The sequence below is a fragment of the Micromonospora sp. NPDC049171 genome (genome assembly GCF_040648275.1).
Lineage (GTDB): Bacteria > Actinomycetota > Actinomycetes > Mycobacteriales > Micromonosporaceae > Micromonospora.
Genome location: NZ_JBEZDJ010000011.1, coordinates 1 through 55,199, shown reverse-complemented (window position 1 = coordinate 55,199; position 55,199 = coordinate 1). Strand labels below are relative to the sequence as shown.

Sequence of the window (55,199 nt, the reverse complement as noted above, 5' to 3'; positions counted from 1 at the left end):
CGTCGCCCTCGCGGTCGGGGGCACGTTCGGTGCCGTTCAGCTGACCTCCGGCTCCGCCCAGTCGGGGCAGACGGCCCTCGACCTCACCCCGACCACGGCCGCGAGCAGCCTCACCCCCAGCTCCCCGGCCGTCTCCCCGTCTGCCAGCGCCTCGCCGAGTGTGTCCGCCAGTCCGTCGGCCATCCGGTCGCAGCAGGCCGCCTCCCGGGGCAAGACCCGTACCGCGCCGCCGAAGCCGAAGCCGAAGCCCACCGCGAAGAAGACCACGGCCGCCCCGAAGGTGCTGGAGAGCGGCTCGTGTGGCGCCTCGTTCTACTCCGACGGGCAGCTCACCGCCAACGGTGAGTCGTTCAACCCGGACGCGCTGACCGCCGCGCACAAGACGCTGCCGTTCAACACCAAGGTCCGGGTGACCAACCCGGCCAACGGCAAGTCGGTCGTGGTGCGGATCAACGACCGCGGCCCGTTCATCGACGGCCGCTGCCTCGACCTCTCCCGGGCCGCGTTCGCCAGCATCGCCTCGGTCGACGTGGGCGCGCTCACCGTCCGCTACGAGGTGCTCGGCTGACCGGGTCGGGTCGCGCCGATTCGGACGCTCGACCGGGCCGGCCGGACAGAACCTTCCTGGACGACGGGTCAGGTTCATTCACTGGTTCACTTCGATCAGGCAAACTGTCAGTCGTACCCACGCGACTCCTCCAGTCGGGCCGTCGCCCGCTGAGCCCCGGATCCCGCGCCGGCCTCGGCGCGGCCCTTGTCCTGCTCGCGATCGTGTCGGCAGCGGAGGCGGCGGACGGCCGTTTCGCGCACTACGTCGCGCTGTTGTCGGCCGTACCGTTGCTGGCCGCAGCCCTGGCGTCCTGGCCGGTGGTGCTGGGGGTGGGGGTCGTGGCGACCCTGACCGGGGCCGGCTTCGCCCTGGCCGAGCCGGAGGCGTCGCTGATCACCCCGGTCAACGTTGTCACGGTCGCGGTCGCCACCGGACTGGCGGTGGTGATGGCGTCGCTTCGGCAACGGCAGACGGAGCAGATCGTCGAGCTGACCAAGCTCGCCTCGGTGGCCCAGCAGGCGGTGCTGCGTCCGCTCGGGCCGCAGGTCGGCACGCTCTCGGTCGCGGGCCGCTACATCTCCTCCACCGCCACGGCCGAGATCGGTGGCGACCTGTACGAGGCGATCGACACGCCCTACGGCGTACGCATGATCATTGGTGACGTGCGCGGCAAGGGCCTGGACGCCGTTCGGCTGGCCAGCATCGTTCTCGGCTCCTACCGACACGTGGCGTACGAGCGGGCCGACCTGCGTGCCGTCGTCGCCGACCTGGACCGCGCGGTGGCCCGCAACGTCGGCGACGAGGACTTCGTGACCGCGGCACTGGTCGAGGAGCGCGGCGGCACGCTCACCATCGTCAACTGCGGCCACCCGTCGCCGCTGCTGCTGCGCCGGGGCGCGGTGATCCCGCTGGAGCCGCCGGCACCGGCGCCGCCGCTGGGCTTCATGCCGGTGGTCCGCCCCCGGGTCGAGCGCCTGGAGCCGGGCGACCGGCTGCTGCTGTTCACCGACGGCCTCGGCGAGGCGCGGCGCGACGGCGAGTTCTTCCCCACCGCCGACCGCGCCTGGCGACTGCTCGGCCACGGCACGGTCGCCGACGGGCTGGCCTCGCTGGAGACCGCCCTGATCGAGTGGGTCCACGGCCGGCTCGACGACGACATCGCCCTGGTCCTGATGGAGTACGTCGGTGCCCGGACCGGCGCGGCGGCGGCCGTCCCGAGCTGGGAGGTCGGTGCCACCGAGAGCTGATCGGGCTCTGTTACGGGCTTGTGTGTAATCGCCGTCACTTGGGTGATCCGCTTGTCGCTGCCTACCCGCGAGTAATACAGTCGGGGTTACTGATCGGTAACACCTGTCCGGAAGCGGGGCCAGTGAGCATGACCCACTACAAGAGCAACCTGCGGGACCTTGAGTTCAACCTGTTCGAGGTCTTCGGTGCCGACCGGTCGTTCGGCCAGGAGCCATACTCGGACCTCGACGTCGACACCGCCCGCAGCTTCCTCGCCGAGCTGGACCGCCTCGCGCGCGAGGACCTGGCCGCCAGCTACACCGACAGTGACCGCAACCCGCCGGTGTTCGACCCGGCCACGCACACCGCGCCGCTGCCGGCGTCGTTCAAGAAGTCCTACCAGGCATTCATGGACTCCGAGTTCTGGCGGCTCGACCTCCCACCGGCGCTGGGCGGCACCAACGCGCCGCGCGCCCTCTGGTGGGCCCTCGCCGAGCTGGTGCTCGGCTCGAACGCCCCCATCTGGATGTACGCCTCCGGCCCGTCCTTCGCGCACGTGCTGCACGTCGAGGGCACCGAGCGGCAGAAGACGTGGGCCAAGCTCTTCATCGACAAGCAGTGGGGCTCCACCATGGTGCTCACCGAGCCGGACGCCGGCTCGGATGTCGGTGCCGGCCGCGCCCGTGCCACCCAGCAACCGGACGGCTCGTGGCACATCGAGGGCGTGAAGCGCTTCATCACCTCGGGCGAGCACGACCTGAGCGACAACATCGTGCACTACGTGCTGGCCCGCCCGGTGGGCGTGGAGGGCGTCGGCGGCCCGGGCACCAAGGGCTTGTCGCTCTTCGTGGTGCCGAAGTTCCACTTCGACGAGACCACCGGTGAGCTGGGCGAGCGCAACGGCGTCTACACCACGAACGTCGAGCACAAGATGGGCCTGAAGGTCTCCAACACCTGCGAGCTGACCTTCGGCGAGCACGGCGTACCGGCCAAGGGCTGGCTGCTCGGCGACAAGCACGACGGCATCCGGCAGATGTTCATGATCATCGAGTACGCCCGGATGCTGGTCGGCACCAAGGCCATCGCCACCCTCTCCACCGGCTATCTCAACGCCCTGGAGTACGCGAAGAGCCGGGTGCAGGGCGCCGACCTGATCCAGCAGGCGGACAAGACCGCCCCACGGGTCACCATCACCCACCACCCGGACGTGCGCCGCTCGCTGTTGCTGCAGAAGTCGTACGCCGAGGGTCTTCGTGCCCTTGTTCTCTACACCGCCACCTGGCAGGACAAGGTCGCGATCGCCGAGGCTGCCGGCGACGAGAAGGCCACCAAGCTGGCCAAGCGGGTCAACGACCTGCTGTTGCCGCTGGTCAAGGGCGTCGGTTCGGAGCGGGCGTACGAGATGCTCGGCCACGAGGCCCTGCAGACCTTCGGCGGCTCCGGGTTCCTTCAGGACTACCCGCTGGAGCAGTACGTCCGCGACGCGAAGATCGACACCCTGTACGAGGGCACCACCGCCATCCAGAGCCTGGACCTGATCTTTCGCAAGATCGTTCGGGACAACGGCAAGGCGCTGATGGCGGTCGCCGGTGAGATCCAGGAGTTCATCTCCTCCGAGGCCGGCAACGGTCAGCTCAAGGAGGAGCGGCAGGCGCTCGGCAAGGCGCTGGCCGAGATCCAGAACATCCTCGGTGTGCTGACCGGCTGGCTGGGCGAGGCGCAGGGCGGTGACACCCGGGCGCTCTACAAGGTCGGGCTGAGCAGCCGTCGGTTCCTGCTCGCGACCGGCGACCTGATCGTCGGCTGGCTGCTCCAGAGGCAGGCCGACGTGGCGTTGAAGGCGCTGGCCGGCGAGGTCTCCGCCAGCGACAAGGCGTTCTACACCGGCAAGGTGGCCGCCGCCCGCTTCTTCGCCCGCGAGGTGCTGCCCCGCATCGGCGCCGACCGGCGGATCATCGAGGGCGCCGACCTCGACATCATGGACCTCCCGGAGGAGGCCTTCTAGCCGGCACGCCTGACGTTCCCGGGTCGCGTCGCAGCACGCGGCACCGACATCGACGGCCGGTGGGGCATCTGCCCCGCCGGCCGTCGCCGCGCCCGGGAATGGGTGGGTCGCCCCCTCCGTGGGCTGCCGGCCACCCGCGACGTGGTGCTGGCCACGCCGGCCACGCTTCCCCTCCCCGGGCCGCCCGGTTCCCGCCCACCACACCCCCCTTGCGGCTCCTTTGCTCTGCACCCGCGGAGGCGACACTCACGGTCCGTAGCTGGTGCCTCCGCGGGTGCAGAGCAAAGGATGGCGGAGAGGTGGGCCAGCCCCGCACGCGGCGAGGGCGGGCAGGTATTCGGCAAGGCTGGCCGGGTATGCCGGCGGCGTGGCGGGTAACCGTCGCGTGACCTCGAAAGGGAACGCCCAGAGCCACCGCACGGGGGAGTGCAGCGCACATGGGTGTAGGAAGCGGCATTTTTCTCATCGCGATCGGCGCGATCCTGACCTTCGCACTGAGGGCCAACGTCTGGTGGATCGACGTGCGGGCGGTCGGCTGGGTGTTCATCCTGGCCGGGCTGGCCGTACTGCTGACCACTGTCTGGTTCTGGCAGGACCGCCGCAAGCGGGCCCGGACCCTCATCGTGGAGGAGAACCGGCTCTCCCATCCGACGGCGATGATGCCGCCGCCGCCAGACCCACCGCCGCCAACCGCGCCGCCGTCCTGAGCCGGCACGTACCCCTGAGCCACCCGTCGTGATCGACGGGTGGCTCAGTCGCGTGCGGTGTGCCGTGCCGTGATCGGCGCACCCGCCCGAGCCAACTCCGCCCAGGCGAACCGGCCACGGTGCACCGCCACCTCGGCGGTCCGCAGACCGTCATCTGGCGCACCCTCCGGGTCGAGGAGGGCCGAGAGCAGCGAGATGCCCGGATTGTGGGCGATCAGCAGCGCCGTGCGGGCCGCCGGGTCGACCGTGCGGACCAGCGCCAACAACTCCTCGGGATGCGCGTCGTACGCGCCGGGCTCGTAACGAACCGTCGGGCGAGGACCGGTCGGGCCGCCCTCCGGCGGCGTACCGGTCATCCCCATCGCCACCCCGTGCCAGGTCTGCCGGGTGCGTCTGGCCGTCGAGCAGATCACCACGTCGGGCAGCAACCCGTGGTGCGCCAGCCAGGCGCCAGCCGCTGCCGAATCCGCCTCCCCGCGTGCGCTGAGCGGGCGCTGGGCATCGTCTGCCGCGTCGTCGCCCTGCTCGGCCTTCGCGTGCCGCAGCAACACCAGTGTCCGGATCTCGGGGTCGGTGTCCGTCATGCCCTCAGCTTGCCCGATTGGCGATCTCCGTGCCGGGGTAAGTCAATGGATGCCGCACCCCCACCGACGGCCGCGGCGCGTCGTACGCCAGGTTAGAGCCGAGGAGCGAGACATGGGCATTGGTGGCAGCATCTTCTTGATCGCGTTGGGCGCGATCCTCGCATTCGCCGTGGAAGCCGACCTGGGCTGGCTGGACCTGTCCGTGGTCGGCTGGGTGCTGATGTTGGCCGGTGTGGCCGGCCTGATCACGACCCTCTACTTCTGGAACAGCCGCCGCCGCCCGGTGGCCGCCGCGCCGGTCCGCGAGCAGCGCGTGGTGGCGGACCGGGTCGTGCCGGTCCAGGACGACCAGGTTGTGCAGGAGTACCGCGAGGTGCGTCGACCGGGCCGTCCGGTCTGACCCTCGCCCGCGAACTCCGGGGCCCCGCAGCGTGGCGGGGCCCCGGCTCGCGTGCTGGCCCGGCGGCGACCCGCCCAAGCTCAGGCGAGCAGCGCGAAGTAGATCGCGATGTGGTGGCAGAGCGCCGCCAGCAGCGTGCAGGCGTGGAAGAACTCGTGGTGACCGAAGACTGTCGGCCACGGATTGGGCCGGCGCAGCGCGTAGAAGACCGCTCCCGCGCTGTAGATGGCGCCACCGGCGATCAGCAGCACCAGCGCCGCGACACCGCCGCCGTGCAGGATCTCCGGCAGCATGGCCACCGCCACCCAGCCCAGCGCCAGGTAGAGCGGCGCGGACACCCAGCGCGGCACGTGCGGCCAGACCACCTTGAGGGCCACGCCGGCCAGTGCGCCACCCCAGACCAGGGCCAGCATCACGGTGGCCGGCCGGGGCGCGAGCAGCAGCAGGCAGAGCGGTGTGTACGTCCCGGCGATGAACACGAAGATCATCGAGTGGTCCATCCGGCGCATCACCTGGTAGCCGCGCTCTGACCACACGCGACGGTGGTAGAGCGCGCTCGTGCCGAAGAGCCCGCACACCGTGAGGCTGTAGATCAGGCAGCCGACCAGGGGTGCCCATCCCGGACGGGTGGCGGCGATCGAGCAGAGCACGACGCCGCAGACCAGGGCGACGAAGAAGGCGTACGTGTGAAGCCAGCCGCGCATTCGGGGCTTACCGATGTCGACCGGCTTCAGGCGCAGCGGGGCGGAGGTGCTCACGCAGCCAGGCTACGGCACCGTAGGTTACTTGTAAGTAGTGGCGTTGGTGACACCCGGCACCGTCATCGTGAACTCCGTATTCGGCACCACATCGGCGAGGATGAACGGATGCGGATCCGACCCGTCGGGGCGCACGCCCTGCTCCTCGACTGCACCGCCCCCGCCGACGTGCCCGAAGCCGCGCTTGTCGAAGCCTGGCGGGCCGAGTTGTGGCGGCGTCGCGAGCGGGGCGAACTGCTCGCCGTCGAGATCGTGCCAGCGGCCAGCACCGTCCTGCTCGACGGCCTGCCCGACCCGGCCGTCACGACCAAGCAGCTCACCCAGTGGGCGCCCGAGGTCGCGAACGCCACCCCCGCCCGTCCCAGCGCCGCCGCCGCCGACCGTGCCGCCGACCGCCCCGCCGCCGTAGACGAACGCGCCCTAGACGACCACGGCGTAGACGACCACGGCGACAACGCGGAGGTGGTCGTTCTGGTCGAGTTCGACGGGCCGGACCTGCCGGCGGTGGCCGAGCACTGGGGCGTGACCGTGCCAGCGGTGCTGCGTCGGCTGACCAGCACCCGGTTCCGGGTCGCGTTCTGCGGTTTCGCCCCCGGGTTTCCCTACCTGACCGGGCTGCCCGCCGAGTTGGCGCTGCCCCGGCTGGCCACTCCTCGCCCCCGGGTGCCGGCCGGGTCGGTCGCGCTGGCCGGGCCGTACGCCGGCATCTACCCGAGCGCATCTCCCGGCGGCTGGTTGCTGGTCGGCCGGACCGAGTTGGTCCTCTTCGACGTGTCCGCCGATCCGCCGGCCCGGCTCGCCCCGGGCACCCTGGTCCGGATGGCGGCAGCGTGACCCGCTCGGCCGCTGTCGAGGTGCTCCGCGCCGGCGCGTTGACGACCGTGCAGGATCTGGGGCGGCCCGGCTGGGCGCACCTGGGCGTACCCCGGTCCGGTGCCCTCGACCCGGCGGCTCTGCGCTTGGCCAACCGGCTGGTCGGCAATCCGGAGCACGCCGCCGGCCTGGAGATCACCCTGTCCGGCTGCACACTGCGGCTGACCAGGGCCACCACGGTGGCGGTCACCGGTGCCGAGGTGCCGGTCCAGGCGGGCGACCGGCCCGGTGACGTTGGGCGTCCACTCAGCGTGCCGGCGGGGACGGTGTTGCGGATCGGTCCCGCCCGACGGGGCGTACGGAGTTGGTTGGCGGTGGCGGGCGGCGTCGACGTGTCGCCGGTGCTCGGCAGTCGGGCCACCGACACCCTGTCCGGGCTCGGCCCGCCTGCGCTGCGCGACGGCGATCTGCTGCCGCTCGGTGAGCCGTGCGGTGCACCCGCGCCGGTGGACCTGACCGTCTGCCCCTCGCCCCCACCGGAGTTGCACCTGGTGCTGCGCCTCGGCCCGCGCGAGGACTGGTTCACGCCGGCCGCGTTCGACCGGCTGTTCGGCACCGCGTACACCGTCAGCCCGGTGAGCAACCGGGTCGGCGCGCGGCTCGCCGGCGCGCCGCTGCCCCGCGCGGTGGCCGGCGAACTGCCCAGCGAGGGCATCGTGCTCGGCGCGGTGCAGGTGCCGGCGGACGGACAACCCCTGATCTTCCTCGCCGATCATCCGACGACTGGCGGATACCCCGTCATCGGGGTGGTCACCGACGTGACCCCGCTCGCGCAGGCCCGGCCAGGGACTACCGTCAGATTCCATGGACCTCAACGCTGACCTGGGCGAGGGATTCGGCATCTGGCGACTCGGCGACGACGAGGCGCTGCTGAGCCTCGTCACCTCCGCCAACGTCGCCTGCGGTTTCCACGGCGGTGACCCGTCCACCATGCGACGGGTCTGCGAGGGCGCCGCGCGGCGCGGGGTCGCCGTGGGCGCGCAGGTCGGCTACCGGGACCTGGCCGGCTTCGGCCGGCGGCACATCGCGTACGACTTCGCCGAGCTACGCGACGAGGTGACCTACCAGTTGGGGGCACTGGACGCGTTCTGCCGGCTGTTCGGCACCCGGGTGCGCTACCTCAAGCCGCACGGCGCGCTCTACCACGCGGCCAGCACCGACGAATCCCAGGCGGCGGCGGTGGTCGCCGCGGTCAGTGGCTACGACCCCGAGCTGCCCATCCTCTGCCTACCCGGCTCGACGCTCGCCCAACTCGCCGTCGGCGCGGGTCTGCCGGTGGTCGCGGAGGCCTTCGCCGACCGTGCCTACCTGCCCAACGGGGCACTGGTGCCGCGCGGCACCCCCGGCGCGGTGATCACCGACCCGGAGCAGGTGGCCGAACGGGCCGCGCGGATGGCCACCGAACGCAGCGTGGTGGCTGTCGACGGCACCGTCATCCCCTGCTCGGTCGACTCGATCTGCGTCCACGGCGACACCCCGGGCGCGGTCTCCGCCGCCGAGCTGGTCCGCGCCAGCCTGATCGACGCCGACATCACCCTGGCCCCGTTCGCCTGAGATCGGAGGGGCCCACCGGGGCCCCTCCGATCACCTCAGGCGTCCAGGCCGCGCAGCACCAGCGGCAGTCGGGTCACGGCGCCGTCGACGACCCGCACCGGTACGCCCCAGTCCTGCCGGGTCAGGTGGCAGGCCGCGTGTTCGACGTCCGCGTCGCAGGTCGCCGCCTGGGCGGTCACCTGCAACACCCCGGCGGTGACCTCGGCGTTGAGCACCAGCCGACGGGACAGCTCGGTGCCCGTGCCGGCACCGTCGACCAGCAGCTCCGGCGGAGACGCGGAGACCACCAGCCGGGTCGACGGCCCGAACGTCTCGTCCAGCTTCTGCCCCGGCGCAGGGGTGAAGACGATGTCCAGGGTGACCTCACCGGCCGCCACATCTGTGGGCTTGCGCTCGGTGCGGTGCCGGGGCCCGTCGACAGTGCTGGCACCTGCCGCCGACAGGGCACCCGGGGCGAGCCGGGTCAGCCGGTGCGCGGCGGACTCCACCACCAGCACCTCACCGGCCGGGGTGAGCACCAGGTCGCTCGGCTCCGCCAACCCGTCGGCGACGGTGGAGACCTGGTTGGTCGCCGGGTCGAAGCGGCGAACCGCACCGTTGTACGTGTCCGCGATCAGCACCGAACCGTCCGGCAGCGCGCACACACCCAACGGGTGTTGCAGGAGTGCCGACTCCGCCGGACCGTCCACGTGCCCGAAGTCGAACAGGCCCTGCCCGACGGCGGTGCCCAGCACACCGTTCTCGACGTACCGGAGGGAGCTGGTCTCGCTGTCGGCGATCCAGAGCCGGGCGCCGTCGGTGGAGACGGACAGCCCCGACGGCTGCGCCATCCACGCCTCGGCCAGCGGGCCGTCCCGCAGCGCCTCGACGGTGGTGCCGGCGTACATGCCGGCGGTCCGCTTGATCGGGTCGAACCACCAGAGCTGGTGGATGCCGGCCATCGCGATGATCAGCTTGTCGTCGTACCAGGCCAGGTCCCACGGGGAGGAGAGATCCACGGCGAGCGCGTCATGCGCGTGGTCGTCGACCTCGGCGCGCCACTGCCGGCCGCTGCCGGCCACGGTGACCACCTCGCCGGACTCCAGCCGTACGCCGCGCAGCAGGTGGTTGACCGTGTCGGCCACCACCAGGTCGTACCCGGCCACCTCGGCGACGTGCGTGGGCAGCAGGCACACCCCCTGCGGCTCGGAGAACGTCGCCTCGGCACCCGACCCGTCGGCCCGGCCCCGCTCGCCCGAGCCGATCCGGCGTACCGGCGTCTCGCCGTCCGGGGCCACCTCGACCAGGGAGTGCCGGGCCGAGTCCGAGACCAGCAGGTTCCCGGTCGGCAGCAGCACCGCCTTACCGGGGAAGCGCAGCGCCGTCTCCGGGGCCGGCGGCGGAACGTACGGGCCGTCACCCCGGTGCAGGGTGCCCTTGGCCTCGTGGGTGGCGATCAGCTCGTCGACCAGGCGGGCCAGCCCTTCGGCATGACCCTCGCCCGCCATGGTGGCCACCACGTAACCCTCCGGGTCGATCACCGACAGGGTCGGCCAGGCCCGGGCCGCGTACTGCTGCCACATGTCCATCTCGGGATCGTCGAGTACGGGGTGGTGCACCCCGTACCGCTCGACGGCGGCGACGAGCGCGTCAGCGTCCTTCTCGTGCTCGAACTTCGGCGAGTGCACGCCGATCACGACGAGCACGTCGCCGTACTTCTCCTCCAGCGGGCGCAGCTCGTCGAGCACGTGCAGGCAGTTGATACAGCAGAACGTCCAAAAGTCCGCGATCACGATCTTGCCGCGAAGGTCCTGCAAGGTCAGATTCCGTCCGCCCGTGTTGAGCCACTGGCGGCCCCGCAGTTCGGGCGCACGTACGCGCGCTGTCGTTCCCATGCCTCTCAGCCTGCCACGCGCCCCGCCCCCCGCCGCCGTGACCCGGACGACAGGCCGCCGAGACGCTTTCCGGACGGGTTGCGGGGAGCCGTCGCGTGCGAACCTCAGGCGGTCGACGGGGCTAACGGGCCTCGGCCCACCCGACGAAGCGGGGCGTCAGGTCGGGAAGCACGGTGCCCGGGTTGAGTTTGGCCAGGTCGGCAGCCGCCTCCTCCTGGACCTTCGTCAGGTGCACCAACAGCCCCGGCCGATCGTTGCGATACTCGCCGAGGAGGCGCAGCTTCGCGGCCGAGCAGGGCCAGAGAATGCCGCAGGCAGGGCAGCGCCAGGAGGGCCTGATCGGGAGGTGGTCCTCAAGTCTCACCATCAGCCGACCCTCACTGGGGCGCGTCGAATCGGACGACGGGGCTCGCTGGCGGTGCGTGCGGCCTGCGCTAGGACCTGCACCCCACCGCGCATCACGAACAGCTCTCGCCGGGCCACCGCGTCACCGGCGGCGTCCAGCTCGTAGGCCTCGATCCAGACCCACCCTTCGTAGGTGTATCGCTCGGGGAACTCGCGGATCACCCGCACATTGATCGGGCGAAGAAACTGCACGCTCGCCGCGGTGGTCAGTCGGACCAAGTCGCCGGCCTTCATCTCCCCCATCATCTCGACACCCACCGACTGGCCGGGACGCGGTTGCGCCGCTCCACCGGCGGGACCGGGACCAGCCCGACCGGAACGATGGTTCGTGGCGGCCAGGCCATCAGCGGCTTTCCCAGCCTGGGATTCGGCTGGGGTCTCGGGTCGTCCGGCACAGTCTCCTCCTACTGCCGCTGGAAGGGGCCGCTCCCGTGAGTGCTCGCCCACCGGGAGCGACCCCGCTTGCGAACACGACCGCCGAGTTCGCTATCCACCGGCCGCGCCATCTATGCCCAACGTGCCATCATTGCGACGACAACATCACCGCGTGTCACTATGGTGTCCAGATGTCTACTGTGCCGGGAGGTGTCGTGGTGAATGGCGCGCTGAGAGTGGCGTTACAGAAGTCTGGTCTCACAACAGAATCGCTGGCTGAACGCATCGGCGTGGACCCCAAGACCACCGACCGCTGGCTGCGCGAGGGGCGTATCCCGCACCAGGCACATCGGACCGCTGCCGCCGGGGCACTCGGGTGTGCAGTGTCAGACATATGGCCGGACACAAAGCGCCGATACCGTGACCTCGTATGGTTTCGGCCGTGGGAAGCGCTCGAACGCGAGGCGCACTCGTTGCGCTCCTACCAACCGCTCGTCCTGCCCGGCCTGCTCCAGACGGAGCGATACGCGCGGGCACTGTTCAGCTCCGCTGGACAGCACACCCCGGACGACGTGGAGCGGCTGGTGGCCGCTCGGATGGCCCGTCAATCGGTGCTCGCGGGGAACGGCCCGCCATGGCTAACGGCAGTCATAGACGAGGGGGTGCTGCGGCGCTCGGTAGGTGGACCCGAGGTGATGCGAGAGCAGTTGGAGTCGCTTGCCGAAACCGAGCACTTGCCTCACGTCCGCGTGCACGTGGTGCCCTCTTCCGCAGGGGCGTACGCTGGGCTGTCGGGACCGTTTGTCATCGCTAGCAGCGCCGATAACCGAACCGCGGGCTACCTCGACACCCAACTTCACGGCCAGGTGGCGTCCGAGCCGGCGGATCTGGTCCTCCTCATGGCAGCATGGGAGAACGTTCGCGGTGCGGCACTATCTCATGGGCAGTCGATCACACTCATAAGGGAAGTGGCGGAAACATGGACCTGACCGACGCGCGGTGGCGCAAGAGCACCCGCAGCAGCGCCAACGGCGGCGACTGTGTTGAGGTTGCCGACAATCTTCCAGGTGTCGTCGCGGTGCGCGACTCGAAGGACCCGTCTGGTCCGGCGCTGACCTTCCCCCCGGCCGCGTGGGTCGCGTTCGTCGGCCAGGTCGCCGAGCGGTCGTAACCGACTCCAGGCGCACGAGAGCGCCCGTCCCGGATGCCGGGGCGGCGCTTCATCGTGTGTGGGCGACGCGCGGAACTGCGCGTTCGGTAGTCGCCGTCGCGGCGGGTCGGATATCTAGACGACCGGGGCCGCAGGGCACATCACTAAGAATGACGCTGCTCCGTTGTGGGCAGTGTGGGATACCGTGAGGTCAGTTTCGCTCTCGCGAGACCGGACCATCGAAGTGATGAGAGCGCGAGCATGGATGACCTGACCAGCGCCCCGCAGTGGCGCACGAGCACCCGCAGCAGCTCGAACGGTGGAGCGTGCGTGGAGGTCGCCGACAACCTCCCCGGCGTCGTGCTCGTTCGCGACACCAAGGACCGCGACGGCGGAACGTTGACCTTCGGCCCCGCGGCGTGGCAGGGCTTCGTCAGCTTCGCGAAGGCCCACAGCCCCATCGCCTGACAGCATCGCAAAGAGGGCCCTGACATTCGCGTCGGGGCCTCTTTGCGTCTCGCGTAGGAGTCGCCTCACGCGTTTGAAGCGGCTCCTGTAAGTAGGTGAGCGAGCGGCTGGTCGCCTGAGCGGCCTCAGCGGCGGTGAGCGCCGGGTTAGCGGTGACCTGCGCGTGAGTGCCGCTGGGCGGCGTCTCGGCAGGGGGCAAGGGCGATCCATCGGCCCAGGTGGGTGGGCCCGAAAACCAAACCCCGGGCTATCTCGACACCCAACTTCACGGCCAGGTGGCGTCCGAACCGGCGGATCTGGTCTTTCTCATGGCAGCATGGGAGAACGTTCGCGGTGCGGCACTATCTCATGGGCAGTCGATCACACTCATAAGGGAAGTGGCGGAAACATGGAGCTGACCGACACACAGTGGCGCAAGTCGTCTTACTCGTCGTCTAACGGGGGCTCGTGCGTAGAGGTCGCCGACAACCTGGCGGGCGTAGTCCTCGTGCGCGACACCAAAGACCGCGACGGCGGAACGTTGACCTTCGACCCCGCCGCGTGGCAGGGCTTCGTCGGCTTCGCGAAGGCACACGGCCCCGTCGCCTGACAGCATCGACAGAGAGGCCTCCGACGATTCGCGTCGGGGGCCTTTCTGCGTCTCGCTAAGCGCGGAACGGCCCGATCAACAACACAAGCATTTTGGCCGTCGCTTGCGTCTGGTCCTACTCGTGGCCGGGCGACGACCCAATCCAGGAAGGCGACATTCTTTTCGCCAATCGCAACAACCAGTTCTTCTACCTTGCGCCCTCAGGCTGCGCTCAGCAGTATGAGTTGCAAGGGGTGGCAACTCACGAGTTTGGTCACGTGTTCGGGCTTGGTCACGTCTCGGAAAGCTCGTACCCGGCCATGACTATGAGCACCAACGCAACGATCTGTTTCTACCATGACAGTTCTCTCGGACTCGGTGATTACAATGGCCTGCGGAGCGTCTACGGGCCCTGGAGATAGGGTGGTCAGATGGTAATCAAAGCTCTTCGCTCGACCTTTGCGATAGCGCTGTTGTCCATCGCTCTGACCGCCTGTCCGTCAAGCGGCAACAGCAGCGAGGTCTGTGTATCGCCCAGCCCAGGCGTTTCGCCGCCGCCATGCCATGACATGCCGACCGCTGTCGTCGATCAACCCTGAGGTGCCGGTGGCTTCTGGACCAATAGCAACTCGAGCACTAGCCAAATAGGATGCCGTTCCGGGCTCAAAGCGTTACACCCGACCGTCCTGACCAGCGCTGAAGTTGCCATTTCGCTGGACGCTATGGCGAGGGCACGCTGCCGGGGTTTAGACCCCCGGCGCTAACGTAGTAGAATCACCACGAACGCTCTGGGCGCCCTCGGGCCACCAGAGTTCTGGCTCCTAACTTTGGATGGCGCTTACCGACTTCGGTGGGCGCCATTCCGGTTTCCCGGCCCCTTTCCAGCACGTCCGACGTGGAGACGGGCCGCCAGCGCCCTACGCTGTCCCGGCGCCCAGCGATCCAGGGCGCTGACCCTCGTTTCCGAAGTGGGCACGCCGCGCGTGCCTGACGCCACCGCACCGCCCCGTAGGATTCCGCTCATGAGTTGCTTCGCCGCTTGGCGTACCCGCCGCTGAGGGTCGGCTCGCCGCCGTTCCGGCTGCTTGCTGGCCATCTGATGCCCGGTTTGTTGGCTTTCAGAACCTCAGCTTGAGAGGCACACTCAGATGCGTATCCGTTCGTTTCTTCAGCATGACCTGGCCCGGCTCACCGAACTGACCATCGAGACGTTCGGGCCGTTCTACGAAGACTCCTTCCGCCCGCTCGTGGGGGACGTCGTTTTCGCCAACCAGCACGGCGACTGGCGCGACGACTACGTCAAGCAGGTCGCCGGGCTCCACGACCCCGCCGAGCACCGGTACGTCGCGGTCGCTGAGATCGACGGCGTCATCGCCGGCTACGTGGCCTGGGCGGTAGAGCCTGAGCGCCAAAATGGCAGCGTCACGATCGTCGCCGTGTCCGCGCAGCACCGCCGGCTCGGCGCGGGCACCGTGCTGTGCGAGCACGCGTTCGCCGCGATGCGGGAACTCGGCGCCGAGGTCGTAACGATCGGCACGGGCGGCGACGGTTTCCATGCGCCCGCCCGAGCCCTGTACGAAACGCTGGGTTGCACGCCCCTGCCGGTCACCGTCTACTACCGGGAACTCTGATCCAGTGCCGCGCTGCTCGTGCCCGGAGTTGCGCGTTCGGTAGTCGCCGTCGCGGCGGATACGACGACGGCGGGGCCACGGTTGCCCGTGACCCCGCCGTCGGTCGAGTTACTTCCCGGCGGGCTTGAGGCAGAGCACCCGGTTGGCGCCGCTACCCGGCAGCACCACGTGCGGCTGCGTCGTGTCGGTGCACTTCTCCTTCGCGTCCACCCTGGAGACGATGGAGAAGGAGCCCGCCTCGCCACAGGTTGCCGCCGAGGCACCACCCTGACCGGACTGCTTCACGCAGCTGCCGACCGCCGGGTCGAACGGCGCTGGGTCGTCCTTGCCGACCTTGCCGAGGAGCAGCAGCAGGCCGAGCGGCACCGCCAGGATGAGCACCGCGGCGATCAGTACCGCGGCCAGCACCCGGCCGTTGCGTACCTTCGGTGTCGGTAGCTCCGCCTTCGGGCTGTCGGCGGCGTCCGGCTTGAACGAGTCGAACCGGCCCTGATCCGACTGGCCAGGCTCCTGGCCCCAGGCCGGCAGGGGCTGCTGCGGTGGCGGGAAGGCCGGCGGGAAACTGCCGCCCGGCACCGACTCGGTCGCCGGCCCGCCGAAGCCTGGCCCGTCGGAGCCCGGCCCGCCGAAGTTCGGCGCGCCGTAGGTCGACGGGCCGCCGACCGTGGCGCTGCCGGCGGCTGGTGGCCCGCCGAACTGGTCGGCTGGCCGCTCGGCACCGCCGTGCGGCCGGGTGCCGTTCACCGGCCGGTTGTTGCCCGGTGTGTCGACGAAGGACGGCACACCCGGAGGGAACGCCGGAGGCGGCGGCGGGGCCGCACCGAACGCGTTCGGTGCGGGCTGCCGGTCGTCGAAGCGCGGCTCGGCGGGGGGCTCTCCGCCCCAGCCGGGGCCGAGCTGCCGCGGCGGCTCGTTCTGCCAGTCCGGTGCGCCCTGCCGCGGCGGGTCGTTCTGCCAATCCGGGGCGGCCTGCCGCGGGGAGTCGCTCTGCCAGTCCGGTGCGCTCTGCCGCTGCGGGTCGTTCTGCCAGTCCGGTGGGCCCTGGCGTTGGGAGTCGTTCTGCCAATCCGGTGCACCCTGGCGATCGGCACCCGGGTCGGCCTGGAACGCCTCCGGCTCCGGCTCGTTGTCGGGCTCGGGTCGCGCCGGCCGGCCGTACACCCGGGGTTGGGGTGTGGCCGTGCCGGTCGGACGGATGGCCTGGTCGGTCGGGGGCATCACCCGGCTGGCCAGCGGCACCGAAGCGCTCGCCGTGGCCTTGGCAGCCGCGCCGGCTGCCGACTCGGCGTCCGCCACCGGCACCACCGCGCGGCCCGCTCCGGCCTCCGGCGAGGTACGCGGTGCGGGCACCACCGCGCCACTCGCGTGAGCGTCCTCGGCGCGGCCCCAACCGGCCGGGTCCGCCTCGTACTGCGCGGCGACGTCCGGTGTCTCCCGCTCGGGGTACGCGGGCTGCTCGGGGATCGGTGCGAACTGGGCCTGGGGCACGTAGTCGGCCGGCGGTGCAGCCGCCAGGCTGGCGCCGGGCACGCGCTGCTCCTGAGGAGGCAGCGGCACCGCGTTCGCCGGTGAGATGCCCGGCGCGGGACCGGGTTGGTAGGCCGGTGCCTCGTCGCCCCGGTCCGCCTCCCAGCCACCACGGGCCTGGGCGGAGGCTTCCGCTTCGGCGCGACCCCACACCTCGCCGGGTGCCCACGGCTCGACCTCGGCCGCACCATCCCTGCCGGGCGCGCTGGCACGGGAGGGAAGGCCGCTCTGCTGCGCCGGCGCGGGCTGATCCTGTGGCGACAGCACCCAGTCGGGCTGCTGCGGACGGCTCTCGGCCTCGCCCCAGGCGGCCGGCTGCGCGGGCTGGTCCTGCCGTGCGTCGCCGTTATCCCACTCGGCGGGCTGCGCCTGCTGCTGGGCGGCCCAGCCACCGGAGCGGGCCGGGTCGTCCGACCCGGGCCAGTTCGTCGCCGGGGCCGGCACCTGGGCCGCGCCACGGGCCGGGTTGGGTTGGGCCGCCTGCCCCCACGCGGGGGCGGACTGCTTGGCCGGCTCGGCGGGCTGGCCCCAGGCCGGCGGCGACTGCTCGGCAGGCGTCCACCCGGGCTGGTCGTCGCGTCCCGCCGCGCTGGCGGGCCAGCCGTCGCTGCCGGACGCCTCGTCCTGCTGGGCGCCGCCGGACCAGTTGGCGGCCTGCGGCGACTCGGGCTGCTGCGACTCGGCTCCGCGCCACTCAGCGGTAGGCGGGTTGGCCTGCGCCGCGCCACCCCAGCCGCCGGCGTTGGCCGGGTCCTGCTGGGCGGGCCAGGCAGCGGTGGCCGGAGGCACCTGTGCGGCGCCCCGGGCGGACGGCTGGGCCCAGTCGGGCTGGTCGGTGGCGTTCGGGGTCCAGGTGGGTGCGGGCGCACTCTGCTCAGCCGGCGTCCAGCCCTGCTGTGGCTGCGCGGCCCAGGCTGGCTGCGCCGGAGCCGGTGTGCTGTCGCCGCCAGGCCAGGTGCCGGGCTGCTGCTGCGGCGGCTCACTCGCGCCACCGCCGGCCGCCCACGCCGGCTGCGCCGGCTCGTTGGACTGCGGAGCAGCGGCACCCCAGGCGGGCTGCGCCGGCTCGTTGGACTGCGGGGCGGCGGTGCCCCAGGCGGGCTGCGCCGGGTCGTTGTGCTGCGGAGCAGCGGCGGCACCCCAGGCGGGGGCCGGTGGTTGCTCGGACTGGGTGGCCCATGCCGGCGTCGACGCGTCGGACCGCGCCGGTGGCGGGGGCGCCCAGCCCAGGTCTGGGCCGGTGGCGTTGTGGCCGTTGTCCGGCTGCGCCGGGCGGTCGCCGTACGGCGCCGGTCCGCCGGCGCCCGGTGACACCTCGTCCGGCTCTTGGCCGGTGCGGTGCGGGCCCTCGGACGTCATGGGTGCGCCTCCTCCATCACATGTCGGCTCGCCGGTGCCGATCGGTCTCCTCGGCATGGCTGCCGGCGTCACCGGCGTACCGCTGTGCCGGCTCCCCGCACGGTATCGGGTGGTGGCACGGCACGTCCAAGGAGCACCGGTCGTCACTCCCCGTATCCGGTCGGTGTCGAGCAGTTTCGGTTGGCTCGGCCTCTGTCGGGTCGGCGGGCGGCGACCGAAGCCCACCGTACCGGGCGCTGCGGCAGGGCGGAATCCCGGTGGCGGGTGGCCGGGAACGCCGATGGCCCACCCGGCGGGCCGGGTGGGCCATCGATCTGGAGGAGGTGAGGAAAGTCGTGGAGCGTCAGCTCATGTGACGCTGGGCGATGACGAGGATTTCCTCGCGAACTGCCGGCGAGTTCGCCGAGCGCAGCGCGTGCTCGATGGCACGGGCGCGGCGGGTGGCGTCGCGGTGGTTGCGGATTCGCTCGATCATGCTCATTGGTGGGTCCCCCTAGCTATTCGGTTGTCAGCCCCTGATGTGTCTATTCAACCGCAGAACCCCGGGAACTTCCATCGATTATTAGGTGAGCTGGGACACCCGCCTAACAATCGAAGGTCAACAGGCCGTCTGGCCGACGCTTCCGTTGCCGAAACGACACGGCCGGTGTGCCGGGTGTTAACCCGTGGCACACCGGCCGTGGCTGGCGTCTCGAACGATCAGGTCCAGGCGAGCAGCGCCGCCTCCGGGTCCGCGAGGAAGTCGCCGATGTCGCGCAGGAACTTCGAACCCAGCTCACCGTCGATGATCCGGTGGTCGAAGCTCAGCCCCAGGGTGGTGACCTGGCGGACCTTGACCTTGCCCTTGTGCACCCAGGGCATCTCCCGTACCGCGCCGAAGGCCAGGATCGCGGACTCACCCGGCGGCAGGATCGGAGTGCCCGTGTCCACCCCGAACACGCCGACGTTGGTGATGGTCAGGGTGCCGCCGGACATGGCCGCCGGCGAGGTGCGCCCGGACTTCGCCGTCTGCACCAGGTCGGTCAGCGAGTCCGCCAACTCCCGCAACGAGAGTCGGCCGGCGTCCTTGATGTTCGGCACGATCAGGCCCCGCTCGGTGGCCGCCGCGATGCCGAGGTTGACGTACTCCTTCACCACGATCTCGTCGCCGGCCCACGTCGAGTTGACCATCGGGTGACGCCGCACCGCCAGCAGCACCGCCTTCGCCACCAGCAGCAGCGGCGAGACCCGTACGTCGCGCCACTCCCGCCGGCCGCGCAGCCGGTCCAGTGCCTTCATCGCCCGGGTCACGTCGACGGTCAGGAACTCCGTCACGTGCGGGGCGGTGAACGCCGAGCGGGACATGTTCTCGGCGGTGAGCTTGCGGACCCCCTTGACCGGGATGCGCTGCTCCCGGTCCGCGCCGAAGCTGGGGGCCGTCGTCACCGCGAGTGGCTCCGCCACCGCGACGGCGCCGTTCACCGCCCGGTGTACGTCCTCCCGGGTGATCGAGCCCAGCGGCCCCGACCCGGTAACCGTGCCGAGATCGACCCCAAGATCCTTGGCAAGCTTCCGCACCGGCGGCTTCGCCAACACCGCCCCGCCGCTCGCCCCGCCGCGTCGATCATGGACCTGTGGTGCCGGAATCGTGGTGGTCGCGGCTGGTTTGTCACCCACCACAACTCCATGATCGACCCCAGCGGGGGCGGCGGGCTGGGCGGGGACGGGGGCGTTCTTGCGGGGGCGGCGCTTTGCGGCCGTGGTACGCGGGCCGTAGCCGACGAGCACCGCCGTCCGACCGCCCGGGGCGACGCCGCCGATCAGGCCCGGCTCCACCATGCCCTCGGCCGGGGCCAGCTCCACCGCCGCCAGCGAGGCCGCCGACGGGGTGGGCAGGTCGCCGCTCGGCGTGGCAGTGATCGACGGCGCCTCCAGCGGACCGGCACCCGGGTCGGTGTCGATCGCGATGATCGGCGTACCGACCTCGACAGTCGTGCCCTCCGGGTGATGGATCGCCTGCACCTGCCCGGCCCACTTCGCCGGGATCTCCACCGCCGCCTTGGCCGTCTCGACCTCGACGATCGGTTGGTTCAGTTCGATCGTGTCGCCGACCTTGACCAGCCAGGCCAGGATCTCGCCCTCGGTCAGCCCTTCGCCCAGGTCGGGCAGGTTGAACGTCTTGATCCGGGACATGGCGCTCACCAGCCGAAGGTGCGGTCGACGGCGTCGAGCACCCGGTCGAGATCGGGCAGGTATTCCTCTTCCACCCGGGCGGCCGGGTAGGGGGTGTCGAAGCCGGTCACCCGCAGCACCGGCGACTCCAGGGAGTAGAAGCACTCCTCGGTGATCCGGGCGGCCAACTCGGCGCCGAGGCCGAGGTTCGACGGCGCCTCGTGCACCACGATCGCACGGCCGGTGCGCCTCACCGACTCGTACGCCGCCGCCAGGTCCAGCGGGGAGAGCGAACGCAGGTCGATGACCTCCAGCTCCCGGCCGTCCTCCGCGGCGGCGGTCGCCGCGTCCAGGCACGTCCGCACCATCGGTCCGTAGGCCAGCACGGTCACGTCCGTGCCGGGCCGCACCACGCGGGCCGAGTGCAGGGGGTACGCCTCGGACAGCGGCGCGTCCAGGTCGACCTGCCCCTTCTCCCAGTAGCGCCGCTTGGGCTCCAGGAAGACGATCGGGTCGTCCGAGGCGACGGCCTGCTGGATCATCACGTACGCGTCCTGCGGGTTGGAGCAGGTCACCACCTTCAGGCCGGCCGTGTGCGCGAAGTACGCCTCGGGCGACTCGGAGTGGTGCTCGACCGCGCCGATGCCGCCGCCGTACGGGATGCGGATCACCATCGGGATGTTGAGCTTGCCGCCGGAGCGGTAGTGCATCTTCGCCACCTGCGACACGATCTGGTCGTACGCGGGGTAGACGAAGCCGTCGAACTGGATCTCGCAGATCGGCCGGTAGCCACGGATGGCGAGACCGACAGCGGTGCCGATGATGCCGGACTCGGCCAGCGGGGTGTCGATCACCCGCTGGTCGCCGAAGTCCTTCTGGAGCCCGTCGGTGATCCGGAAGACGCCGCCGAGCTTGCCGACGTCCTCGCCCATGATGATGACCTTGGAGTCGTTCTCCAGGGCGCGGCGCAGGCCGGTGTTGAGGGCCTTGCCGATGGTGAGCGTCTCCGTGGCCATCAGTGGGCGCTCCCCTCGAAGGACTCCATGTAGCGGCTGAACTGCGCGCGTTGCTCGTCGAGCAGCGGGGAACCGTTCGGGTAGACGTGGTCGAACATCGTCACCGGCTCCGGGTTGGGCATGTCGAGCACCCGCTCGCGCAGGTGCACCGACTCGCGGCGGGCCTGCTCGTCGACGTCGGCGAAGAAGGCCGCGTCGGCGATCTGCTGCTTCTCCAGGAACGCCTTGACCCGGGTGATGGGGTCCTTGGCCTGCCACGCCTCGACCTCGCTGGCGATGCGGTAGCGGGTCGGGTCGTCGGAGGTGGTGTGCGCGCCCATCCGGTAGGTGTACGCCTCGATCAGGCTGGGGCCCTGCCCGTGGCGGGCGTTGTCCAGCGCCGTGCGGGTGACCGCGTACGAGGCCAGCACGTCGTTGCCGTCCACCCGTACGCCGGGGAAGCCGAAGCCGGCGGCCCGCTGGTAGAGCGGCACGCGGGTCTGCCGCTCCAGGGGCTCGGAGATCGCGTACTGGTTGTTCTGGCAGAAGAAGACAAGCGGGGCGTTGAACACGCTCGCCCAGACGAACGCCTCGTTCACGTCGCCCTGGCTGGTGGCCCCGTCGCCGAAGTAGGCGATCGCGGCCTCGCCGTCGTCGGTACCGGTCTTGCCGTCCATGGTGATGCCCATGGCGTAGCCGGTCGCGTGCAGGGTCTGCGCGCCGATGACGATCGTGTACATGTTGAACTTGAACTCGTTCGGGTCCCACCCGCCCTGGTCGACACCGCGGAACAGACCGAGCGGCATGATCGGGTCGATGCCCCGGCAGTAGAGGACGCCGTGCTCCCGGTAGGTCGGGAAGGCCATGTCCTGCGTCCGCAGCGCCCGCCCCGATCCGACCTGCGCGGCCTCCTGGCCGAGCAGGCTGGCCCAGAGGCCCAGCTCGCCCTGGCGCTGGAGCGCGGTCGCCTCGGCGTCCAGCTTGCGGACCAGCACCAGATCGCGGTAGAGGCCGCGGTACTCCTCGTCGGTGAAGTCGACGCGGTATTCGGTGCCGTCCGGCCCGGTGACGCTGTCGATCCGCTCGCCGTCGGGGGTGAGTAGCTGCACCAGCTCGGGATCGCCGGCCGTGCCCTTCTTGGAGCGGGGTGCCGCCCGCCTGCCGCGGGTGGTGCCCCCGGGGTCGCCCTTTGCCATCGGTCTCTCCCTGTCGTGTCTGCGTCGGCACCGGGGGTAACCCGGCTACGCAACTCGTGCGCCTGTCCGGCTTCTGCCGGACCGGTTCCTGGCGGCCGCGCCTAGCCCCGGTGGGGGTTGCCGCACGGCGTGAGCCGGGTTCTGGCCGAACCCGGATCGGGAGCGCCGGCGCCGGGCCGCGCCTGCCGCGAGGGTGCGCGGAGGTCACGGCTGCGTTGCCGTCGTGCTCCATATTCGCAGAGCAGGTGAGCGCGCCCACAGTACGCCCGCCCCGGATTCCGACAGCCCACCCTTTGACGTCGTTTGTCGCCATCATGCCGGCCTGCGTTGCCCAGGCGACCCGGCGATGATTCGTCACCGTTCGGACAGCATCGCGTGTCGACACGCGGTCGAGACTGGCTAACGGAGGGTAACTGGGCCAGGCTGATTCCCACAGGATCGCGCCTATCAGGTCATATGCCGGCTTTGGGGCTGGCGGCGTCCATCCATGTCCTCCGACGGCCGACGACAAGGGGTGTGCGGTGCACGAGCCAGGTGATGGTCCCGGCACACCAGCACTCGGCCGGCATCGGTCGGCCGGTGGCTACCGACGGGTGGTCGGTGTCCACCGTGCTCCCGGCGCGGGCGGCGCTACCCGGGGTTACCTGCTCACCGTCGCCCTGCTGGCTGGCACCGCGTCGATGCCCATCCTCGCCGCGATCAGCGCGGGCTCGGCCACCCCGGGCAGCACCGCGCTGCCGGACAACAGCACCCCGTTCATCACGACCCCGTCGGTCGGGCCGGTGGTGATCCCGCTGCCGATGACCAGCCAGCCGGCGCACCCGCCACCCGGCACACCAAGCGTCGGGCCGACCAGCGGCTGGCTGCCCGCCTCTCCGGGGCGTATCTCGGAAGGGCGTCCAGCGGAGCCGACCGGCCCCGGCCGGGTGGCGACCTACCCACCGCCACCGCCGAAGCCCACCCGCGGCACCTGGCCCGCCATGCCCCCACCCGGCCCTCCGGCCCCGGACCCGCCCGACCCTGGCCCGACGGATCCCGATCCGACCGACCCGGGCCCCACGGACCCAGGCCCGACCGACCCCGATCCGGATCCGACCGACCCCGATCCGGACCCGACCGACCCGGACCCGGACCCCACCGACCCCGATCAGGACCCGACCGACCCGGACCCGGACCCCACCGACCCCGATCAGGACCCGACCGACCCGGACCCGACCCTGGAGCCGACGCCCACGTCGGACCCCACGCCCGCGCCGACACCCGCGCCCACGCTGACGGACACCCCGACGGCGACCGCCGTGCCGACCAGGGCGCCGTCCGCCCCGGCCAGCACCCCCGGGCAACCCGCCACCCCGGCCGCACCGACCAGCCAGCCCGGCCCAGCGGTCCCGTCGCCTCCGGCCGTTCCCTCGATGCCCGCCGACGGCCAGCCCGCACTGGCCTGACCAGCGCACCCCACGGTGCCCGTCCCTTGATGCCCGCCGACGGCCGGCCCGCACTGGCCTGACCGGCGCATCCCACGGTGCCCGTTCCTCCATGCTCGCCGACGGCGGGTCCGCGCTGGTCCGACCGGCGCACCCCACGGTGCGCGCGACGGTACGGTGACGATCAGGCGTGGCTGACCCGGTTCCGACGGTGGGCACGTACCGGAGGGGGTGGCGTGGGCGGCGGTGCGAAACTCCGCCCGGTCATCGCCCGGCCCGGCCCGGGGCTGCGGGTCGCCCGGCTGGTCACCGAGGTGAGCGCGCCGGCCGTGCTGGTGTCGCTGCTGATCGTCACCGTGAGCTGGCACAGCGCGCGCCGTCCGGGCCAGGGCCTGGTCTGGGGTCTGCTCGCCACGCTCTTCGTCATCGGCATTCCGTTCGCCTACGTCGTCGGCGGGGTACGCCGTGGCCGGCTCACCGACCACCACGTCGGCCGTCGGGAGCAGCGCCGGGCTCCGCTGCTTGTCGGCCTCGCCTCGGTGACCGCGGGGCTCGCCCTGCTCGTCGTACTCGGTGCGCCCCGCCCGGTGCTGGCGCTGGCCGTGGCCGGGCTGGTCGGGCTCGTGGTCGCCGTGTCGGTGAGCCACTGGTGGAAGATGTCGATCCACTCGGCGGTGGCCGCCGGCGCACTTGTCATCCTGATGCTGACCTTCGGGACCTGGCTGGTCGTCGCCGCACCGCTGCTGGTGTTGGTCGGCTGGTCCCGGGTGCGGCTGCGGGATCACACGGTGTCGCAGGTGCTCGCCGGTGGTGTGCTCGGTGCGCTGATCGCCGCAGTGGTCTTCGGCGCACTGCGCTGACCGCGATCTGTTCCCGACCGGGGCCCGCCACCGGGTGCGGACGAGAGCCGGCGCCGGACGAGAGCCGGGGCCGGACGAGAGCCGGGGCCGGACGAGAGCCGGGGCCGGACGAGAGCCGGGGCAGGCGACGTGTCGCCCGCCCCGGGTGGACCGTCAGGCGCCGTCGTCGGCGAGACGGTGCCGGTTGGCCTCGATCCAGGCGTCCAGAGCGGCCGGGTCGTCCGGGTCCACCCCGTCGGCCATCAGCTGCGCCACCGCGGCGGTCGCCGGGCTGCGCCGTTCACCCGTCGAGTAGAGGCGGGCGAACTCCGGCACCATCTCCTCGATCGCCTCGTCGGTGCGCGTCGCCGCCGCCTCGGGCAGCCCGCGCTGGCGGGACGCGTACCGGGCCCAGGCGCGCAGCACCCGGGGCAGCATCGCCGCGTCGTCCATGTCCAGCACGGCGCGGCGGTGCACCCAGTCGAGCAGGAACAGCCCGGACACCGCCGGGCTCCAGCGCATCGGGTCGCCGTCCGGGAAGCTCGCCGAATGGTCCAGCACCAGGCTCAGGCAGAAGTGCAGGGAGGCCAACTCCGCGCCGTCGACCGTGTCCAGCCCGAAGCGGGCGGCCTCCGGCGCGGCGAGGAACCGCCGGACCAGGTCGGTGCGCTCGGCCGCGGAGAGCGGCTCGACCTCCGCCGGACCGGTCGGGTCGGCGGCGGTGGGCAGCAACGCCAGCCGGGCACCGACAAGCGCCCGGTCGGTCGCCAGGGAACCCTCGCCGGGCAACTCGCTGAGGTCGTCGGTCACCGCGAGGTGGCGGGCCACCTCGCCCCGGAGCCGGGCCGGATTCTCGGTACGGAACCAGGTCAACTCGTCGTCGGCGCACATCTGTCGGACCTGGTCCAGGATCCGTTCCGCCGGCCCACCGACGAAGATGTCCTTGGTGATCCCGATGTTGTGGTCCACCAGGGCCACCAACGCGTGCTCGCCGCCACCGGAGGCGTCGTCGTACGCGAAGGTGGCGAGGTAGGAGGTCTGGTCGCCGTACACGTCGCCGTACGCCCAGGTGCCGGTGAGGTGCACCCGGCCGAGCTGCCCGGACCAGGTGGGCGCCTGGGTGCCCGGACGGACCCGCTCGGTGCCCTCGGCGTCCGGGACGAGCGCGGCGAAGACCTGTCGGATGGTGGTGGCCGCCGCGATCCGGCGACGCGCGGTGGCGGCGAGGAACCCGGTGACGAACTCCCGTACGGCGGTGTCGCGGTCGGTTTCCGCGATGGCGTAGACACTGCCCAGCAGTGCGCTGCCGAGCATCTCGGCGTCGAGGGCGGACTCCAGCTTGGTCACGTCGCGTGCGGCGTGCAGCACCGCGTCGTAGGGGGTCTCAGGCGTGGCCATGCTCCGACCCTACGCCGCCCGGAGCCGATGCAGAGCGGTAGCGAGCCGCCTGAGGCGTCAGCGGCGGGCGGCGTCCCGGAGCGCGTCGCGTGCCTGCGCGTACGAGTCGAGCACGGTGCGTACCGGTGCCAGCACGTACTCCTCGCCGACCAGGGCCACCTTCGCGGTCAGCCGCTGTTCGGCGCGGGCCCGAGCGCGTCGGGCCGCCCAGCGCACCACCGGCCGGGTCAGCGCCGCCACCAGCAGCCCGGCCAGCAGGCCGCCGAGCAGTAGCAGGGTGGGCAGCGGCACCTGACCGACCATCGGGTTGTCCAGCGCCGGCAGGCCGAGTGCGCGCAGCGCGTACCCGAGAAGCAACCAGCCGAGCCCGACCACCGCGGCGAGGGTGACCAGCCACTGCACACCGCCGACGACCCGCCACCACAGCGGCCGACGGCCCAGGCCGAGGTCGGTGCCGGCGATCGTGCGGTCCAGTGCGTCCGGCAGGTCGCCCAGGCGGGACCGGGCGGCCGAGGTCACCGCGCCGGGCCAGGGGGCGGGCAGGTCGGCGGCGGCCCGGTCGGCCACCGCGCGGATCGCGAGACCCAGGGCCGAGCGTTGCGCGGCCGATGGCTCCGGGACGGAGGTGGCCGCGACCAGACTCTCCGCCGGGTCGACCCGGTCGCCGCTGGGGCCGGGCAGGTGCAGCCGACGCAGCGGGTCGGGTCGCAACCGCCGCCAGCCCCGGACCACGGGCCAGCCGGTGGCCGCGCCGGCCCGATGCCGGTACGCCTGCTCCACCGCCTCGGTGACCGCCGGCACGCCGGCCGCCCCGGCCAACGCCCGGTTGAGCCCGTCGAGCGCCGAGCCGTCCGGGCCACCCGCCGGTCGGGCCGAGCCGACCAGCTCGTCCAACCCGGCGACGACCGTGTCGACGTCACCCGCGAGCCGGCGCAGCGCGGCCTGCCGCTCGGCGACCGTACGTTCCAGCGCGCCGCGCAGCCCCACCATCCCGGGCGGGTCGATGGCGGTGGTCGCCAGCAGCGGCACACCGGTCAGCCCGTCCGTGTCGAGCAGTCGGCGCAGATCGTCCAGGACCCGGGGCACCTCGGCCGGGGGCAGTCGGTCAGCCTGGTTGAGCACGACAAGCGTCACGTCCCGATGCCTGTGGAACTCGCGCAGATAGCTGTCGTGGATGACCCGGTCGGCGTACTTCTGTGGGTCGACGACCCAGACCACCTGGTCGACCAGGCCGAGGAGCCGGTCCACCTCCAGGCGGTGGGATCGCTGCACCGAGTCGAAGTCGGGCAGGTCGAGCAGGATCAGCCCGTGCAGTGCCGTCTCGTCGTCCCCGTCCAGGGCGCTCTCCCGCACGAAGCGGTGTCGGGGCAGCACACCGATCCAGTCGAGCAGACGGGTGGCGCCCTCCAACGGCCCCCACACGCAGGCGTGGGTGACGCCGGTGGTCGGCCGGCGCACCCCGACCGGCGAGAGCTCCAACTGGGCCAACGCGTTGAAGAGGCTGGACTTGCCACTGCCGGTGGCGCCGGCCAGCGCGACCACCGTGTGGTCCCGGGACAGCGCCAGCCGGGTGCCGGCCCGCTCGACCAGGGTGTGCGCGGGCACCAGTTCGGCGTCGGGCAGCAGGCCGTCCACCGCGGTCAGGAAGCGGCGTACCGCGTCCAGCCGGGTGACCAGCGCGTCGGCGTCGACCCGCTGGTCACCGCGGAACGCCTCGCGTACCCGACCGGTGATGTTGGTCACCGGGCGCTCCCCTCGTCGCCGCCCGCGGACAGGCCGCTGCGGTGCCGGGCCAGCTCGACGCGACCGGCGGCCCGGCGCAGCCCGTCGCCGGCGTCCGCGGCGGGGCGGGCGTCGGCGGTGCGGCTGAGGAACCGGTCGGCCTCCGCGCCGAGCAGCGTCCGCACCCGGGCCAGCAGGTCGGTGCGGGCCTTGGCAGCGAGGGTACGCACCGCCTGGTCGCCGAAGATCGCCTGGAGCACCGCCTGCGCGGCGACGGTGGTGCCCGCCCCGGTGGCCAGCTCCAGCCCGGTCGGGATGAACGCGGTGGAGGCGAAGACAGCGATCATGACGGCCAACCCGGTGGCGTTGACCGCGTACGCGGCGGTGCGGGCCACGAACCGCTTGTCGCCGCCCTCGACCCGGACCAGCTCCAGCACCCCGCGCTGCCAGTCCCGGACCATGCGTTCGGCGCGCTCCGGGAGGTCGTCGCTCGGGTGGGCGAGCGCCGGATCGAGCAGCCCGGAGCCCGCCGGGTGCGCCTTCCACGCCGTGTACGCGGATTCGGCGGCCTCCGAGGACACCCCGCGCAGCAGCGTGACCAGCTGCGACTCGATGGCGTTGCGCAACTCGACGGCGGGCGCCGGGCGACCGGTGACAGCGGCGACGACCCGGTCTCGGAGGCGACCGATCCGGGCCTCCAGAGTGCGGAAGAACTCTCCGGTGCCGACGAACTCCTGCCAGCGGGCGAGCACCTCGCCCCGGAGTAGTCGGCCGTCCTGAAGCCCCTGCTCGACGGTGCGCTCGGCACCCCGGTACGCGGCCCGGACCCGTTCGTCCAGCTCGGCGGCGGCGGTGACCTGCTGGTCGGCGGCGTCGGCCAGCTCCTCGACGGCGGGGTGGAGGGCGGCCAGCGCACCGTCCAGGGTCTGGCGGACCACGGCCGAGCGGGCTTCCGCGTCGCCGGCCAGTCGGGCGAACCAGTCGGCCAGCGCCGCGGTCACGCCCTCGGGCAGCAGCCCCTGACCGTCGACCCACGTTTCTGGCAGCACGAACAGCGGCGCCCGGCCGAGATCCTGTTCGGCGAGCATCTCGGCCAGGTGCGCGGCGATCTCGTCGGTGGCCTCGGCGGGTACCCGGTCCAGCACCATGGCGATCACCGCGCCGCGCGCCCGGGCGCTGCGCAGCAGCTCCCACGGCACCGCGTCGGCGTACCGGGCGGCGGTGGTGACGAAGAGCCAGAGGTCGGCGGCGGCGAGCAGTTGGGTGGCGAGCGCCCGGTTGGCGTCGACCACCGAGTCGATGTCGGGTGCGTCGAGGAAGGCCAGCCCGGCGGGCAGGGCGGGCGCGGTGACGAGGTGCAGGGCGCGCGGATCGTCGCTCGGCTCGGTGGTGCGGGTCAGCCCGGGCAGCAGGTCGCCCTGCCGAAACCACGCCGCGTCGGACGGGTTGCACACCAGCACCGGGGAGCGGGTGGTCGGCCGGAGCACACCGGCGGCGCTGACCCGGGCCTTGACCAGGCTGTTGACCAGTGTCGACTTGCCCGCGCCGGTGGAGCCGCCGACCACCACGAGCAGCGGCGCGTCCAGCCGGGCGAGCCGGGGCAGCAGGTAGTCGTCGAGCTGGTCGGTGAGGGCGGCGGCGGTGTGCCGGGCGGAGCCGGCGGAGGGCAGTGCGAGAGGAAACCGGGTCGCACCTATCGCCTCCCGGAGACCCGACAGGGCGCCGGGGAGGCTGTCGTCCCCGGTGGTGGCGGGCGGCTCCTCCGCGGCGTCCGGCGGGCCGGTGCGGGCTGCGACGGCGGGCGCGCCGGAACGGGTGGCGGAATCGCCGTGCGTCGTCACCGCTAAAGCGTGCCCGACCGATGCAAGGGAAGACAACCGGACGGTAGTAATGGCTGAGTTGCGTCGGGTTGACTCAACCCGACTTGACGATTCGCCAGCGCGTGGCACTATTGAGTCAAGTTCACTCAACTTGTGGTGGGGCCCGCTGCGGGCGGTGCTCGCCAGGCAGCCGCGGGCGATGCCCGTCACCTGCACAACCTTACGAAGCGAGGAAGCGAAGATGGCACGTGCGGTCGGTATCGACCTCGGCACGACGAACTCCTGCGTCAGCGTTCTCGAGGGCGGTGAACCCACCGTCATCGCCAACGCTGAGGGGTCGCGGACTACCCCGTCGATCGTCGCGTTCGCCCGCAACGGCGAGGTGCTCGTCGGCGAGGTCGCCAAGCGCCAGGCAGTGACCAACCCCGACCGGACGATCCGGTCGGTCAAGCGCGAGGTCGGCACGAACTGGTCCGTCGACATCGACGGCAAGAAGTACACCCCGCAGGAGATCTCGGCCCGGACGCTGATGAAGCTCAAGCGGGACGCGGAGGCGTACCTGGGCGAGCAGATCACCGACGCGGTGATCACCGTCCCGGCCTACTTCAACGACAGCCAGCGCCAGGCCACCAAGGAGGCCGGTGAGATCGCCGGCTTCAACGTGCTGCGGATCGTCAACGAGCCGACCGCGGCCGCCCTGGCGTACGGGCTGGACAAGGGCTCCAAGGAGCAGACCGTCCTGGTCTTCGACCTCGGCGGCGGCACCTTCGACGTGTCGCTGCTGGAGCTGGCCGAGGGCGTCATCGAGGTCAAGTCGACGAGTGGTGACAACCACCTCGGTGGCGACGACTGGGACCAGCGGATCATCGACCACCTGGTCAAGACGTTCCGTGGTGAACACGGCATCGACCTCGGTCAGGACAAGATGGCCCTCCAGCGCCTCCGCGAGGCCGCCGAGAAGGCCAAGATCGAGCTGTCCGCCGCCACCACCACCAACATCAACCTGCCGTACATCACCGCCGGCGCCGCCGGCCCGCTGCACCTCGACGTGACGCTGAGCCGCGCCGAGTTCCAGCGGATGACGCAGGACCTGCTGGACCGCTGCAAGGGCCCGTTCGAGCAGGCCGTGAAGGACGCCGGGATCAAGATCTCCGACGTCGAGCACGTCATCCTGGTCGGCGGTTCGACCCGGATGCCCGCCGTGACCGACCTGGTCAAGCAGCTCACCGGTCGCGACCCCAACAAGGGCGTCAACCCGGACGAGGTCGTCGCCGTCGGCGCCGCCCTCCAGGCCGGTGTGCTCAAGGGTGAGGTCAAGGACGTCCTGCTGCTCGACGTGACCCCGCTGAGCCTGGGCATCGAGACCAAGGGCGGCATCTTCACCAAGCTGATCGAGCGCAACACCACCATCCCGACCAAGCGCTCCGAGGTCTTCACCACGGCGGACGACAACCAGCCGTCGGTGCTGATCCAGGTGTTCCAGGGTGAGCGGGAGATCGCGGCCTACAACAAGAAGCTCGGCACCTTCGAGCTGACCGGCCTCCCGCCGGCGCCGCGCGGTGTGCCGCAGATCGAGGTCGCCTTCGACATCGACGCCAACGGCATCGTCAACGTGCACGCCAAGGACCTGGGCACCGGCAAGGAACAGAAGATGACGATCACCGGCGGCTCCTCGCTGCCGAAGGACGACATCGAGCGGATGCGCCGGGACGCCGAGGAGCACGCGGAGGAGGACAAGCGCCGTCGCGACGACGCCGAGGCCCGCAACGTGGCCGAGGCGCTGCAGTGGCAGACCGAGAAGTTCCTCGCCGAGAGCGGCGACAAGCTGCCCGGTGAAAACCGGGAGCAGCTCAACGAGGCGCTCGGTGAGCTGCGGGGTGCCCTCGGCGGTCAGGACATCGAGAAGATCAAGTCCGCCCACGAGAAGCTGGCGAAGGTCTCCCAGGAGGCCGGTTCGCTGCTCTACTCGCAGCAGGCCGAGCAGGGTCAGCAGCCCGGTGGCGAGCCCGGCCCGGGTGCGGCCGGCGCGACCGGTGCGACCGGCGCGCAGGCCGGTGGAGCCGACGACGTGGTCGACGCGGAGATCGTGGACGAGGACGGCAAGAAGTGACCGTCGGGCTCCGACACGTATCCACGGCGAAGGGGATGAGGTAGCCGCATGACGCAGAAGCCACGAGCCGCCGACCCGGGCGACACCGGGTCGACGCCGGGTGGCTCCGCGCCCACGGAGCCGACCACCGGCGACGGGGAGCGGGTCGTCATCCGCAACAAGCGCAAGCTCGTCGACACGGCGGAGCCGGAGGGCACCGCCGCCGACGCGGAGACCGGTGTGCCGGCCGAGGGCCTGGTCGAGGACGCCGAGGTCGTGGTCGACGAGATCGAGGTCGAGGTCAACTCCACCGACGGACCGGAGCCAACCGGTCCAGCGGTGGTGGACGCCCCGGCGCAGCCGGTCGACGGCGCCGGCACGGGCACGTCGCTCGGCGCCGAGCTGGAGGCACTCCGGGCCGAGTTGGACGAGCGCACCAGGGACCTACAGCGGGTGTCGGCGGAGTACGCCAACTACCGCAAGCGGGTCGACCGCGACCGCAACCTGGTGCAGGAGCAGGCGACCGGCTCGGTGCTGGCCGCGCTGCTGCCGATCCTCGACGACCTGGACCGGGCTCGGGAACACGGCGACCTGGTCGGACCGTTCGGCACGGTGGCGGAACAGCTCACCACCGCACTGGGCAAGTTCGGCCTGAACGCCTTCGGCGAGCAGGGCGACGCGTTCGACCCGACCCGCCACGAGGCGGTCGCGCACCAGACCTCGGCCGAGGTCAGCGAGCCGACCTGCGTCCAGGTGATGCGGCGCGGCTACCAGCTCGGTGAGCGGTTGCTGCGTCCCGCGCTGGTCGCGGTCGCGGACCCGGAATAGTGCGAGACAGTGACCGGGCCGTCCCGCCCATCGCGCAACGGTGGGCGGGACGGCCGGGCCGCGAATGTCGGAAGGGGGTGGACCGGTGAGTTCCAAGGACTGGATCGAGAAGGACTTCTACGCCGTGCTCGGCGTGGACAAGGCCGCCTCCGCGGACGACATCAAGAAGGCGTACCGCAAGGTGGCCCGCGAGTCGCACCCGGACCACAACCCGGGCGACGCCAAGGCGGAGGAGCGGTTCAAGGCCGCGTCCGAGGCGTACAACGTGCTGTCGGACTCCGGCCGCCGCCGCGAGTACGACGAGATGCGCTCGCTGTTCGGCTCGGGCGCGTTCCGGCGTAACGCCCGGGGCGAGGGTCAGCCGGGCGGCATGCCGTTCGACGTCTCCGACATGTTCGGCGGCGGAGGCGGCGACCGCCGCTTCGGAGGCGCCGGCTTCCAGGACCTGTTCAGTTCGATCTTCACCGGTGGTCAGGGCGGTGGGCAGGCGGCGCCGCGTGGTCCGGCCCGCGGCCGGGACGTGGAGACCGAGGTGGCACTGGACTTCGGCGACGCGGTGCGCGGGGTGACGCTGCCCCTGACGCTGCGCGCGCCCGGGGTCTGCGACACCTGCCACGGCAACGGGGCCAAGCCCGGCACCCAGCCGCGTACCTGCCCGGTCTGCCACGGTGCCGGCGTGACCACCCGCAACCAGGGCTCGTTCAGCTTCTCCGAGCCGTGCCGCAACTGCCAGGGCGTCGGCACCGTGGTCGAGGAGAAGTGCCCCGAGTGCCACGGCAGCGGCGGTGTCACCAAGACCCGCACCATGAACGTGCGCTTCCCGGCCGGCGTTGCCGACGGCCAGCGCATCCGGCTGACCGGGCGCGGTGAGCCGGGCGAGCGCGGCGGCCCGGCCGGCGACCTGTTCGTGCACGTCAAGGTTCGACCGGACGAGCTGTTTGGGCGTACCGGCGACGACCTGACACTCAGCGTGCCGGTCACCTTCGCGGAAGCCGTGCTCGGCACGGACCTGCGGGTGCCCACGCTCGACGGCGCGGTGACCCTGCGGGTTCCGCCGGGGACGCCGAGTGGGCGGGTCCTGCGTGCCCGCGGCAAGGGTGTGGTCCGCCGCGACGGACAGGCCGGTGACCTGCTTGTCACGTTGGACGTGGTGGTGCCGGCCGGGTTGTCCGACGAGGCGCGCGCGGCGCTGGAGGCGTTCGCCGAGCAGAGCCCGCCGGCGGCCCGGGAACATCTCGACGCGCGGTTGCGTCGGGTCAGCTAGTCCGGTGGAAGGGACGCGGAGGTGAGCGGCATGTCGGGCGAGTTCCTCGGTTCGGGTGACCCTGCCTACGAGGCCAAGGTGCTGATGATCTCGGTTGCGGCGCGGATGGCGGGGATGCATCCACAGACCCTGCGCCAGTACGACCGACTGGGGCTGGTGCAGCCCGGCCGGGCCGCTGGCGGCGGGCGCCGGTACAGCGTCCGCGACGTGGTGCTGCTGCGCGAGGTGCAGCGGCTCAGTCAGGACGACGGGATCAACCTCGCCGGCGTCAAGCGGATCATCGGGCTGGAGCGACTGTTGGAGCAGGCGCAGCAGCGGGTGGCCCGACTGGAGGCGGAGTTGGATGCCGCGTACCGGCGAGTGGCCGAGCTGGAATCACTCGCCCGCTTCCCGGGACGGGACCTGGTGCCGACCAATCGCACGTCCACCGCGCTTGTGGTGTGGCGACCCCGCCGTACTCCCGATCGTTGACCTGACGCGCACCCGGATCCGACTCATCGGCCCGGACCACACCGGATTCCCCGGCGCGGTCCGGGCCGTTTCGGTTAGCCTGGGAATACGGGTCCAATCGGCTATTTCGGGCCTGCCGACATGGCGAGGGGGAGCGATGGCGGAACCGGCGAAGAAGATGGCCGAGCAGACGGAGGACCGGCTGGAAAGCCTGGCCGAAACCGTCCGCAAGAAGTTCGACAAGGTGACCGAGGGGACCTATCGGGACCGGGTCGTCGGGGGCCGGTTCGCCGAGCGGGGCGACCACGGCGTCGACAAGGGTCGACCCGAAACCGAACACAAGCAGGACTGACCGGCGACCGACGTGCGGGCCGGGACCCACGGGGGGTCCCGGCCCGTTCGCGGTTACTGAGTGCGGTGGGGGTCGCGGCCCGTGCGCGGTTAGTGAGTGCGGGCCTCGGTTCAGCCGAGGCGGCGGTTCTCGCGGACCAGGCCGCCCTCGCACCAGTCCCGGTAGACGAAGAGATCCGGTCGGGCCAACAGCACCCGCCCGTTGTGCGCCCAGATCCTCATCAGCTCGTCGCCGTCCCGCTCGGCCTGCTCGACGAGCTTGCGGAAGCGGCGCTTGGGGTGGGCGCGAAAGTTCGTCCGGATGCCGTCGGCCGCGTAGATGTAGAGGCAGTGCAGGGCGAAACGCCGAGCCGGGCAGGTCGGGTCCATCGCCAACTCGAAGAGTGTCAGCACCAGTCGGTCGCCGGAGACCAACAGGTCCCAGTCCGGTGGCATCGAAGCCAACGGCACCGAATCAGGCTTGTACGCCCAAGCTCGCAACTCCGCCGGACTCGGATCGACGGGGTTGGCGAAGCCGCGGAACGTCGACTCCTGCACGCTCACCGGCCAACCTTCCACGCTCTCGCCCGCGTTTGGCAACGCTGCCTACGGACCTTGGCTGCTGGGGCGAAACGGTAACCCGCCGTCGGGTGCTGCCGGTAGTACCCGTGAGGAGCAATTCCGCAACCGTTGGCATGGGCGGGTTTACTGCACCGAGTCGACGACTGGGGTCCGCTCCCGCCGCTGGGCCGCCGCGCGGTTACGCAGCCACCGCTTGAACCACGGGAAGTCTGGCAGCCGGGCGAGGATCGGCCCGGTCACCACGGTGATCAGGACGTACGTCGCGGCCAGCGCCGCCAACCGCGGCTCGACGCTCCCGGCGGCCACCGCGAGCCCGGCGATGACGATGGAGAACTCACCCCGGGGTACGAGTGCCAGGCCGGCCCGCCACCGACCGGGTTCCGCGATGCCGACCCGGCGGGCCGCGAGGTAACCGGTGAGCGTCTTCGTCGCCATCGTTACCACGGCCAACGCGAGCGCCGGCAGCAGCACCGGCGGGATGTCCCGTGGGTCGGTGACCAGGCCGAAGAAGACGAAGAACACGGCGGCGAACAGGTCCCGCAGCGGGGAGAGCAACTCGGTCGCGTGGTGCGCCACCGGACCGGAGAGCGCGATGCCGACCAGGAACGCGCCGACCGCCGCCGACACCTGGAGTTTCGCCGCGATACCCGCGACCAGCACCGTCAGACCGAGCACGCCGAGCAGCAGCGCCTCCGGGTCCTTCGCGGACAGCGCGGAGGAGATCAGGTGGCCGTACCGGATGGCGACCACAAGCACGATCAGCACCGTACCCACCGCGATGGTGAGCGCGATGCCACCGCCGAGCAGGCCGCTGCCGAGCAGCACGGCCGTGACCAGCGGCAGGTAGAGCGCCATCGCCAGGTCCTCGATGACCAGCACCGAGAGGATCACCGGAGTTTCCCGGTTGCCGAGCCGGCCCAGGTCGGCGAGAACCTTGGCGATCACCCCGGAGGAGGAGACCCAGGTGATGCCGCCGAGCACCAGGGCGGCGACCCAGTCCCAGCCGAGCAGCAGGGCGAACCCCGCGCCGGGTAGCGCGTTGAGCACGCCGTCGATCAGGCCGGCCGGGGCCGCCGAGCGGAGGTTGCCGACCAGCTCGTTGGCCGAGTATTCCAGGCCGAGCATCACCAGCAGCAGGATGACGCCGATCTCGGCGCCGACCGCGAAGAACTCCTCGCTGGCGGCGAGCGGAAGCAACCCGCCGTGCCCGAACGCGAGCCCGGCCAGCAGGTAGAGAGGGATGGGTGAGAGGCCTACCCGGCGGCTGAGCCGGCCGAGGACACCGAGCAGCAGCAGCAGCGCACCGACTTCGATGAGCAGCGTCTTGAAATCGTGCATCCGCCTCAGCCGTCCGGGTCACTGTCGGCGAGGATGGCGGACACGCCGTCGAGACCCCTGCGGGTCCCGACAACGACCACCACATCGCCGGCCGCGAAGCGGAAGGAGGGGAGTGGCGAGACGATCACTTCGCCTTCGCGCAGCACCGCCACGATGGAGGCGCTGGTGCGGGTACGCGCCTTGGTGTCGGCGAGCTTCCGGTTGACGTACGGCGAGCCGGCCGTGATGGCGATCTGCTCGGTGAGCAGACCGGCGGCCTGCTCGCGCAGCCCAGAGAGCTGGCCGAGCATCAGCGACGCGCCGAGGATGTCGGCCAGAGCCTCAGCCTCGTCGTCGGTCAGCGGGATGTCCGCCTGGCAGGAGTCGGGATCGTCCGGGTCGTACAGGACGAGATCACGGCGGCCATTGCGGTGGGAGACAACGCCCAGGCGGCGTCCGGACTCCGTCACCAGATCGTGACGTACCCCGATCCCGGGTAGGGCGGTCTGCTCGACACGTACTCGCACACGCCAAGGCTACCGCTCGGTGAACAATCCGCAGATCTTGGAAGGACAGTGCTCCGCCCTGGAGCTCGCCGCGAGAGATCTTGGAAGAAATGCGCCCCTCCAGGGGCAGTTTCTTTCCAAGATCTACTGCTTCTCTGCGACGAACACACCGAGCGCCGGGGCCGGGGCGAGGGTGAGGGCCGGGGCCGGACGCGTTGGTGCCCACCCCGGTGGAGCGGGGCGGGCACCCGGGCGACGCGATGGTCAGCGGAGGCTGGCGAAGAACTCGCGGATGTCGGTGACCAGCACGTCAGTGGCCTGGTGGGCGGCGTAGTGGCCGCCGACGTCACCGCGGCCCTCGACGTCCGTCTGGTAGGCCGTCCACCGGACGATGTTCGCGTGGTCCCGCTCGGCGAAGCGGCGGATGGACTGGAAGTCGCCGGGGAACATGGCCAGTGCGGTCGGCGTGGTGGTCGGCGCGGTCGGCTGCTGGTCGGCGTGGGCGTCTTCCCAGTAGAGCCGGATCGCCGAGGCAGCCGTGCCGGTGAACCAGTAGAGGGCCACGTTGGCCAGGATGAAGTCCGCGTCCAGGCTCTCGTCGAACAGTTGGGCGTTCCAGGCGAGCAGCCCGACCGGGGAGTCGGCCAGCGCGTACGCCAGGGTCTGCGGCTGCTGGCTGTGCACCTGGTTGAAGGAGAACTTGTTCTCGTAGAACCACTGGAGGTGCGTGAGCGCCGCCTGGTCCGCCTCGGACAGGTCGGCGAACTCGGCCGGGTCGCCGGAGGGGAACGAGAAGAGCTGGGTGACGTGCACGCCGAGGACGTGCTCCGGATCGATCCGGCCCAGCTCCGGCGCGACCATCGAGCCGGCGTCGTTGCCGACGGCGCCGTAGCTGGCGTACCCCAGGCGGTTCATCAGCTCGGCCCAGGCGCGGGCGGTGCGGAAGCGGTTCCAGCCGGCGCTGCGGGTGGGGCCGGAGAACCCGAAGCCGGGCAGCGACGGGATGACCAGGTGGAAGGCCGGCGCGGCGGGGTCGCTGGGCTCGGTGAGCGGGGCGATCACGTCCAGGTATTCCAGGACGGAGCCGGGCCAGCCGTGGGTGAGCACCAGGGCGGTGGCGTCCGGGCGGGAGGACCGGACGTGCAGGAAGTGGATCTGCTCGCCGTCGATCTCGGTGACGAACTGGGGGTGGGCGTTCAGCTGGGCCTCGACGGCCCGCCAGTCGAACCCGTCGCGCCACCGGTCGGCGAGTGCCCGCACCCGATCGGTGCCCATCCCGTAGGTGTCGCCGGCACCGGGCACCTCGGCGGGCCAGCTCGTGCGGGCCAGGCGGGCGGCCAGGTCGTCGAGGGCGGTCTGCGGGATCTCGACGCGGAACGGGCGGAGCGCGGTGCCGGTCATCTCGGAACTCCTTCGGAACGGAATGTTTCGTTCTGCAGTCACAGTAGCAGACCGGAACGATCCGTTCCACTGTTAGGCTGACCGCATGGCAACTTCCGGCAAGACGCTGGGCGGCCGCCGCGCCCAGGCCGCCCGCAACGACGAGGTCATCCTCGAAGCCGCCCGCGCGGTCTTCCTCGACGACCCGAAGGCGCCGATCGCCGCCGTCGCCGAACGCGCCGGCGTCGGCATCAGCGCGCTCTATCGGCGGTACGCGGGCAAGGAGGACCTGTTGCGTCAGCTCTGCCACGACGGGTTGCGCCGGTACGTGGCCGAGGCCGAGTCGGCCCTCGCCGAGCCGGACGACTGGGCCGCGTTCACGGGTTTCCTGGCCCGGGTGGTCGACGCCGACGTGCACTCGCTCACCGTCCACCTGGCCGGCACCTTCACGCCGACCGAGGAGATGGGGCGGGACGCGATGCGCGCCGGCGAGCTGGCCACCGCCCTGTTCGAGCGGGCCCGCGGCAGTGGGCGGTTGCGCCCCGACGCGGTCGTACACGATCTGGGGTTGCTGTTGGAGTCGTGTGCGGCGGTGCGCGTACCGGATGCGGAGCGGACCGGGCAGTTGCGCCGCCGCCAGCTCGCGGTGCTGCTGGCGGGCCTCTCGACGGTGCCCGGCGCGGACCCGCTGCCCGGTCCGCCTCCGGCGGCCGGGGAGTTCGACTGGCGGTGGCGCCTTCGGGAGTGATGGGTGTCACAGCGCTAAGGTTGAGTGGAATACGCTCAACTCTGGTTGTGTCCTTCTCAGTGGACAACGCCGATCCGGGGGAGCCCATGAACACCGAAAAACTCACCACCAAGAGCCGCGAAACCATCACGGGGGCTGTCGCGCTGGCCAACCAGCGTGGCCACGCCACCGTGGAGCCCTGGCACCTGCTGCTGTCACTCCTGGACACCGATGGCTCGACCGCCACCGGTCTGTTGCGCGCCGTCGGGGCCGACCCCGCCGAGCTGCGCCGGGCCGCCCAGCGCGCGGTCGACGCCCTGCCGGCCGCCCGCGGTTCGAGCATCGCCGAGCCGACGTTGGCTCGCGAGTTCGTCAACGCCATCGGCGCCGCCGAGCAGATCGCCCGGCCGTTGGGCGACGAGTACACCTCCACCGAGCACCTGCTCGCCGGCCTCGCCCGGGTCGGCGGGGCGGTGTCCGGCGCGCTGAAGACGGCAGGTGCCACCGAGGAAGCCCTGGTCGCGGCCTTCCCGACCGTCCGCGGCGGGGACCGCCGGGTCACCACCGCCGACCCGGAGCAGACCTACCAGGCCCTGACCAAGTACGGCGTCGACCTCACCGCCAGCGCCCGGGACGGAAAGATCGACCCGGTCATCGGCCGGGACTCCGAGATCCGTCGGGTCATCCAGGTGCTCTCCCGGCGTACGAAGAACAACCCGGTGCTGATCGGCGAGCCCGGCGTCGGCAAGACCGCGATCGTCGAGGGGCTCGCCCAGCGGATCGTCACCGGTGACGTGCCCGAGTCCCTGCGCGACAAGAAGCTGATCTCGCTGGACCTCGGCGCGATGGTCGCCGGCGCACAGTACCGGGGCCAGTTCGAGGAGCGGCTGAAGTCCGTCCTGGAGGAGATCAAGAACTCCAACGGGCAGGTCATCACGTTCCTCGACGAGCTGCACACGGTCGTCGGCGCCGGCAAGGGCGAGGGCTCGATGGACGCCGGCAACATGCTCAAGCCGATGCTGGCCCGTGGCGAGCTGCGGATGGTGGGCGCGACCACGCTCGACGAGTACCGCGAGCACATCGAGAAGGACCCGGCGTTGGAGCGTCGCTTCCAGCCGGTGCTTGTCGGCGAGCCGACGATCGAGGACACCATTGGCATCCTGCGCGGCCTCAAGGAGCGCTACGAGGTGCACCACGGCGTACGGATCACCGACGCCGCGCTCGTCGCCGCCGCGACCCTGTCGGATCGCTACATCACCGACCGGTTCCTGCCGGACAAGGCGATCGACCTGGTCGACGAGTCTGCGTCCCGGCTCCGGATGGAGATCGACTCCCGTCCGGTCGAGGTGGACGAGATCGAGCGGGCGGTGCGCCGGCTGGAGATCGAGGAGATGGCGCTGGCGAAGGAGCCGGACGCCGCCTCCGCCGAGCGGTTGGAGCGGCTGCGCAAGGAGCTGGCCGACAAGCGCGAGCAGCTCACCGTGCTCTCCGAGCGCTGGCAGACGGAGAAGAGCCACATCACCAAGCTCTCCACCGCCAAGGAGGAGTTGGAGCGTCTCGGCGGCGAGGCCGAGCGGGCCGAGCGCGACGGTGAGTTGGAGCGCGCCGCCGAGCTGCGCTACGGCCGGATCCCCGCCCTCAAGGTCGAGCTGACGCAGGCCGAGGAGGAGCTGGCCCAGCTCCAGGCCGACGGCGCGATGCTCAAGGAGGAGGTCGGCGCGGACGACATCGCCGCGGTGGTCGCCTCCTGGACCGGCATCCCCGCCGGCCGGCTGCTGGAGGGCGAGACGGCCAAGCTGCTGCGGATGGAGGAGTCGCTGGGCGGCCGGGTGGTCGGCCAGCCCGAAGCGGTCGGCGCGGTCTCCGACGCGGTCCGCCGCGCCCGTGCCGGCATCGCCGACCCGGACCGCCCGACCGGCAGCTTCCTCTTCCTCGGCCCCACCGGCGTCGGCAAGACGGAGCTGGCCAAGGCCCTCGCCGAGTTCCTCTTCGACGACGAGCGGGCGATGGTCCGCATCGACATGAGCGAGTACGGCGAGAAGCACTCGGTCGCCCGCCTGGTGGGCGCCCCGCCCGGCTACGTCGGCTACAACGAGGGTGGCCAGCTCACCGAGGCGGTGCGTCGTCGGCCGTACTCGGTGATCCTGCTCGACGAGGTGGAGAAGGCCCACCCGGACGTCTTCGACGTGCTGCTCCAGGTGCTCGACGACGGCCGGCTCACCGACGGTCAGGGCCGTACGGTCGACTTCCGCAACGCGATCCTGATCCTCACGTCCAACCTCGGGTCGTCGGTGATCGGTGACCTGACGCTCGCCGACGAGCAGCGCCGCGAGGGTGTGCTCGCCGTGGTCCGGTCGCACTTCAAGCCGGAGTTCCTCAACCGGCTGGACGACATCGTGGTCTTCGCCTCGCTGCGCGGGGACGATCTGCGGGCCATCGTCGACATCCAGTTGGACCGGATGAGGCGGCGTCTGGCCGACCGCAGGCTCGGCCTGGACATCACCGAGTCCGCCCGGACCTGGCTGGCCGAGCACGGCTACGACCCGATCTACGGCGCCCGCCCACTCCGTCGTCTGGTCCAGACCGCAATCGGAGACCAGTTGGCAAAGGCCCTACTGTCCGGCCAGATCCGAGACGGCCAAACAGTAAAGGTAGACCAAAACACCCAAACCAACACCCTCTCCGTAACCCCCGCCTAACAACCCCCACCCCCACCCCCACCCCCACCCCCGGAGGCCTCCCCCGCGTTGATCATGGAGTTATTGCCCGGCTGCTCGGCGTGTCGGGGCAATAACTCCATGATCACCGGGGTGGGAGGGGGTTGGTGGGGGTGGGTGGGGTGGGGGAAGAGGGGGTGAGGGGGGTGGGAGGGGGGTTGGTGGGGAAAGGAGTGGGGCATGTTTGGGATTGGGAAGAAATGGGAGCGGGAACTTGGTGCGGCTGTCGACGAGTTGATCGCGGCTGACACGCTTGCCTTTGGTGGGGTGGGCATCGCCGGGGCTTTGCTGCCGGTGACGGAGGCGTTCCACAGTGTCGAGGCTGCCCTCGACGACCACCCCGACGAGGTCCGTCGGCAGCTCGACCGGGTGCTGGCCGACGGCACACCCGCCGGGCGGGCGTACGCGGCCACGCTGCTGGAACGGGTCGACCCGACGGCGGCTCGGGCGGCCTGGACGGCACTGCGGGACGACCCGAGCGAGTTCACCACCTTCGTCGGCTGCGTGCTGGGCCGCGAGACGCTTGGTAACTACGCCAGCCAGCGGCTCGCCACACTTTGATCCATCTGCGGACATGGACGAACCAGCGCCCACCCGGCCGTCCACAGTGCGATCGTGCACAACAGGCGACGCCACGGCTGCCATCGGTAGCTGAGCTGTCGGTCACGGTACGGGTCCCACCGGAGCCGAGGATTGTTACCGTCTGCGCCGAGGTACCTGGGGAGATGGTCGGGTGGGCAGGTCAGTGACGTACCTGGTGGTGGCGCTTGCCGTACTCGCGGTGGTCGTCATCGTGCTCGTCGTGCGGACCCGGCGGCCGGCGACGGCCCGGTCCGGCGGGCGATCGTCGGACGCCCGGCCGGCGGAGCCACCGCGTGGCGATCCGCTCCGTCTGGGCCTGGGCCACCGCGTGCGGATCCGCGAGCGGGAGTACGCGGTGAGCGGCACCATTCGCCTGGTCGAGGGGGACTGGAGTTGGGTGCAGCACCTGCTCGACGACGGGTCCGGCACCCGCTACCGGCTCTCCGTGGAGGACGGCCCCGAACTGGAGTTGGTGCTCTGGACGGCCGAGCCGGGCGCGAGCGTGACCCCGGGAGCCCCGACCATCGACCTCGGTCGGCGGCGCTACACCTGGGCCGAGACGGGGCAGGCGCGCTACACCGCCACCGAGGAGACCGGACTGCCGGCGGCGGGCACGATGCGCTACCACGACTACCAGTCCGGCGGCACCGCGCGGCTCTCCTTCGAGGCGTACGGCGAGGAGGGTTGGCGGGTGGCCCGCGGTGACCTGCTCGACCGCGCTGACCTGACGATCCTTCCCAGATCCGGGGAGCGCTGAGCCCGGGCCGGGTGGGCGCGCCGGCTCGCCACGGCATGCCGAAACGGCCGGTTGCCGATACGGTGTGGGCGATCTGAGGGAAGGAGAATCATGGTCGATTCCCAGAGCACGCCGGCCCGTCAGCGGCCATCAGTTGTGTCGATTTCCAGTTACCTGCTCTACCTGTTCGTGGCGCTCCAGGTGATCACGCTGATCATCTCGCTCACCACCTTCGGCAAGACGCGGGACGCGCTCCGCGCCGCGTACGAGGGCAGCAGCACCGACGGCGACCAGGTGGCAGACGTCTTCGTCGCCATCGGCCTCGGCGGCGGCATCCTGATGTTGCTGCTCGCGGTCGCGCTGGCTGTGCTTGCCATGTTCAACAACCAGGGCCGCAACGGTGCCCGGATCACCACCTGGATCGTCGGCGGCATCATGGTCTGCTGCGTGGGCGGTGGCCTGCTCAGCAACGTGGGCGGCGGTTTCAACACCGGTGGCGGCACCGGCGACGGGCCCAGCCCCGACGAGATCCAGCGCCGCCTGGAGGAGGCCCTGCCCTCCTGGGTGACCCCGGTCAGCCTGCTGATCTATGTGCTCAGCCTGATCACGCTGGTCACGGCGCTGGTCCTGCTGGCGCTGCCCAAGGCCAACCCGTTCTTCCGCAAGGCCACCACGGCTTGGGAGCCGCCGGCACCGGGTGCCAGCTACCCGGGTAACCCGCAGGTCCCGGGTCAGCCCGGCTACCCGCAGTCGTCCGGTGAGCCGGGCTATCCGTCGAGTGGGGAGCCGAGCTACCCGCCGCCGACGGACCGGCCGGGCGACACGCCGCCCACGGACCGGCCCGGGTCAACCCCGCCGTCGACGAGTTGACCGCCGGATAGGCGCGACGCCGACGATCCCTCCGAGTAGGTTGCAACCCGACGCCTACCGGAGGGATTCGTCGTGTCGTACCCCGAATCGGCACCGGCCCGCCGGCCCGCCGTCGTCCTGATCGCCGCGTCCGTGCTGTGGGTGATGGCGGTGGCCTCGCTCGCGTACGCCGTGGTCGACCTGCTGGTGCTGGGCGGCACTGTCGACGCGTTCCGCTCCGCCGCCCGCGACACCACGGCGAGCCCGGAGCAGATCGACGACGTGGTGACCCTGCTTCGCGCGTCCGGCGTGCTGTCGGCGGTGCTGGCGGCGCTGTCCGTGCCGGTGCTCGCCGGTCTGGCCCTCGGGCTGGTGGCGGCCCGCAACGGCGCCCGCGTGGCCACCTGGGTGATCAGTGGGCTCGGCGTGCTCGGCGGTTGTTGCAGCGTGGCGGTGCTCATCGGTGAACGGGCCGCGCCACTGCAACTGGGTGCCGACGACCAGGCTCTCGCCGAGTTGCTGGGCCTGGTCGGCGACGCGTACCCGTCCTGGTGGATCCCGCTCAACGCCGGGCTTTCCGTCGGGCAGGTGCTCGGTTACCTTGTAGTAGCCGTGCTGCTGGCCCTGCCGGCGGCGAACGCCTGGTTCGGTCACCGCCGCTCGACCGCGCCCACTCCACCTTCCGCACCGCCCGCGTTCACGTCCGCCCCGCCGGCGCCGCCCGCGCCCCCGTACCCGCCCAGATGAGGACCGCCCCGTGTCGCTCGACCCCACGACTGCCGAGCGTCGAGCACTGATCACCGGGGCCACCGCCGGCATCGGGGCGGCGTTCGCCCGGAGGCTGGCCGCCGACGGTTGGCGCCTGGTGCTTGTCGCCCGCGACGGGGCCCGGTTGGCGGAGATGGCCGGTGCGGTGAGTGCCACCCACGGTCGCGCGGCGGAGACGATCGCGGCGGATCTGTCCACCGACGACGGGTGCGCCATCGTGGAGCGACGGCTCACCGACGGCAGCCCGGTGCACCTGCTGGTCAACAATGCCGGGATCAGCCTCAACAAACCGTTCCTGCGCTCCACCGCGGAGGACGAGGCGCGCCTGTTGCGGCTCAACGTGCACGCGGTCATGCGGTTGACCCTGGCGGCGTTGCGACAGATGGCCGAACGCCGAAATGGGGCAGTGATAAATGTCTCTTCGGTCGCCGGGTTCGGCACGACGATGCCGGGTTCGACGTACTCGGCCAGCAAGGCCTGGGTCACCAACTTCAGTGAGTCGGTTGGCCTGTCGGCGCGGCCGTTCGGTGTCCGGGTGATGGCCCTCTGCCCCGGCTACACCCGCACGGAGTTCCACCAGCGGGCCGGCATCAACATGTCCAAGACGCCCGAATGGATGTGGCTGCGGGCCGAGGACGTGGTCGACGAAGCCCTGCGTGACCTGGGCAAAGGCAAGATGGTCAGTGTCCCGGCCTGGAAGTACAAGGTGGCCGTCGCCGGCATGCGGCATGCGCCCCGTCGGCTGGTCCAGTTGGTCGCCCGGGACACTCGCGGCCGGATCGGCCGCGACGAGCACTGAGCCTCGACCGGCCCACCGGCCCCCGGTGGTCGTTGCCGAGGCGTTGGCGCGCCGCTGTCAGGCCAGTCGCTGAGCGTAGTCGAACATCGCCAACCATCGGTCCCTCGCCGGGCTGATCAGGGTGGACCCCACACACGCCGTCCAGACTTGCGCAGTAACCTCTATCGCCATGGGGGACCACGACGACCTGCGTAAATTCATTACCGACCTGGCCGTGGTCCACGGGCGGGTCGTGCTCTCCTCGGGGCGGGAGGCAGACTGGTACGTGGATCTGCGGCGCGTCACGCTCCATCACCAGGCCGCTCCTCTGGTCGGCCGGGTGTTGCTCGACCTCACCGCCGACTGGGATTACGCCGCGGTCGGTGGCCTCACCCTGGGCGCGGACCCCGTCGCGCTCTCGATGCTGCACGCCGCCGCTCCGACCGGCCGGGCCCTGGACGCCTTTGTGGTGCGCAAGGCGGGCAAGGCACACGGTCTGCAGCGACGGATCGAGGGACCGGAGGTGGCCGGCCGCCGGGTGTTGGCGGTGGAAGACACGTCCACGACGGGCGGAAGTGTGTTGACAGCTGTCGAAGCGCTTCGCGAGGCCGGGGCGGAAGTCGTGGGCGTGGCGGTTATTGTTGATCGAGGCGCCGGCGACGCGGTGCGAGCCGCCGGATTGCCTTACCGGGCGGCCTATACGTTGGCTGACCTCGGCCTTGTGGCGTAAAAGTTTGCCGATTCGGATCTGCTGATATGCAGGCGGATCGATGCTGCTGGTGGAAGGATGGAATACGTGGGAACTGCGTTGGCCGAAATGACTATGCCTCAGATCTCGCCGCTTAACGGCGAGCCGATCGAACGTGCCGATGCCGAGCGTCTCGCCGGGGTCCTCAAGGCCCTTGCGGATCCTGCTCGGCTGCGGCTGCTCAGCCTGATCCAGTCGGCCCCAGAGGGCGAGGCGTGCGTCTGTGACCTGACGGCGCCGCTCGGCCTCTCTCAGCCGACGGTCAGTCATCACCTGCGTATCCTCACCGAGGCGGGCTTGCTGCAGCGGGAGAAGCGCGGTGTCTGGGCGTACTACAGCCTGGTCCCGAGTGCGATCGCGACGATCGCCGACCTGCTGACCCCGCCGCGTAAGCGGGCCACCAAGAAGGCCCGCTGACGTAGGCACTGCACGCCGTCCCGCGCCGGGACGGCGGTAGGCACTGCACGCCGTCCCATGCCGGGACGGCGGTAGGCACTGCACGCCGTCCCGCGCCGGGACGGCGTCCGGTGGCGAGCCAGGGGTGGCGCCACCGGTGGATAACACCTGCTCGTCCCCGGCCGCACCGCCGGAGGCCGGGTCCGACATGCCGACGGCCGACCCCCTCACCAGGGGGCCGGCCGTCGTCGTCGTACGGGGGTTCAGCGGTCCTGGCCGTGCTCCGGGCGCTGCCGGTCGTGCTGGTGCCGGTCGTGGTCGAACGCCTCGCGAGCCGCCTCCACCGCACCGGCGGCGCTGGCCGCCGCGACCACCGCGACCGCCTCGCCGCGCTTGCGGGCGCGCCGGTCGCGAAGGAACTCGAAGAAGATCGGCAACACCGAGATCAGGATGATCAGGGCGACCACCGGCAGGATGTAGCGGTCGATCTTCTCGCCGATGGCGTCGTAGATCTGCTCCGCGAGCAGGTAGCCGATCAGCAGGATGCCGTCCACCCAGAGCACCGCGCCGACGATGTTCCAGAGCAGGAACGTCCGGGCCGGCATGCCGAGCGCACCCGCGACCGGGTTGAGGAACGTGCGGACGATCGGAATGAAACGCGCCAGCACCACGGCCTTCGCCGGGCCGAACTTGTCGAAGTAGTACTCGGCCTTCTCCACGTACTCCTTCTTGAAGAGCCGGGAGTTGGGCCGTTCGAACATCGGCCGGCCATACCGGGCGCCGAGCCAGTGCCCCAGCTGGGCGCCGACGATCGCGCAGATCGGCCCGCCGATCAGCAGTCCAGCCAGGTTGAGGCGGGTGCCGTCGCCGAAGATCGCGTCCGCCACCGGTGACGCGGCGACGCCGGCGAGGAACAGCAGCGAGTCGCCCGGGAAGAAGAAGCCCACCAGCAGGCCGGTCTCGGCGAAGAGGATCACCCACACGCCGATCAGCCCGAAGGTTTGCAGCAGATCCTTGGGATCGAGCGGGTTCAGGGCGACGCTCTCCACGAGAGCGCGAGTCGTCTCAGCTGTGTCCACGGCCACAAAGGGTACCGAAGCCCAGGTCTGGTGCCGCGCCGGACCGGCCCGCACCACCCGCCCGCGTCGTGCGACGCCCCAACGACGGTGCCCCGCCGACCGGGTGGTCGGCGGGGCACCGGTGGTACGGGGTGGGTCAGGCGACGAAGCGGGTCCGGCGGCGCTTGGCCACCAGGTAGCCGCCGACGCCCGCGACGAGCAGCAGCGCGCCGAGGCCGGCGATCAGGCCGGTGGACTGACCGGTGATCGGCAGGCCGCCGCCGTCACCGCTGTCGCCACCGCCCGTGCCGCCGTTGCCGTTGCCGCCCGTGCCGTTGCCGGTGGCCGCGTTCACCACGATCTTGGCGGTGTCGTTGGCCGGCTTCAGGTCCGCGTAGAAGCCGCCCTCACACTCGCACGGCACGTTGACCTTGACCATGCCGGTGGCGTCGGTGACGACCTTGTCGATCCGGAACGAGAACTCGCCGGTCAACTCCTTGCCCACGGGGGCGAACGGACCCGGGTAGCAGCGGTATTCGGCCGCACCGGGGGTGCCTGCCTCGCCCCACTCGGCCTTGTTGCCAGTACGCGGGGCGCACTCCGCCGGCACCGCGACGGCGGTGGTGCCGGTCGGCACCGTCACGTCGACGAAGGTCACGTCGGTCTTGGTGCGGATGCGCTCCAGCGTCGCCGGGCCGTTGTTGCGGAAGCCGAGTGCGGCGGTCAGCACCGCGCCCTTCTTGCCGGTGAACGTGGCACCGACGGCCTCCAGATCAGCCCCGTTCTTGCCGGTGACATCCACCGACAGGGCGCTGTGGTTGTTGCTCGGGTCCGTGTCCGTCTGCTGGGCACGGGCACCACGCGCACCGGCCAACGGGGTCAGCGAGAGCGTCTTACCCGTGCCCTTGCGGGCCGCCGAGGCGCCCGCCTTCGCACGCACGTTGTTGAGGCTCGCGAAGTCCGCAGGGGTCAGCAGCCAGATGTCGCCGGATTCGCTGCCCGGTGCGTAGGCGTCCTTGGCCACCTCGTAGTTGATGGTGGTCGTGGCACCCGAACCCGCCGGAATCGGCTCGTCGAACTCGCAGGCGAGAAGGAAGTCCTCTTCGTAGTAGCAGTTGTCGAAGCGGTCCTTGGCGCGGATGCCGTAATCGGTGTCGAACAGCGCCACCACGGCCTCGACGTCGGTCCTGCCGACGTTCCGCACTGTCAGCGGAACCTGGAACGCGCTACCGGGGGACGCCTCCACCTCGGTGTCAGGCCCGCCGGCCAGGTCGACGCCTTCGCCGATCTGGATCCGGGAGGCGTGGGTGGCGACGGACTTGCCGGCGGACGTCACGCTGATCTTCAACTCGCCGGTGTCGCCGGCAGCGGCCTTGTCGGTCGGCACGATCAGCACGTCACCGAAGAATCCGCCGTAGACCTCGTCGACGACGAAGGGAAGGTGCTCGACGCAGGTCAGAATCCCGGCCCCGTCGGGGGAGCAGTCGTTGCCGGTGCCGCCGGTCAGAGTGACCTTCCCGGTCAACGAGCGGTAGTCGTAGCGGACGCTGACCTCGTTGAGAACGCTCGCCTTCGAGCCGTACAGCTTCGGCTGCGCCTGCACACCAGGTGAGTCGGGGGCGATGGTGACGTTCTGGAAGTACAGGCTGTATTCGACTGCTGGTGCGGCGGCTGCGGCGGGGCTGGCGGAGGCTGCGACGAACGCGCCTGCTACGCCCAGCCCGGCGAGCCAGCGCCGGGTGGAGTGGGTGAGCATGAGGGGGGTTCCTTCAGTTGGGTTCAGGTGGAGCCCGTGGATCTTAAGGAACCGTTAAGGCCGCGTGCAGCCCCGGGAAGCCGCCCGTCCGACAAGACGATCCAAAAGGCTGACGGGTCGGCGGGGCACCGTCGCGGTCGGACGGGTCAGGCGACGAAGCGGGAGGTGCGCCGCTGGGCGAGCAGACAGACGCCCACGCCGGCGACGAGCAGCAGACCGCCGATGCTGGCGACCAGGCCGGTGCGGGGGCCAGTGATGGGCAGTGAGCCGCCACCGCCACCGTCGCCACCGCCTTGACCACCGCCACCGCTCTGAGCCGCGTTGACCACGATCGTGGCCCTGTCGTTGGCCGGTTTGATGTCGTCTTCGAAGGTGCCGCCGCCGGGGCATTCGCAGGGCGCGTTGACCAGGACCGTGCCCCGGGCGTTGGGGATGACCTTGTCGATGCGCAGCCGGAAATCCATGGTGTAGGTCTTTCCGGCCACCAGGAGCATCTCGGAGGCGCACTGGTACGTCCGAGTGCCCGGCCGGAGCTGGCAGTTGGCGGGAACCCCGACGGCAGTGATGCCGGGCGGCAGCTCGACGACCGTGTGGGTGGCGGCCTCCCCGTCCGCGTTCACCTTGTCGAGCGTCGCCGGGCCGTTGTTCCGGAATCCGACGGTCGCCGTGACGACGGCACCGGCCCTGCCCCTGAGCGTGTCGCCGATCGCCGCGAGGTCGGTGCCGTTCCTGCCGGCGACCTTGATTGTCCAACCCGTGTAGTCGTAGCCCGGACCGACGTCGGTCTGGTCGGCCTGCCGAGCCCGGTTGGGCGCCTCGGTGAGGGTCAGCTTCGGACCGTTGCCGCCCGTGGCAGCTCGGCCGCCGACGGCTTCCCGTACGCGGGTCAGGTCCTCGAAGTCGGCCTTGGTCATGAACTCGGCGGAGCCGCCCTGGTTGGTGGGGGCGTAGGTGTCCTTCGCGAGTTCGAGGTTCAGCGTCGTGGACACTCCCCCGCCCACCGGGATCTCCTCGTCGAACTCGCAGGAGAGCAGGTGGTCGCCGGAGTAGAGACAGTTGCTGAACCGGTCCCTGGTCCGAATCGAGTAAGAGAGGTCGAAGACGGCGACGAAGCCCGTGATGGTCTTCTCGCCGGCGTTGGTGACGGCCAGCGGCACGCTGACCTTTCCGCCCGGCCTGGAGGAATGGGTGGTGAACGGCCCGCCGGCCAGGTCCACACCCTCGCCGACGCGGACCCGCGAGGTGTAGCTGCCCCGTTGCCCGCCAGCCGCCTGGAAGCTGACCACGATGTCGCCAGAGTCACCGACCTGCGCGTCCTGGGTGGCGGCCAGGTTCACCCGCCCGGTCACGCCGCGGTAGATCCCGCTGCCAAGAGGCGGCAGCTCGCTGAGGGGGACGCCGAAGCGCTCTTCGCAGACGAGCACGCCGGGCTCCGGTGCGGCACACTCCTGCCCGTCGGCGGGGGTGATGGTGATCTTGCTGGCGAGGGAGCGGTAGTCGTACCGCACGGAGAGGTTGTCGAGGGTCGTCGGCTCGCTGGCGTACAGGAGCAGGCGGGTGGTTTTCGTCGAGCCGACGGCCAGGGTGGTGTCCTGGACGTAGGGCTCGATCTCGGCAGCGGCGACGGCCGGGGTTGCGGAGGCCGCGACCAACGCGCCTGCGACGCCGAGCCCTGCCAGCCAGCGGAGCGAATGCTTGAGCATGGGGTCCTCCCGTGGAATGCAGGTGGCGCCCGTCCAACCTAGGCAGACCCCGGCTCCTCCGACAGCCCTGTCAGATTGATGACTGTCTAACGAACCGAACGGCTGACCAGCTCTGTCGCAACGGACGGCCGGCCTTCCGATGGGTCAGCGGTAGTCGTCCTCGTCGCCGGTCACCACCCGGGCCTGCTCCATCGCGTCCCAGTCGTCGACCTCCAGCCCGCGCTGCGGCGTGCCGTCGACGTCGACGGGGCCGGCCACTGTCGCCTGCTCGACGGCGTCCGCCGGCTCCGCCTCGGGGTCGCGTTCGTCCGGGGCGAGGTGGTCGCCGGGGATGAAGTCCTCGTCGGGCTGACCCATCGTCTCTCCCGGGGGTCTCGGGGCACGGTTCCCACCCACCGTACGGGCTGGACCGGCACCGTGCCCGGAAGCGGAGTGGCGGAATCAGCCCTCGCGGACGTGACCCGGTGCCAGGATGGTGCCGTGGGCTTCCTCATCCGATTGGCGATCACCGCGGTCGCGTTGTGGATAACCACGCTCATCGTGCCCGGGGTCGACGTGCACGGCCGCTCCGGCGGCAACACGGTGCTCACCCTGATCGTGGTGGCGCTGATCTTCGGCGTGATCAACGCGGTGCTCAAACCGATCATCCGGGTGGTCGGCTGCGTGTTCTACCTGCTGACCCTGGGCCTGTTCGCGCTGGTGGTCAACGCGTTGCTGTTCCTGCTCACCGACCGGATCGCCCGAGGGCTCGACCTGCCGTTCCAGGTGGACGGTTTCTGGGCGGCGTTCTGGGGAGCCATCGTGATGACCGTGGTCACCTGGCTGATCAGCGTCATCGTGCCGGACAACCTGGACCGGCGGTGAACGGCTAGCACCCGGGTCGGTTGTTCCGGCACGCGCCACCTACGGGATACTGCCGGGCGGAGGACAGCGCGGTCCGGCGCACACGTGAACAACAGCGGCCAGCACGGCCGAGAGTGGTAAGTAAGGAGCGCATCACATGCCCATCGCTTCCCCCGAGGCCTACGCGGAGATGCTGGACCGCGCCAAGGCTGGCCGGTACGCGTACCCCGCGATCAACGTGACCTCCTCGCAGACGCTGAACGCGGCGCTCAAGGGCTTCGCCGACGCGGAGAGCGACGGCATCATCCAGGTCTCCACCGGTGGCGCCGAGTACCTGTCCGGCCCCTCGATCAAGGACATGGTCACCGGCGCCGTGGCGTTCGCCGCGTACGCGCACGAGGTCGCCAAGAAGTACTCGGTCAACGTCGCCCTGCACACCGACCACTGCCCGAAGGACAAGCTGGACAAGTTCGTCCGTCCGCTGATGGCCATCTCGCAGGAGCGGGTGCAGCGCGGCGAGCAGCCGCTGTACCAGTCGCACATGTGGGACGGCTCGGCCGTGCCGGTCGCGGAGAACCTCCAGATCGCCGCCCAGCTCCTCGACGAGGCCGCCAAGGCCAAGATCGTCCTTGAGATCGAGGTCGGCGTCGTCGGTGGCGAGGAGGACGGCGTCGAGAACGCCATCAACGACAAGCTCTACACCACCACCGATGACGGCCTGGCCATGGTCGAGGCGCTCGGCCTCGGCGAGAAGGGCCGCTACATGGCGGCATTGACCTTCGGCAACGTGCACGGCGTCTACAAGCCGGGCAACGTCAAGCTCCGTCCGGAGATCCTCAACCAGATCCAGGAGGCCGTCGGCGCCAAGTACGGCAAGGACAAGCCGCTCAGCCTGGTCTTCCACGGCGGCTCCGGCTCCCTGCTGAGCGAGATCCGCGAGGCCCTGGACTACGGCGTGGTGAAGATGAACATCGACACCGACACCCAGTACGCCTTCACCCGGCCCGTCGCGGACCACATGCTGCGCAACTACGACGGCGTGCTGAAGATCGACGGCGAGGTCGGCAACAAGAAGCAGTACGACCCGCGCGCCTGGGGCAAGGCCGCCGAGGCCGGCCTGGCCGCCCGGGTCGTCGAGGCGTGCGAGCACCTGCGCTCCACCGGCACCACGATGACCAAGTAACGACGCACCACCGACGGCCGGCTCTCCCTCCCGGGGAGCCGGCCGTCGTCGCTCAGACGGTGAGCAGACGGACCGCCTCGTGCACGTCGTCGGTGAGATGGATCGTCGACGACAGGTCACCGAACGGGGACGCGGCCAGCAGCGGACGCAACAACGCCTCCACCGGCAGCTCCGCGGTCCAGTAGCCGCGGTCCAGGAAGATGTACGCCCCGCTGGCGCCGTCAGTGCCGTAGTAGGTCTTCGTGGCCGCCTGGAACACCTCCTGCACCGTGCCCGCCCGCCCCGGAGCGAAGACGATGCCGCCCCGGGCGAGCCGCAGGATGGTGTCCTCCCGGATCGCGTTCGAGAAGTACTTCGCGATCCGACCGGCGAACAGGTTCGCCGGCTCGTGCCCGTACAACCAGGTCGGGATGGCCAGCCCACCGGCCCGCGCCCAGGCGAGGTCGTCACCACCACGCTGCCGGGGCACGCCCGCGTACCGCTGCCGCACCGCCAAGGCGGTGGCCGTGTACCGGTGGTGGTCGGTGAAGTCGGGCGCACCGGCCAACAGGTCGATCGCCTCGGTCAACTCGGCCGCCGGCCGGTCCGCCAGGTAGGCGCCGAGGTTCGCGGCCTCCATCACCCCCGGACCGCCGCCGGTCACCACCAGGCGGTCGGCCCGCGCCAGCTCCCACCCCAGCACGGCAGCCATCCGGTACGCGGGACTGCCGCGCCGCACCGCGTGCCCGCCCATGATGCCCACCACCGACTGCGGCCCGTGCCGGGCCAGCCAGATCCGGGTGGCGTCGGCCAGCGCATTGTCCACGCCGTGATCGTGCAGCCGCTGACCCAGCGCCTCCCGGACATCCGGCAGCGCGCCACCGTGCGCCCGGAAGTGGTCGTACACCCGGGTGTCGTACATCCCGGTGAACCCGCCCTCGGCGAACCCGGCGGCCAGGTCTTCCGGGGTGTAGAGGTGCGCCGGCTGGGTCGGGTACGGCAGCCCCGAGAATGGCGGCACCACGTTCGCGCCGCGCCGGACCAGGTCGGCCCCGACGTCCCGGGAGGCGAACCGGCAGCCCACGAAGAGCGTGCCGGCGACCTCGATGCCGGTGAGGTCGGGCACCGGCGCCAGGTCGAGGCGCAGGCCCTGCACGGTCAGCCCGGTCAGCCGACCGGTGGCCAACTGCCGATCGAACTCGTCACGGGTCTGGATCTCGTCGGTGTGCAGGTGCGGCTCGATGACGTCCGCGGGAGGTGGGGTCGGCACCCGGCCATCCTGCCCCTGCGCCGGGGCCGGCCAAACCTCGGGCCTGGGGTGTAACCGACAGGAGCCCGGTGACCGAGGCCACCGGGCTCCTGCGTTACCGGTTCCTGGGGAGGCTCCGGACCATTAGTTGTAGTGCAAAAGGTCCGGCGGCGGCATAGGCCGCAGGCGTGACCAACTCCTCAGCCGTTCAGTGGAACGCGCCGGCCGGCCCGCTCGCGTGTCGCCCTGTCCAGCGGGTTGAATGGGGCGATGCAGAACCTTTTGCCAGAGCCACCGGCCACCCGCCTGCCCGCGAACGACGAGGCCGACGCCGCCCTGGCTGCCGCCGAGCAGGCCGGCACCGAGGAGGCGTTCGCCAGCGTGGCGGCCGGCTTCCCGACCTTCAGTGCGGCCTGGGCGGAGCTTGCCGCCCGGTCGTTCGCGCAGGGCCAGGTGGTGACCGCGTACGCCTACGCCCGCACCGGCTACCACCGTGGCCTCGACCAGCTGCGCCGCAGCGGTTGGAAGGGGCACGGCCCGGTGCCGTGGTCACACGAGCCCAACCGGGGCTTCCTCCGCTGCCTCTACGTGCTGTCCCGAGCGGCGGACGAGATCGGCGAGGCCGACGAGGCGGCCCGCTGCGCCCAGTTCCTGCGCGACTGCGACCCGGAAGCGGCGGACGCGCTGGCGAGCAACTGACCCGCACCGGCGGCCGGCCCGACTCCGGCGCCTTGGCACCGTCGGCGGTGGAGTTGCCGGCGATGGCGAGGGGCTTGCCGCTGTTGCGGTTGACGATGCGGTAGGTGCCGGCTGCGGGCCCG

At 71.2% G+C, this 55,199-nt stretch carries 55 protein-coding genes and 1 pseudogene (1 of these 56 running past the window's edge); 34 read left to right on the top strand and 22 right to left on the bottom strand.

Annotation, left to right across the window (positions count from 1 at the left end; genetic code table 11):
- The 4 genes from AB0B14_RS15735 to AB0B14_RS15720 all read left to right on the top strand — a co-directional run.
- A protein-coding gene (locus tag AB0B14_RS15735; protein WP_357522836.1) for a septal ring lytic transglycosylase RlpA family protein crosses the window boundary here: on the top strand, nt 1-568 show its 3' portion. The gene continues 71 nt to the left of window position 1, outside the view; the window shows 568 of its 639 coding nt (coding positions 72-639); its start codon lies beyond the left edge, outside the window; its stop codon occupies nt 566-568.
- Nucleotides 569-672: 104 nt separating this feature from the next.
- Nucleotides 673-1,797 (top strand): PP2C family protein-serine/threonine phosphatase, encoded by a 1,125-nt coding sequence (locus AB0B14_RS15730; protein ID WP_357066557.1) that lies wholly within the window; start codon nt 673-675, stop codon nt 1,795-1,797.
- 128 nt (nt 1,798-1,925) lie between these two features.
- The gene (locus AB0B14_RS15725; RefSeq protein ID WP_357522900.1) at nt 1,926-3,782 is read left to right on the top strand and encodes an acyl-CoA dehydrogenase; all 1,857 of its coding nucleotides are present in this window, start codon (nt 1,926-1,928) and stop codon (nt 3,780-3,782) included.
- Between the two features lie 437 nt (nt 3,783-4,219).
- The gene (locus AB0B14_RS15720) at nt 4,220-4,489 is read left to right on the top strand and encodes a DUF6458 family protein (RefSeq protein WP_030487564.1); all 270 of its coding nucleotides are present in this window, start codon (nt 4,220-4,222) and stop codon (nt 4,487-4,489) included.
- 44 nt (nt 4,490-4,533) lie between these two features.
- Here AB0B14_RS15720 and AB0B14_RS15715 read toward each other — a convergent pair whose 3' ends face one another.
- A complete protein-coding gene (locus AB0B14_RS15715; protein WP_357522835.1) occupies nt 4,534-5,073 on the bottom strand; it encodes a histidine phosphatase family protein in 540 nt (179 codons plus the stop codon).
- Between the two features lie 112 nt (nt 5,074-5,185).
- On the opposite strand from AB0B14_RS15715, the gene AB0B14_RS15710 reads away from it, so the two are divergent.
- The gene (locus AB0B14_RS15710; protein WP_357522834.1) at nt 5,186-5,473 is read left to right on the top strand and encodes a DUF6458 family protein; all 288 of its coding nucleotides are present in this window, start codon (nt 5,186-5,188) and stop codon (nt 5,471-5,473) included.
- An 80-nt stretch (nt 5,474-5,553) separates the two neighbouring features.
- Here the strand turns inward: AB0B14_RS15710 and AB0B14_RS15705 are convergent, their stop codons facing one another.
- Entirely contained in the window at nt 5,554-6,231 is a 678-nt protein-coding gene (locus AB0B14_RS15705) for a hemolysin III family protein (protein WP_357522833.1), read from the bottom strand.
- A 108-nt stretch (nt 6,232-6,339) separates the two neighbouring features.
- Between AB0B14_RS15705 and AB0B14_RS15700 the strand changes: the two genes are divergently transcribed.
- The 3 genes from AB0B14_RS15700 to AB0B14_RS15690 are packed head-to-tail and all read left to right on the top strand — an operon-like array spanning nt 6,340 to nt 8,658.
- Nucleotides 6,340-7,065 (top strand): allophanate hydrolase subunit 1, encoded by a 726-nt coding sequence (locus AB0B14_RS15700; RefSeq protein ID WP_357522832.1) that lies wholly within the window; start codon nt 6,340-6,342, stop codon nt 7,063-7,065.
- Nucleotides 7,062-7,925 (top strand): biotin-dependent carboxyltransferase family protein, encoded by an 864-nt coding sequence (locus AB0B14_RS15695; RefSeq protein WP_357522831.1) that lies wholly within the window; start codon nt 7,062-7,064, stop codon nt 7,923-7,925. The genes AB0B14_RS15700 and AB0B14_RS15695 overlap by 4 nt, the downstream gene beginning before the upstream one ends.
- On the top strand, nt 7,909-8,658 hold the full coding sequence (locus AB0B14_RS15690) for a 5-oxoprolinase subunit PxpA (protein ID WP_357066442.1): 750 nt from the start codon (nt 7,909-7,911) through the stop codon (nt 8,656-8,658). The genes AB0B14_RS15695 and AB0B14_RS15690 overlap by 17 nt, the downstream gene beginning before the upstream one ends.
- A 35-nt stretch (nt 8,659-8,693) precedes the next feature.
- On the opposite strand, the gene AB0B14_RS15685 is transcribed toward AB0B14_RS15690, so the two are convergent.
- The 3 genes from AB0B14_RS15685 to AB0B14_RS15675 form a co-directional block, all read right to left on the bottom strand.
- The gene (locus AB0B14_RS15685) at nt 8,694-10,532 is read right to left on the bottom strand and encodes an NHL domain-containing thioredoxin family protein (RefSeq protein WP_357066444.1); all 1,839 of its coding nucleotides are present in this window, start codon (nt 10,530-10,532) and stop codon (nt 8,694-8,696) included.
- A 121-nt stretch (nt 10,533-10,653) separates the two neighbouring features.
- Nucleotides 10,654-10,899 (bottom strand): flavin reductase, encoded by a 246-nt coding sequence (locus AB0B14_RS15680; RefSeq protein WP_357522830.1) that lies wholly within the window; start codon nt 10,897-10,899, stop codon nt 10,654-10,656.
- Complete coding sequence (locus AB0B14_RS15675) at nt 10,899-11,195, bottom strand: hypothetical protein (RefSeq protein ID WP_357522829.1); 297 nt, start codon at nt 11,193-11,195, stop codon at nt 10,899-10,901. Before AB0B14_RS15675 ends, AB0B14_RS15680 begins: the two co-directional genes overlap by 1 nt.
- Nucleotides 11,196-11,530: 335 nt before the next feature.
- On the opposite strand from AB0B14_RS15675, the gene AB0B14_RS15670 reads away from it, so the two are divergent.
- The 7 genes and pseudogenes from AB0B14_RS15670 to AB0B14_RS15640 all read left to right on the top strand — a co-directional run bounded on the left by AB0B14_RS15670 (nt 11,531) and on the right by AB0B14_RS15640 (nt 15,129).
- Complete coding sequence (locus tag AB0B14_RS15670; RefSeq protein WP_357522899.1) at nt 11,531-12,301, top strand: helix-turn-helix transcriptional regulator; 771 nt, start codon at nt 11,531-11,533, stop codon at nt 12,299-12,301.
- On the top strand, nt 12,292-12,483 hold the full coding sequence (locus AB0B14_RS15665; RefSeq protein WP_357066450.1) for a DUF397 domain-containing protein: 192 nt from the start codon (nt 12,292-12,294) through the stop codon (nt 12,481-12,483). The genes AB0B14_RS15670 and AB0B14_RS15665 overlap by 10 nt, the downstream gene beginning before the upstream one ends.
- Before the next feature lie 90 nt (nt 12,484-12,573).
- A pseudogene (locus tag AB0B14_RS15660) lies at nt 12,574-12,736 on the top strand (XRE family transcriptional regulator); the annotation flags it as partial.
- Nucleotides 12,733-12,930: a DUF397 domain-containing protein gene (locus AB0B14_RS15655; RefSeq protein ID WP_357066563.1), complete on the top strand. Its 198-nt coding sequence runs from the start codon at nt 12,733-12,735 to the stop codon at nt 12,928-12,930. The pseudogene AB0B14_RS15660 and the gene AB0B14_RS15655, both read left to right, overlap by 4 nt.
- A 394-nt stretch (nt 12,931-13,324) precedes the next feature.
- Complete coding sequence (locus tag AB0B14_RS15650; RefSeq protein ID WP_357066565.1) at nt 13,325-13,519, top strand: DUF397 domain-containing protein; 195 nt, start codon at nt 13,325-13,327, stop codon at nt 13,517-13,519.
- Nucleotides 13,520-13,611: 92 nt separating this feature from the next.
- Nucleotides 13,612-13,920, top strand: coding sequence for a matrixin family metalloprotease (locus tag AB0B14_RS15645; RefSeq protein WP_357066452.1), 309 nt, complete (start codon nt 13,612-13,614; stop codon nt 13,918-13,920).
- Nucleotides 13,921-14,646: 726 nt separating this feature from the next.
- Nucleotides 14,647-15,129 (top strand): GNAT family N-acetyltransferase, encoded by a 483-nt coding sequence (locus AB0B14_RS15640; RefSeq protein ID WP_357522828.1) that lies wholly within the window; start codon nt 14,647-14,649, stop codon nt 15,127-15,129.
- 108 nt (nt 15,130-15,237) lie between these two features.
- Here the strand turns inward: AB0B14_RS15640 and AB0B14_RS15635 are convergent, their stop codons facing one another.
- The 5 genes from AB0B14_RS15635 to pdhA all read right to left on the bottom strand — a co-directional run bounded on the left by AB0B14_RS15635 (nt 15,238) and on the right by pdhA (nt 22,357).
- Nucleotides 15,238-18,015: a hypothetical protein gene (locus AB0B14_RS15635; RefSeq protein WP_357522827.1), complete on the bottom strand. Its 2,778-nt coding sequence runs from the start codon at nt 18,013-18,015 to the stop codon at nt 15,238-15,240.
- Nucleotides 18,016-18,358: 343 nt separating this feature from the next.
- Nucleotides 18,359-18,496 (bottom strand): hypothetical protein, encoded by a 138-nt coding sequence (locus AB0B14_RS15630; RefSeq protein ID WP_165435866.1) that lies wholly within the window; start codon nt 18,494-18,496, stop codon nt 18,359-18,361.
- 218 nt (nt 18,497-18,714) lie between these two features.
- Nucleotides 18,715-20,187: a dihydrolipoamide acetyltransferase family protein gene (locus AB0B14_RS15625; protein ID WP_357522898.1), complete on the bottom strand. Its 1,473-nt coding sequence runs from the start codon at nt 20,185-20,187 to the stop codon at nt 18,715-18,717.
- Between the two features lie 5 nt (nt 20,188-20,192).
- Nucleotides 20,193-21,182, bottom strand: a complete 990-nt coding sequence (locus AB0B14_RS15620; RefSeq protein ID WP_357066458.1) for an alpha-ketoacid dehydrogenase subunit beta — start codon at nt 21,180-21,182, stop codon at nt 20,193-20,195.
- On the bottom strand, nt 21,182-22,357 hold the full coding sequence (gene pdhA, locus AB0B14_RS15615) for a pyruvate dehydrogenase (acetyl-transferring) E1 component subunit alpha (RefSeq protein WP_357066460.1): 1,176 nt from the start codon (nt 22,355-22,357) through the stop codon (nt 21,182-21,184). The genes AB0B14_RS15620 and pdhA overlap by 1 nt, the downstream gene beginning before the upstream one ends.
- Nucleotides 22,358-22,878: 521 nt before the next feature.
- Here pdhA and AB0B14_RS15610 point away from each other — a divergent pair.
- Nucleotides 22,879-23,802, top strand: a complete 924-nt coding sequence (locus AB0B14_RS15610; RefSeq protein ID WP_357522826.1) for a hypothetical protein — start codon at nt 22,879-22,881, stop codon at nt 23,800-23,802.
- A gap of 215 nt (nt 23,803-24,017) precedes the next feature.
- Nucleotides 24,018-24,641: a phosphatase PAP2 family protein gene (locus AB0B14_RS15605; protein ID WP_357522825.1), complete on the top strand. Its 624-nt coding sequence runs from the start codon at nt 24,018-24,020 to the stop codon at nt 24,639-24,641.
- A gap of 153 nt (nt 24,642-24,794) precedes the next feature.
- Here the strand turns inward: AB0B14_RS15605 and AB0B14_RS15600 are convergent, their stop codons facing one another.
- The 3 genes from AB0B14_RS15600 to AB0B14_RS15590 are packed head-to-tail and all read right to left on the bottom strand — an operon-like array spanning nt 24,795 to nt 29,581.
- A complete protein-coding gene (locus AB0B14_RS15600; protein ID WP_357066467.1) occupies nt 24,795-26,018 on the bottom strand; it encodes a hypothetical protein in 1,224 nt (407 codons plus the stop codon).
- A 57-nt stretch (nt 26,019-26,075) separates the two neighbouring features.
- Nucleotides 26,076-27,761, bottom strand: coding sequence for a GTPase (locus tag AB0B14_RS15595; protein ID WP_357522824.1), 1,686 nt, complete (start codon nt 27,759-27,761; stop codon nt 26,076-26,078).
- Nucleotides 27,758-29,581 (bottom strand): ABC transporter, encoded by a 1,824-nt coding sequence (locus AB0B14_RS15590; RefSeq protein ID WP_357066471.1) that lies wholly within the window; start codon nt 29,579-29,581, stop codon nt 27,758-27,760. The genes AB0B14_RS15595 and AB0B14_RS15590 overlap by 4 nt, the downstream gene beginning before the upstream one ends.
- Nucleotides 29,582-29,801: 220 nt before the next feature.
- Here AB0B14_RS15590 and dnaK point away from each other — a divergent pair, with 220 nt between their 5' ends.
- The 5 genes from dnaK (at nt 29,802) to AB0B14_RS15565 (ending at nt 34,543) form a co-directional block, all read left to right on the top strand.
- Entirely contained in the window at nt 29,802-31,670 is a 1,869-nt protein-coding gene (gene dnaK / locus AB0B14_RS15585; protein ID WP_357066473.1) for a molecular chaperone DnaK, read from the top strand.
- A gap of 48 nt (nt 31,671-31,718) precedes the next feature.
- Nucleotides 31,719-32,477, top strand: coding sequence for a nucleotide exchange factor GrpE (grpE, locus tag AB0B14_RS15580; RefSeq protein ID WP_357066475.1), 759 nt, complete (start codon nt 31,719-31,721; stop codon nt 32,475-32,477).
- Between the two features lie 85 nt (nt 32,478-32,562).
- On the top strand, nt 32,563-33,741 hold the full coding sequence (gene dnaJ / locus AB0B14_RS15575; RefSeq protein ID WP_357066478.1) for a molecular chaperone DnaJ: 1,179 nt from the start codon (nt 32,563-32,565) through the stop codon (nt 33,739-33,741).
- 30 nt (nt 33,742-33,771) lie between these two features.
- The gene (locus AB0B14_RS15570) at nt 33,772-34,212 is read left to right on the top strand and encodes a helix-turn-helix transcriptional regulator (RefSeq protein ID WP_030332087.1); all 441 of its coding nucleotides are present in this window, start codon (nt 33,772-33,774) and stop codon (nt 34,210-34,212) included.
- Nucleotides 34,213-34,348: 136 nt separating this feature from the next.
- Complete coding sequence (locus tag AB0B14_RS15565) at nt 34,349-34,543, top strand: hypothetical protein (protein WP_357522823.1); 195 nt, start codon at nt 34,349-34,351, stop codon at nt 34,541-34,543.
- 110 nt (nt 34,544-34,653) lie between these two features.
- Here the strand turns inward: AB0B14_RS15565 and AB0B14_RS15560 are convergent, their stop codons facing one another.
- From AB0B14_RS15560 to AB0B14_RS15545, 4 genes are all read right to left on the bottom strand, one after another.
- On the bottom strand, nt 34,654-35,085 hold the full coding sequence (locus AB0B14_RS15560; protein WP_357066482.1) for a hypothetical protein: 432 nt from the start codon (nt 35,083-35,085) through the stop codon (nt 34,654-34,656).
- A 141-nt stretch (nt 35,086-35,226) separates the two neighbouring features.
- Nucleotides 35,227-36,441 carry a cation:proton antiporter gene (locus AB0B14_RS15555; RefSeq protein ID WP_357522822.1) on the bottom strand — a complete coding sequence of 405 codons (1,215 nt, stop codon included), beginning with the start codon at nt 36,439-36,441 and terminating at the stop codon, nt 35,227-35,229.
- Nucleotides 36,442-36,446: 5 nt separating this feature from the next.
- A complete protein-coding gene (locus AB0B14_RS15550) occupies nt 36,447-36,947 on the bottom strand; it encodes a TrkA C-terminal domain-containing protein (protein ID WP_357066486.1) in 501 nt (166 codons plus the stop codon).
- A gap of 243 nt (nt 36,948-37,190) precedes the next feature.
- Nucleotides 37,191-38,327 (bottom strand): epoxide hydrolase, encoded by a 1,137-nt coding sequence (locus tag AB0B14_RS15545; protein ID WP_357522821.1) that lies wholly within the window; start codon nt 38,325-38,327, stop codon nt 37,191-37,193.
- An 85-nt stretch (nt 38,328-38,412) separates the two neighbouring features.
- Between AB0B14_RS15545 and AB0B14_RS15540 the strand changes: the two genes are divergently transcribed.
- From AB0B14_RS15540 to AB0B14_RS15500, 9 genes are all read left to right on the top strand, one after another.
- Nucleotides 38,413-39,054: a helix-turn-helix domain-containing protein gene (locus AB0B14_RS15540; RefSeq protein ID WP_357522820.1), complete on the top strand. Its 642-nt coding sequence runs from the start codon at nt 38,413-38,415 to the stop codon at nt 39,052-39,054.
- Nucleotides 39,055-39,140: 86 nt separating this feature from the next.
- Complete coding sequence (gene clpB, locus AB0B14_RS15535) at nt 39,141-41,732, top strand: ATP-dependent chaperone ClpB (protein WP_357522819.1); 2,592 nt, start codon at nt 39,141-39,143, stop codon at nt 41,730-41,732.
- Between the two features lie 198 nt (nt 41,733-41,930).
- Entirely contained in the window at nt 41,931-42,311 is a 381-nt protein-coding gene (locus AB0B14_RS15530) for a hypothetical protein (protein WP_357066494.1), read from the top strand.
- A gap of 172 nt (nt 42,312-42,483) precedes the next feature.
- On the top strand, nt 42,484-43,089 hold the full coding sequence (locus tag AB0B14_RS15525; protein ID WP_357522818.1) for a DUF4178 domain-containing protein: 606 nt from the start codon (nt 42,484-42,486) through the stop codon (nt 43,087-43,089).
- A gap of 90 nt (nt 43,090-43,179) precedes the next feature.
- Complete coding sequence (locus AB0B14_RS15520; RefSeq protein WP_357522817.1) at nt 43,180-43,938, top strand: hypothetical protein; 759 nt, start codon at nt 43,180-43,182, stop codon at nt 43,936-43,938.
- A 72-nt stretch (nt 43,939-44,010) separates the two neighbouring features.
- Nucleotides 44,011-44,664: a hypothetical protein gene (locus AB0B14_RS15515; RefSeq protein WP_357066500.1), complete on the top strand. Its 654-nt coding sequence runs from the start codon at nt 44,011-44,013 to the stop codon at nt 44,662-44,664.
- A gap of 10 nt (nt 44,665-44,674) precedes the next feature.
- Nucleotides 44,675-45,484, top strand: a complete 810-nt coding sequence (locus AB0B14_RS15510) for an SDR family oxidoreductase (protein ID WP_357522816.1) — start codon at nt 44,675-44,677, stop codon at nt 45,482-45,484.
- Nucleotides 45,485-45,653: 169 nt separating this feature from the next.
- Nucleotides 45,654-46,193, top strand: coding sequence for an orotate phosphoribosyltransferase (locus AB0B14_RS15505; RefSeq protein ID WP_355029652.1), 540 nt, complete (start codon nt 45,654-45,656; stop codon nt 46,191-46,193).
- A gap of 57 nt (nt 46,194-46,250) precedes the next feature.
- On the top strand, nt 46,251-46,628 hold the full coding sequence (locus AB0B14_RS15500) for a metalloregulator ArsR/SmtB family transcription factor (RefSeq protein ID WP_030332125.1): 378 nt from the start codon (nt 46,251-46,253) through the stop codon (nt 46,626-46,628).
- A gap of 242 nt (nt 46,629-46,870) precedes the next feature.
- Here AB0B14_RS15500 and AB0B14_RS15495 read toward each other — a convergent pair whose 3' ends face one another.
- From AB0B14_RS15495 to AB0B14_RS15480, 4 genes are all read right to left on the bottom strand, one after another.
- Complete coding sequence (locus AB0B14_RS15495; RefSeq protein ID WP_357066505.1) at nt 46,871-47,692, bottom strand: DedA family protein; 822 nt, start codon at nt 47,690-47,692, stop codon at nt 46,871-46,873.
- A gap of 130 nt (nt 47,693-47,822) precedes the next feature.
- Complete coding sequence (locus AB0B14_RS15490) at nt 47,823-49,421, bottom strand: LPXTG cell wall anchor domain-containing protein (protein WP_357522815.1); 1,599 nt, start codon at nt 49,419-49,421, stop codon at nt 47,823-47,825.
- 146 nt (nt 49,422-49,567) lie between these two features.
- Nucleotides 49,568-51,124, bottom strand: coding sequence for an LPXTG cell wall anchor domain-containing protein (locus tag AB0B14_RS15485; RefSeq protein WP_357522814.1), 1,557 nt, complete (start codon nt 51,122-51,124; stop codon nt 49,568-49,570).
- Between the two features lie 144 nt (nt 51,125-51,268).
- Nucleotides 51,269-51,481 carry a hypothetical protein gene (locus AB0B14_RS15480; RefSeq protein WP_357522813.1) on the bottom strand — a complete coding sequence of 71 codons (213 nt, stop codon included), beginning with the start codon at nt 51,479-51,481 and terminating at the stop codon, nt 51,269-51,271.
- Between the two features lie 123 nt (nt 51,482-51,604).
- Between AB0B14_RS15480 and AB0B14_RS15475 the strand changes: the two genes are divergently transcribed.
- Nucleotides 51,605-51,988, top strand: a complete 384-nt coding sequence (locus AB0B14_RS15475; RefSeq protein WP_357522812.1) for a phage holin family protein — start codon at nt 51,605-51,607, stop codon at nt 51,986-51,988.
- Between the two features lie 136 nt (nt 51,989-52,124).
- Nucleotides 52,125-53,150, top strand: a complete 1,026-nt coding sequence (gene fbaA / locus AB0B14_RS15470; protein ID WP_357066513.1) for a class II fructose-bisphosphate aldolase — start codon at nt 52,125-52,127, stop codon at nt 53,148-53,150.
- 52 nt (nt 53,151-53,202) lie between these two features.
- Here the strand turns inward: fbaA and AB0B14_RS15465 are convergent, their stop codons facing one another.
- Nucleotides 53,203-54,399 (bottom strand): hypothetical protein, encoded by a 1,197-nt coding sequence (locus tag AB0B14_RS15465; protein ID WP_357522811.1) that lies wholly within the window; start codon nt 54,397-54,399, stop codon nt 53,203-53,205.
- A 249-nt stretch (nt 54,400-54,648) separates the two neighbouring features.
- On the opposite strand from AB0B14_RS15465, the gene AB0B14_RS15460 reads away from it, so the two are divergent.
- Nucleotides 54,649-55,077 (top strand): DUF3151 domain-containing protein, encoded by a 429-nt coding sequence (locus AB0B14_RS15460; protein WP_357066517.1) that lies wholly within the window; start codon nt 54,649-54,651, stop codon nt 55,075-55,077.
- The last annotated feature ends 122 nt before the right edge of the window (nt 55,078-55,199 follow it).

What these genes read in the sequence shown, in the direction of transcription:
- AB0B14_RS15490 (WP_357522815.1), bottom strand. Translation starts at nt 49,421, where the DNA reads ATGCTCACCCACTCCACCCGGCGCTGGCTCGCCGGGCTGGGCGTAGCA.
- clpB (WP_357522819.1), top strand. Translation starts at nt 39,141, where the DNA reads ATGAACACCGAAAAACTCACCACCAAGAGCCGCGAAACCATCACGGGG.
- AB0B14_RS15625 (WP_357522898.1), bottom strand. Translation starts at nt 20,187, where the DNA reads ATGTCCCGGATCAAGACGTTCAACCTGCCCGACCTGGGCGAAGGGCTG.
- AB0B14_RS15710 (WP_357522834.1), top strand. Translation starts at nt 5,186, where the DNA reads ATGGGCATTGGTGGCAGCATCTTCTTGATCGCGTTGGGCGCGATCCTC.
- AB0B14_RS15700 (WP_357522832.1), top strand. Translation starts at nt 6,340, where the DNA reads ATGCGGATCCGACCCGTCGGGGCGCACGCCCTGCTCCTCGACTGCACC.
- AB0B14_RS15665 (WP_357066450.1), top strand. Translation starts at nt 12,292, where the DNA reads ATGGACCTGACCGACGCGCGGTGGCGCAAGAGCACCCGCAGCAGCGCC.
- AB0B14_RS15600 (WP_357066467.1), bottom strand. Translation starts at nt 26,018, where the DNA reads ATGGCCACGCCTGAGACCCCCTACGACGCGGTGCTGCACGCCGCACGC.
- AB0B14_RS15460 (WP_357066517.1), top strand. Translation starts at nt 54,649, where the DNA reads ATGCAGAACCTTTTGCCAGAGCCACCGGCCACCCGCCTGCCCGCGAAC.
- AB0B14_RS15720 (WP_030487564.1), top strand. Translation starts at nt 4,220, where the DNA reads ATGGGTGTAGGAAGCGGCATTTTTCTCATCGCGATCGGCGCGATCCTG.
- AB0B14_RS15565 (WP_357522823.1), top strand. Translation starts at nt 34,349, where the DNA reads ATGGCGGAACCGGCGAAGAAGATGGCCGAGCAGACGGAGGACCGGCTG.
- AB0B14_RS15485 (WP_357522814.1), bottom strand. Translation starts at nt 51,124, where the DNA reads ATGCTCAAGCATTCGCTCCGCTGGCTGGCAGGGCTCGGCGTCGCAGGC.
- fbaA (WP_357066513.1), top strand. Translation starts at nt 52,125, where the DNA reads ATGCCCATCGCTTCCCCCGAGGCCTACGCGGAGATGCTGGACCGCGCC.
- grpE (WP_357066475.1), top strand. Translation starts at nt 31,719, where the DNA reads ATGACGCAGAAGCCACGAGCCGCCGACCCGGGCGACACCGGGTCGACG.
- AB0B14_RS15725 (WP_357522900.1), top strand. Translation starts at nt 1,926, where the DNA reads ATGACCCACTACAAGAGCAACCTGCGGGACCTTGAGTTCAACCTGTTC.
- AB0B14_RS15680 (WP_357522830.1), bottom strand. Translation starts at nt 10,899, where the DNA reads ATGGTGAGACTTGAGGACCACCTCCCGATCAGGCCCTCCTGGCGCTGC.
- pdhA (WP_357066460.1), bottom strand. Translation starts at nt 22,357, where the DNA reads ATGGCAAAGGGCGACCCCGGGGGCACCACCCGCGGCAGGCGGGCGGCA.
- AB0B14_RS15545 (WP_357522821.1), bottom strand. Translation starts at nt 38,327, where the DNA reads ATGACCGGCACCGCGCTCCGCCCGTTCCGCGTCGAGATCCCGCAGACC.
- AB0B14_RS15685 (WP_357066444.1), bottom strand. Translation starts at nt 10,532, where the DNA reads ATGGGAACGACAGCGCGCGTACGTGCGCCCGAACTGCGGGGCCGCCAG.
- AB0B14_RS15570 (WP_030332087.1), top strand. Translation starts at nt 33,772, where the DNA reads ATGTCGGGCGAGTTCCTCGGTTCGGGTGACCCTGCCTACGAGGCCAAG.
- AB0B14_RS15640 (WP_357522828.1), top strand. Translation starts at nt 14,647, where the DNA reads ATGCGTATCCGTTCGTTTCTTCAGCATGACCTGGCCCGGCTCACCGAA.
- AB0B14_RS15530 (WP_357066494.1), top strand. Translation starts at nt 41,931, where the DNA reads ATGTTTGGGATTGGGAAGAAATGGGAGCGGGAACTTGGTGCGGCTGTC.
- AB0B14_RS15500 (WP_030332125.1), top strand. Translation starts at nt 46,251, where the DNA reads ATGGAATACGTGGGAACTGCGTTGGCCGAAATGACTATGCCTCAGATC.
- dnaK (WP_357066473.1), top strand. Translation starts at nt 29,802, where the DNA reads ATGGCACGTGCGGTCGGTATCGACCTCGGCACGACGAACTCCTGCGTC.
- AB0B14_RS15540 (WP_357522820.1), top strand. Translation starts at nt 38,413, where the DNA reads ATGGCAACTTCCGGCAAGACGCTGGGCGGCCGCCGCGCCCAGGCCGCC.
- AB0B14_RS15620 (WP_357066458.1), bottom strand. Translation starts at nt 21,182, where the DNA reads ATGGCCACGGAGACGCTCACCATCGGCAAGGCCCTCAACACCGGCCTG.
- AB0B14_RS15690 (WP_357066442.1), top strand. Translation starts at nt 7,909, where the DNA reads ATGGACCTCAACGCTGACCTGGGCGAGGGATTCGGCATCTGGCGACTC.
- AB0B14_RS15480 (WP_357522813.1), bottom strand. Translation starts at nt 51,481, where the DNA reads ATGGGTCAGCCCGACGAGGACTTCATCCCCGGCGACCACCTCGCCCCG.
- AB0B14_RS15520 (WP_357522817.1), top strand. Translation starts at nt 43,180, where the DNA reads ATGGTCGATTCCCAGAGCACGCCGGCCCGTCAGCGGCCATCAGTTGTG.
- AB0B14_RS15555 (WP_357522822.1), bottom strand. Translation starts at nt 36,441, where the DNA reads ATGCACGATTTCAAGACGCTGCTCATCGAAGTCGGTGCGCTGCTGCTG.
- AB0B14_RS15635 (WP_357522827.1), bottom strand. Translation starts at nt 18,015, where the DNA reads ATGACGTCCGAGGGCCCGCACCGCACCGGCCAAGAGCCGGACGAGGTG.
- AB0B14_RS15630 (WP_165435866.1), bottom strand. Translation starts at nt 18,496, where the DNA reads ATGAGCATGATCGAGCGAATCCGCAACCACCGCGACGCCACCCGCCGC.
- AB0B14_RS15715 (WP_357522835.1), bottom strand. Translation starts at nt 5,073, where the DNA reads ATGACGGACACCGACCCCGAGATCCGGACACTGGTGTTGCTGCGGCAC.
- AB0B14_RS15505 (WP_355029652.1), top strand. Translation starts at nt 45,654, where the DNA reads ATGGGGGACCACGACGACCTGCGTAAATTCATTACCGACCTGGCCGTG.